This window comes from Tatumella ptyseos (genome assembly GCF_030552895.1).
In the GTDB taxonomy this organism is placed as follows: domain Bacteria; phylum Pseudomonadota; class Gammaproteobacteria; order Enterobacterales; family Enterobacteriaceae; genus Rosenbergiella; species Rosenbergiella ptyseos_A.
In genome coordinates, this window is sequence record NZ_CP130649.1 from 2,998,642 (window position 1) to 3,056,312 (window position 57,671).

General features: G+C 48.2%; 56 protein-coding genes, 1 pseudogene and 1 riboswitch (2 of these 58 only partly in view). Of the genes and pseudogenes, 19 read left to right on the plus strand and 38 right to left on the minus strand.

The window, feature by feature from the left end; translation table 11 throughout:
• A protein-coding gene (gene typA / locus QJR74_RS14145) for a ribosome-dependent GTPase TypA (protein WP_304372418.1) crosses the window boundary here: on the minus strand, positions 1-184 show its beginning. 1,640 nt of this gene lie to the left of the window's left edge; only the first 184 of its 1,824 coding nucleotides appear in the window; the start codon lies at positions 182-184; its stop codon lies beyond the left edge, outside the window.
• Positions 185-629: 445 nt separating this feature from the next.
• On the opposite strand from typA, the gene glnA reads away from it, so the two are divergent.
• From glnA to glnG, 3 genes are all read left to right on the plus strand, one after another.
• The gene (glnA, locus tag QJR74_RS14150; protein ID WP_048913046.1) at positions 630-2,039 is read left to right on the plus strand and encodes a glutamate--ammonia ligase; all 1,410 of its coding nucleotides are present in this window, start codon (positions 630-632) and stop codon (positions 2,037-2,039) included.
• A 101-nt stretch (positions 2,040-2,140) separates the two neighbouring features.
• A complete protein-coding gene (gene glnL, locus QJR74_RS14155; protein WP_304372419.1) occupies positions 2,141-3,190 on the plus strand; it encodes a nitrogen regulation protein NR(II) in 1,050 nt (349 codons plus the stop codon).
• A 7-nt stretch (positions 3,191-3,197) separates the two neighbouring features.
• Entirely contained in the window at positions 3,198-4,613 is a 1,416-nt protein-coding gene (glnG, locus tag QJR74_RS14160; RefSeq protein WP_304372421.1) for a nitrogen regulation protein NR(I), read from the plus strand.
• 32 nt (positions 4,614-4,645) lie between these two features.
• Here glnG and hemN read toward each other — a convergent pair whose 3' ends face one another.
• Together hemN and yihI are read right to left on the minus strand one after the other, a co-directional pair.
• Positions 4,646-6,019, minus strand: coding sequence for an oxygen-independent coproporphyrinogen III oxidase (hemN, locus tag QJR74_RS14165; protein ID WP_304372422.1), 1,374 nt, complete (start codon positions 6,017-6,019; stop codon positions 4,646-4,648).
• A gap of 222 nt (positions 6,020-6,241) precedes the next feature.
• On the minus strand, positions 6,242-6,745 hold the full coding sequence (yihI, locus tag QJR74_RS14170) for a Der GTPase-activating protein YihI (protein WP_304372424.1): 504 nt from the start codon (positions 6,743-6,745) through the stop codon (positions 6,242-6,244).
• A gap of 432 nt (positions 6,746-7,177) precedes the next feature.
• Here yihI and yihA point away from each other — a divergent pair, with 432 nt between their 5' ends.
• Complete coding sequence (yihA, locus tag QJR74_RS14175) at positions 7,178-7,807, plus strand: ribosome biogenesis GTP-binding protein YihA/YsxC (RefSeq protein ID WP_304372425.1); 630 nt, start codon at positions 7,178-7,180, stop codon at positions 7,805-7,807.
• A gap of 70 nt (positions 7,808-7,877) precedes the next feature.
• Here yihA and QJR74_RS15255 read toward each other — a convergent pair.
• Positions 7,878-7,925, minus strand: a pseudogene (locus QJR74_RS15255) (hypothetical protein).
• A gap of 374 nt (positions 7,926-8,299) precedes the next feature.
• Between QJR74_RS15255 and QJR74_RS14180 the strand changes: the two are divergent.
• The 4 genes from QJR74_RS14180 to QJR74_RS14195 all read left to right on the plus strand — a co-directional run bounded on the left by QJR74_RS14180 (position 8,300) and on the right by QJR74_RS14195 (position 11,817).
• Entirely contained in the window at positions 8,300-9,640 is a 1,341-nt protein-coding gene (locus tag QJR74_RS14180) for a carbohydrate porin (protein WP_304372427.1), read from the plus strand.
• Between the two features lie 94 nt (positions 9,641-9,734).
• Positions 9,735-10,331: an NUDIX domain-containing protein gene (locus QJR74_RS14185; protein ID WP_304372428.1), complete on the plus strand. Its 597-nt coding sequence runs from the start codon at positions 9,735-9,737 to the stop codon at positions 10,329-10,331.
• A 118-nt stretch (positions 10,332-10,449) separates the two neighbouring features.
• Positions 10,450-10,725: a DUF4282 domain-containing protein gene (locus QJR74_RS14190; protein WP_304372430.1), complete on the plus strand. Its 276-nt coding sequence runs from the start codon at positions 10,450-10,452 to the stop codon at positions 10,723-10,725.
• A 147-nt stretch (positions 10,726-10,872) separates the two neighbouring features.
• On the plus strand, positions 10,873-11,817 hold the full coding sequence (locus tag QJR74_RS14195; protein ID WP_304372432.1) for a sulfonate ABC transporter substrate-binding protein: 945 nt from the start codon (positions 10,873-10,875) through the stop codon (positions 11,815-11,817).
• Positions 11,818-11,884: 67 nt separating this feature from the next.
• On the opposite strand, the gene ssuD is transcribed toward QJR74_RS14195, so the two are convergent.
• From ssuD to QJR74_RS14230, 7 genes are all read right to left on the minus strand, one after another.
• Positions 11,885-13,033 (minus strand): FMNH2-dependent alkanesulfonate monooxygenase, encoded by a 1,149-nt coding sequence (gene ssuD / locus QJR74_RS14200; protein WP_304372433.1) that lies wholly within the window; start codon positions 13,031-13,033, stop codon positions 11,885-11,887.
• A 26-nt stretch (positions 13,034-13,059) separates the two neighbouring features.
• Positions 13,060-13,839, minus strand: a complete 780-nt coding sequence (locus QJR74_RS14205) for an ATP-binding cassette domain-containing protein (RefSeq protein WP_304372434.1) — start codon at positions 13,837-13,839, stop codon at positions 13,060-13,062.
• Positions 13,836-14,624 carry an aliphatic sulfonate ABC transporter permease SsuC gene (ssuC, locus tag QJR74_RS14210; RefSeq protein WP_304372435.1) on the minus strand — a complete coding sequence of 263 codons (789 nt, stop codon included), beginning with the start codon at positions 14,622-14,624 and terminating at the stop codon, positions 13,836-13,838. Before ssuC ends, QJR74_RS14205 begins: the two co-directional genes overlap by 4 nt.
• A gap of 158 nt (positions 14,625-14,782) precedes the next feature.
• Complete coding sequence (locus QJR74_RS14215) at positions 14,783-15,502, minus strand: dienelactone hydrolase family protein (RefSeq protein WP_304372437.1); 720 nt, start codon at positions 15,500-15,502, stop codon at positions 14,783-14,785.
• A 258-nt stretch (positions 15,503-15,760) separates the two neighbouring features.
• Positions 15,761-15,913, minus strand: coding sequence for a hypothetical protein (locus QJR74_RS14220; protein ID WP_304372438.1), 153 nt, complete (start codon positions 15,911-15,913; stop codon positions 15,761-15,763).
• 38 nt (positions 15,914-15,951) lie between these two features.
• Complete coding sequence (locus tag QJR74_RS14225) at positions 15,952-16,677, minus strand: type III secretion system effector phosphothreonine lyase (protein ID WP_304372440.1); 726 nt, start codon at positions 16,675-16,677, stop codon at positions 15,952-15,954.
• 232 nt (positions 16,678-16,909) lie between these two features.
• On the minus strand, positions 16,910-17,683 hold the full coding sequence (locus QJR74_RS14230; RefSeq protein WP_304374063.1) for a MetQ/NlpA family ABC transporter substrate-binding protein: 774 nt from the start codon (positions 17,681-17,683) through the stop codon (positions 16,910-16,912).
• Positions 17,684-17,831: 148 nt separating this feature from the next.
• Here QJR74_RS14230 and QJR74_RS14235 point away from each other — a divergent pair, with 148 nt between their 5' ends.
• Positions 17,832-18,173 carry a hypothetical protein gene (locus QJR74_RS14235; protein ID WP_304372442.1) on the plus strand — a complete coding sequence of 114 codons (342 nt, stop codon included), beginning with the start codon at positions 17,832-17,834 and terminating at the stop codon, positions 18,171-18,173.
• A 256-nt stretch (positions 18,174-18,429) separates the two neighbouring features.
• Entirely contained in the window at positions 18,430-20,016 is a 1,587-nt protein-coding gene (locus QJR74_RS14240; protein WP_441007660.1) for a tannase/feruloyl esterase family alpha/beta hydrolase, read from the plus strand.
• 5 nt (positions 20,017-20,021) lie between these two features.
• Here QJR74_RS14240 and QJR74_RS14245 read toward each other — a convergent pair whose 3' ends face one another.
• The 9 genes from QJR74_RS14245 to QJR74_RS14285 form a co-directional block, all read right to left on the minus strand.
• Positions 20,022-20,960 carry an ABC transporter substrate-binding protein gene (locus tag QJR74_RS14245; RefSeq protein WP_304372444.1) on the minus strand — a complete coding sequence of 313 codons (939 nt, stop codon included), beginning with the start codon at positions 20,958-20,960 and terminating at the stop codon, positions 20,022-20,024.
• Positions 20,961-20,969: 9 nt separating this feature from the next.
• On the minus strand, positions 20,970-21,707 hold the full coding sequence (locus QJR74_RS14250) for an ABC transporter permease (RefSeq protein WP_304372445.1): 738 nt from the start codon (positions 21,705-21,707) through the stop codon (positions 20,970-20,972).
• Entirely contained in the window at positions 21,688-22,398 is a 711-nt protein-coding gene (locus QJR74_RS14255; protein WP_304372447.1) for an ABC transporter ATP-binding protein, read from the minus strand. Before QJR74_RS14255 ends, QJR74_RS14250 begins: the two co-directional genes overlap by 20 nt.
• Positions 22,398-23,366, minus strand: a complete 969-nt coding sequence (locus tag QJR74_RS14260; RefSeq protein WP_304372448.1) for a ThiF family adenylyltransferase — start codon at positions 23,364-23,366, stop codon at positions 22,398-22,400. Before QJR74_RS14260 ends, QJR74_RS14255 begins: the two co-directional genes overlap by 1 nt.
• Positions 23,367-23,375: 9 nt before the next feature.
• On the minus strand, positions 23,376-24,134 hold the full coding sequence (locus tag QJR74_RS14265) for a thiazole synthase (protein WP_304372450.1): 759 nt from the start codon (positions 24,132-24,134) through the stop codon (positions 23,376-23,378).
• A 3-nt stretch (positions 24,135-24,137) separates the two neighbouring features.
• Entirely contained in the window at positions 24,138-24,335 is a 198-nt protein-coding gene (thiS, locus tag QJR74_RS14270; protein WP_304372451.1) for a sulfur carrier protein ThiS, read from the minus strand.
• Positions 24,319-25,263 (minus strand): FAD-dependent oxidoreductase, encoded by a 945-nt coding sequence (locus tag QJR74_RS14275; RefSeq protein ID WP_304372453.1) that lies wholly within the window; start codon positions 25,261-25,263, stop codon positions 24,319-24,321. The genes thiS and QJR74_RS14275 overlap by 17 nt, the downstream gene beginning before the upstream one ends.
• A 111-nt stretch (positions 25,264-25,374) precedes the next feature.
• Positions 25,375-25,495, minus strand: a riboswitch (TPP riboswitch).
• A 74-nt stretch (positions 25,496-25,569) separates the two neighbouring features.
• Positions 25,570-26,439 carry a 23S rRNA pseudouridine(2604) synthase RluF gene (gene rluF / locus QJR74_RS14280; protein WP_304372454.1) on the minus strand — a complete coding sequence of 290 codons (870 nt, stop codon included), beginning with the start codon at positions 26,437-26,439 and terminating at the stop codon, positions 25,570-25,572.
• Positions 26,440-26,536: 97 nt separating this feature from the next.
• Complete coding sequence (locus QJR74_RS14285) at positions 26,537-27,724, minus strand: aminotransferase-like domain-containing protein (protein ID WP_304372455.1); 1,188 nt, start codon at positions 27,722-27,724, stop codon at positions 26,537-26,539.
• 363 nt (positions 27,725-28,087) lie between these two features.
• Between QJR74_RS14285 and QJR74_RS14290 the strand changes: the two genes are divergently transcribed.
• The 7 genes from QJR74_RS14290 to QJR74_RS14320 all read left to right on the plus strand — a co-directional run bounded on the left by QJR74_RS14290 (position 28,088) and on the right by QJR74_RS14320 (position 37,631).
• Positions 28,088-28,807 carry a FadR/GntR family transcriptional regulator gene (locus tag QJR74_RS14290; protein WP_304372456.1) on the plus strand — a complete coding sequence of 240 codons (720 nt, stop codon included), beginning with the start codon at positions 28,088-28,090 and terminating at the stop codon, positions 28,805-28,807.
• Positions 28,808-28,915: 108 nt separating this feature from the next.
• Entirely contained in the window at positions 28,916-29,542 is a 627-nt protein-coding gene (locus QJR74_RS14295; RefSeq protein ID WP_304372457.1) for a cache domain-containing protein, read from the plus strand.
• A 133-nt stretch (positions 29,543-29,675) separates the two neighbouring features.
• The gene (locus QJR74_RS14300) at positions 29,676-30,980 is read left to right on the plus strand and encodes a cation:dicarboxylate symporter family transporter (RefSeq protein ID WP_304372459.1); all 1,305 of its coding nucleotides are present in this window, start codon (positions 29,676-29,678) and stop codon (positions 30,978-30,980) included.
• A gap of 46 nt (positions 30,981-31,026) precedes the next feature.
• On the plus strand, positions 31,027-32,133 hold the full coding sequence (locus tag QJR74_RS14305; protein WP_304372461.1) for an L-dopachrome tautomerase-related protein: 1,107 nt from the start codon (positions 31,027-31,029) through the stop codon (positions 32,131-32,133).
• A gap of 57 nt (positions 32,134-32,190) precedes the next feature.
• Positions 32,191-33,540 (plus strand): GntP family permease, encoded by a 1,350-nt coding sequence (locus QJR74_RS14310; RefSeq protein ID WP_304372462.1) that lies wholly within the window; start codon positions 32,191-32,193, stop codon positions 33,538-33,540.
• A gap of 285 nt (positions 33,541-33,825) precedes the next feature.
• Positions 33,826-35,247 carry an NAD(P)/FAD-dependent oxidoreductase gene (locus QJR74_RS14315; RefSeq protein WP_304372464.1) on the plus strand — a complete coding sequence of 474 codons (1,422 nt, stop codon included), beginning with the start codon at positions 33,826-33,828 and terminating at the stop codon, positions 35,245-35,247.
• A 266-nt stretch (positions 35,248-35,513) separates the two neighbouring features.
• The gene (locus QJR74_RS14320) at positions 35,514-37,631 is read left to right on the plus strand and encodes a TonB-dependent siderophore receptor (RefSeq protein WP_304372465.1); all 2,118 of its coding nucleotides are present in this window, start codon (positions 35,514-35,516) and stop codon (positions 37,629-37,631) included.
• A 31-nt stretch (positions 37,632-37,662) separates the two neighbouring features.
• Here the strand turns inward: QJR74_RS14320 and QJR74_RS14325 are convergent, their stop codons facing one another.
• The 4 genes from QJR74_RS14325 to QJR74_RS14340 all read right to left on the minus strand — a co-directional run bounded on the left by QJR74_RS14325 (position 37,663) and on the right by QJR74_RS14340 (position 44,133).
• On the minus strand, positions 37,663-38,898 hold the full coding sequence (locus QJR74_RS14325) for an MFS transporter (protein WP_304372467.1): 1,236 nt from the start codon (positions 38,896-38,898) through the stop codon (positions 37,663-37,665).
• 69 nt (positions 38,899-38,967) lie between these two features.
• Complete coding sequence (locus QJR74_RS14330; RefSeq protein WP_441007617.1) at positions 38,968-41,313, minus strand: GNAT family N-acetyltransferase; 2,346 nt, start codon at positions 41,311-41,313, stop codon at positions 38,968-38,970.
• Positions 41,303-42,604 carry a lysine N(6)-hydroxylase/L-ornithine N(5)-oxygenase family protein gene (locus QJR74_RS14335; protein WP_304372470.1) on the minus strand — a complete coding sequence of 434 codons (1,302 nt, stop codon included), beginning with the start codon at positions 42,602-42,604 and terminating at the stop codon, positions 41,303-41,305. The genes QJR74_RS14330 and QJR74_RS14335 overlap by 11 nt, the downstream gene beginning before the upstream one ends.
• Positions 42,604-44,133 (minus strand): pyridoxal phosphate-dependent decarboxylase family protein, encoded by a 1,530-nt coding sequence (locus QJR74_RS14340; RefSeq protein ID WP_304372471.1) that lies wholly within the window; start codon positions 44,131-44,133, stop codon positions 42,604-42,606. The genes QJR74_RS14335 and QJR74_RS14340 overlap by 1 nt, the downstream gene beginning before the upstream one ends.
• Positions 44,134-44,379: 246 nt before the next feature.
• On the opposite strand from QJR74_RS14340, the gene QJR74_RS14345 reads away from it, so the two are divergent.
• Positions 44,380-45,264 carry a siderophore-interacting protein gene (locus QJR74_RS14345; RefSeq protein ID WP_304372473.1) on the plus strand — a complete coding sequence of 295 codons (885 nt, stop codon included), beginning with the start codon at positions 44,380-44,382 and terminating at the stop codon, positions 45,262-45,264.
• 95 nt (positions 45,265-45,359) lie between these two features.
• Positions 45,360-45,545 carry a YqaE/Pmp3 family membrane protein gene (locus tag QJR74_RS14350; RefSeq protein ID WP_048913441.1) on the plus strand — a complete coding sequence of 62 codons (186 nt, stop codon included), beginning with the start codon at positions 45,360-45,362 and terminating at the stop codon, positions 45,543-45,545.
• A gap of 35 nt (positions 45,546-45,580) precedes the next feature.
• On the opposite strand, the gene QJR74_RS14355 is transcribed toward QJR74_RS14350, so the two are convergent.
• The 14 genes from QJR74_RS14355 to paaE form a co-directional block, all read right to left on the minus strand.
• Entirely contained in the window at positions 45,581-46,207 is a 627-nt protein-coding gene (locus QJR74_RS14355) for an NrsF family protein (protein WP_304372474.1), read from the minus strand.
• On the minus strand, positions 46,200-46,745 hold the full coding sequence (locus tag QJR74_RS14360) for a sigma-70 family RNA polymerase sigma factor (protein WP_304372475.1): 546 nt from the start codon (positions 46,743-46,745) through the stop codon (positions 46,200-46,202). The genes QJR74_RS14355 and QJR74_RS14360 overlap by 8 nt, the downstream gene beginning before the upstream one ends.
• On the minus strand, positions 46,735-47,955 hold the full coding sequence (locus QJR74_RS14365; RefSeq protein WP_304372477.1) for a protein-disulfide reductase DsbD family protein: 1,221 nt from the start codon (positions 47,953-47,955) through the stop codon (positions 46,735-46,737). Before QJR74_RS14365 ends, QJR74_RS14360 begins: the two co-directional genes overlap by 11 nt.
• An 11-nt stretch (positions 47,956-47,966) precedes the next feature.
• Positions 47,967-48,485, minus strand: coding sequence for a peroxiredoxin (locus QJR74_RS14370; protein ID WP_304374064.1), 519 nt, complete (start codon positions 48,483-48,485; stop codon positions 47,967-47,969).
• A gap of 143 nt (positions 48,486-48,628) precedes the next feature.
• Positions 48,629-49,153: a cytochrome b gene (locus QJR74_RS14375; protein ID WP_304372479.1), complete on the minus strand. Its 525-nt coding sequence runs from the start codon at positions 49,151-49,153 to the stop codon at positions 48,629-48,631.
• Between the two features lie 89 nt (positions 49,154-49,242).
• Entirely contained in the window at positions 49,243-49,854 is a 612-nt protein-coding gene (locus QJR74_RS14380) for a glutathione S-transferase N-terminal domain-containing protein (RefSeq protein WP_304372481.1), read from the minus strand.
• Between the two features lie 72 nt (positions 49,855-49,926).
• Positions 49,927-50,535 carry a phenylacetic acid degradation protein PaaY gene (paaY, locus tag QJR74_RS14385; RefSeq protein WP_304372482.1) on the minus strand — a complete coding sequence of 203 codons (609 nt, stop codon included), beginning with the start codon at positions 50,533-50,535 and terminating at the stop codon, positions 49,927-49,929.
• 10 nt (positions 50,536-50,545) lie between these two features.
• Positions 50,546-51,472, minus strand: a complete 927-nt coding sequence (gene paaX, locus QJR74_RS14390; RefSeq protein WP_304372484.1) for a phenylacetic acid degradation operon negative regulatory protein PaaX — start codon at positions 51,470-51,472, stop codon at positions 50,546-50,548.
• A gap of 60 nt (positions 51,473-51,532) precedes the next feature.
• Positions 51,533-52,849 (minus strand): phenylacetate--CoA ligase PaaK, encoded by a 1,317-nt coding sequence (gene paaK, locus QJR74_RS14395; RefSeq protein WP_304372485.1) that lies wholly within the window; start codon positions 52,847-52,849, stop codon positions 51,533-51,535.
• Positions 52,850-52,874: 25 nt separating this feature from the next.
• A complete protein-coding gene (gene pcaF, locus QJR74_RS14400; RefSeq protein ID WP_304372487.1) occupies positions 52,875-54,080 on the minus strand; it encodes a 3-oxoadipyl-CoA thiolase in 1,206 nt (401 codons plus the stop codon).
• Positions 54,073-55,527, minus strand: coding sequence for a 3-hydroxyacyl-CoA dehydrogenase (locus QJR74_RS14405; protein WP_304372489.1), 1,455 nt, complete (start codon positions 55,525-55,527; stop codon positions 54,073-54,075). The genes pcaF and QJR74_RS14405 overlap by 8 nt, the downstream gene beginning before the upstream one ends.
• Position 55,528: 1 nt before the next feature.
• On the minus strand, positions 55,529-56,314 hold the full coding sequence (gene paaG, locus QJR74_RS14410) for a 2-(1,2-epoxy-1,2-dihydrophenyl)acetyl-CoA isomerase PaaG (RefSeq protein WP_304372490.1): 786 nt from the start codon (positions 56,312-56,314) through the stop codon (positions 55,529-55,531).
• A 2-nt stretch (positions 56,315-56,316) separates the two neighbouring features.
• Complete coding sequence (gene paaF / locus QJR74_RS14415) at positions 56,317-57,084, minus strand: 2,3-dehydroadipyl-CoA hydratase PaaF (RefSeq protein WP_304372492.1); 768 nt, start codon at positions 57,082-57,084, stop codon at positions 56,317-56,319.
• A protein-coding gene (gene paaE / locus QJR74_RS14420) for a 1,2-phenylacetyl-CoA epoxidase subunit PaaE (protein ID WP_304372494.1) crosses the window boundary here: on the minus strand, positions 57,081-57,671 show its 3' portion. Its footprint extends 477 nt past the window's final position; 591 of the gene's 1,068 nt are visible here — the last part of the coding sequence; its start codon lies off the right edge, out of view; the stop codon is at positions 57,081-57,083. The genes paaF and paaE overlap by 4 nt, the downstream gene beginning before the upstream one ends.

A 57,671-nucleotide genomic window follows, 5' to 3' on the forward strand; every position in this document is an offset into this window, starting at 1 on the left:
CGGTGTTTTTTGCGAGGATAGTAATTCCACGCTCTTTCTCCAAGTCATTGGAGTCCATCACACGCTCAGTCGCTTCAGTACGCTCGTCAAAGGTACCGGACTGTTGTAAAAGTTTGTCGACTAGGGTGGTTTTTCCATGGTCAACGTGCGCGATGATGGCGATATTACGCAATTTTTCGATCACAGCTTTGCCTCAGGCATTAGAAATAGCGCGCTATTGTACACGGATTAGGCGAAAGACTGAACACGATCAGACGATTCACAGCCCTTTTATGCAGTTTTTTTTTATGACTCAAGTTTATCGCCTTTTTTTGTGCAATTTCAGTGCAACATGACCACTCCTTATCCATAATGCACTGTTATGGATCATTAAAGTTGACCATATCGCCCTTTATTGGTGCAATGCCCTGTAATACGACAAGGGCGAGGGTAGATAAAACTCGCCTCTGCTGGGCCTTTTCAGTGTTTTAGAAAAGTTGGCACGCTTTTCGCTTTAAGAAAAATAAGCGAAAACGATAGCTAAAAAACGTTTTTAGGCGCTTGCCGGATTTCGGGTTAAAGGGTTGAGCCCTCGTAAGCATAATGCTTCCCATTTCCCCCACGATAATAGAGCTTTCAGGAGAGTAGATATGTCCGTTGAACACGTTCTCTCGTTGATGAACGAACATGAAGTCAAGTTTGTTGATCTGCGCTTTACAGACAGTAAAGGTAAAGAACAACACGTTACCATCCCTGCACATCAGGTGAATGAAGACTTCTTTGAAGAAGGTAAAATGTTCGATGGCTCATCCATCGGGGGTTGGAAAGGGATTAACGAATCAGACATGGTACTGATGCCAGACGTGACCACCGCCGTCCTTGACCCGTTTTTCGAAGATCCAACGCTAATCATCCGTTGTGATATTCTCGAGCCAGGCACCCTGCAAGGCTATGACCGTGATCCACGTTCAATCGCTAAACGTGCTGAAGATTTCTTACGTACCTCAGGTATCGCAGATACCGTCCTGTTTGGACCAGAACCAGAATTCTTCTTATTTGACGACATCCGTTTCGGTTCTTCTACTTCTGGCTCCCATGTTGCGATTGACGATATCGAAGCTGCATGGAACACCGGTAAAGAGTACGAAGGCGGTAACAAAGGCCACCGTCCAGGTTTGAAAGGCGGCTACTTCCCGGTACCACCGGTCGATTCTGCCCAAGACATCCGTTCCGCCATGTGTCTAACCATGGAGCAAATGGGCTTAGTGGTTGAAGCACACCACCATGAAGTCGCGACCGCAGGTCAAAACGAAGTGGCAACACGCTTCAACACCATGGTGAAAAAAGCGGACGAAATCCAGATCTATAAGTATGTGGTGCATAACGTTGCACACGTGTACGGCAAAACCGCAACCTTTATGCCAAAACCAATGTTTGGCGATAATGGTTCTGGTATGCACTGCCACATGTCTTTATCAAAAGATGGTAATAACCTGTTTGCCGGCGATAAGTACGGCGGCCTGTCTGACATCGCTTTATATTACATCGGCGGTATCATCAAGCATGCTAAAGCGCTTAACGCCTTAACTAACCCAACCACCAACTCTTATAAGCGTTTGGTCCCGGGTTATGAAGCACCGGTCATGCTGGCTTACTCTGCCCGTAACCGTTCTGCTTCAATCCGTATTCCTGTTGTTGCAAGCCCTAAAGCACGTCGTATTGAAGCACGCTTCCCTGATCCAGCGGCTAACCCTTACCTAGCCTTCGCAGCACTACTGATGGCAGGCCTAGACGGTGTGATCAACAAAATCCACCCTGGTGATGCGATGGATAAAAACCTCTACGATCTGCCTCCGGAAGAAGATGCAGAGATTCCAAAAGTAGCAGGTTCACTGGAAGAAGCGTTGAATGCCCTGAACGAAGACCGCGAGTTCCTGACCCGTGGCGGCGTATTCACCGACGAAGCTATTGATGCTTACATCGAATTACGTAAAGCGGACAACGACCGTGTACGTATGACGCCACACCCGGTTGAATTTGAACTTTACTACAGCGTCTAATTTTCGTTTGTAGTGTGTTGCCGTGAAGTCTTAGCCCATCCTCGGATGGGCTTTTTTCTCGGGTGTCTTACCTGCGTGTCACCCCATTCTGGAGAGATGTAATGCTTAGCAACACCGCCTCAGATGCCGTGCAGATCCTAAATTCGTTGATCAACTGCGTCCTTGTTGTCGACCATGAATTAGTGATCCATTATGCCAATCCCGCGGCGCAGCAATTACTCGCTCAGAGTTCACGTAAGCTGTTTGGAACACCCCTTCCAGAGCTCACGGGATATTTCTCCCTGAATGTTGAAGTGATGCACGAAAGCCTTAGCGTTGGACAAGGCTTTACCGATAGCGAAGTCACGCTTGTGGTAGATGGTCGAGCGCATACGTTGGCACTCACTGCCCAGCCATTGCCTGACCAACAGATCCTGTTAGAAATGGCGCCAATGGATAATCAGCGCCGATTAAGCCAAGAGCAGCTGCAGCATGCCCAGCAAATCGCTGCACGTGATTTAGTTCGTGGGCTTGCCCATGAAATTAAAAACCCATTGGGAGGATTACGGGGAGCCGCTCAACTGCTTTCCAAAGCCCTGCCCGACCCGGCTTTGAAAGAATACACCAATGTCATTATCGAACAGGCAGATCGTCTACGAAATCTCGTTGACCGCTTATTAGGCCCCCAACAGCCGGGTATGCATGTGATGCAAAATATCCATCAAGTGGCTGAACGTGTGGTGAAGCTGGTATCAATGGAATTACCCGATAATGTCACCTTAGTGCGTGACTACGATCCGAGTCTACCTGAACTACAGCATGACCCCGACCAAATCGAACAAGTTTTACTTAATATGGTGAGTAACGCGTTACAGGCACTAGGCCGCGAGGGAGGCACTATCACTTTACGCACCCGTACCGCCTTTCAGCTTACGCTTCATGGCACGCGTTATCGCTTAGTCGCTCAAATTGATATTGAAGATGACGGGCCAGGCATCCCAACTCACCTGCATGACACCCTGTTTTATCCGATGGTCAGTGGGCGCGAAAACGGTACCGGATTAGGACTGTCGATTGCACGTAGCTTGATTGATCAACATACTGGCAAGATCGAGTTCAAGAGCTGGCCGGGCCATACCGAATTTTCAATTTTTCTCCCTATTCGTCAGTGAGGTTTCTATGCAACAAGGGATAGTTTGGATCGTCGATGACGATAGTTCCATCCGCTGGGTGCTTGAACGCGCACTGACTGGCGCCGGGTTGGTCTGTACCACCTTTGAAAGTAGCCACGATGTATTAGATGCGTTAGCGACCAAAACGCCGGATGTATTGTTATCCGATATTCGTATGCCTGGCATGGACGGTTTGGGGTTACTCAAACAGATAAAAAAACGCCACCCCATGCTTCCGGTGATCATTATGACTGCGCATTCGGACCTCGATGCGGCCGTTAGCGCTTATCAGCAAGGCGCATTTGATTACCTCCCCAAACCTTTCGATATTGATGAGGCCGTTGCTCTGACCGAACGGGCGATTAGCCATTATCAAGAACAGCAGCAACCTCGCCATCAGCAAGAAGATGGCCCGACAACGGATATTATTGGTGAGGCCCCTGCTATGCAGGACGTCTTCCGTATTATCGGTCGTCTTTCACGTTCGTCTATCAGTGTCTTAATTAACGGTGAATCTGGCACGGGTAAAGAATTAGTCGCCCATGCCCTTCATCGCCATAGTCCGCGAGTGAAAGCTCCTTTTATTGCCTTGAATATGGCGGCAATCCCTAAAGATCTCATCGAATCAGAATTATTCGGCCATGAGAAAGGGGCATTTACGGGTGCAGGGCAAGTGCGACAAGGCCGCTTTGAACAAGCCGATGGCGGAACACTGTTTCTTGATGAGATAGGTGACATGCCATTAGACGTACAGACTCGATTGTTAAGAGTCCTGGCCGATGGTCAATTCTATCGCGTCGGCGGTTATGCACCGGTAAAGGTGGATGTGCGGATTATTGCCGCCACACACCAAAATCTTGAGCTACGTGTTCAGGAAGGTAAGTTTCGTGAAGACTTATTCCATCGACTCAATGTGATCCGTATCCACCTACCGCCCTTGCGTGAACGTCGAGAGGATATCCCTCGCCTCGCAAACTACTTTCTGCAAACGGCGGCGCGCGAGCTAGGGGTCGAAACCAAAATCTTGCACACTGATACCATCAACGCGCTCACCCACATGACGTGGCCGGGTAACGTTCGACAATTAGAAAATACCTGTCGTTGGTTAACCGTAATGGCTGCGGGACAAGAGGTTTTATTACAAGATCTCCCCCCTGAACTTTTTGATAATACCGTCCCGCAGGAAAATACCAGCAGCCCATCCATTCCTGAAAGTTGGTCTGGACTGCTTGCCCAATGGGCGGAAAGAGCATTACGCTCTGGGCATCAGGATTTACTGTCAGAGGCTCAACCGGAAATGGAGCGGGTGCTCCTTACCACTGCACTGCAACATACCCGCGGGCACAAACAAGAGGCCGCACGTCTACTGGGCTGGGGCCGTAATACGCTGACACGTAAATTGAAAGAGTTAGGAATGGAGTAGCACTAACCGGGTCTAGCGACGCTTAGACCCGATTAGATTACCCGAGAAAACGCCTGTTGGCTGGCACGGGCGCGCGAATACTGATCGAAACATAGACAAATATGCCGGACTAACAACCGCCCTTTTGCCGTCACCTGGAGTCGTTCCGGCGTGATGATCAGTAAGCCATCGTCCTGCATCGGCGCTAACAGGCGAAGTTCTTCAGCAAAGTAGTCGGTAAAAGGTTGCGAAATGCTCGCCTCTACCTCACAAACCTCTAAAGTAAATTGGCACATTAGGGTAGTAATGATGTCACGACGCAAACAATCTTCTGCACTCAGTGAGAGTCCTCGTACCAAAGCACTTCCTTTCTCTGCGATGCGTGATGCCCAATCAGTGATTTTCTTTTCATTCTGGCTGTAAGTATCACCAATCATACTGATGGCCGATACCCCAACACCTAACAAGTCCGTCTGGCGTTGCGTGGTATATCCCTGAAAATTACGTTGTAAACTCCCCGCTCGTTGCGCAATAACAAGCTCGTCCTCCGGTAAAGCAAAATGATCCATACCGATAAATTGATAGCCGCCAGCCTGCAACTGAGCAATGGTCTGTTGTAAGATCTTCAGCTTCTGCGCAGCACTCGGTAGTTCATTAGACTTAATTTTTCGCTGAGCAGCAAATAGCTCAGGCATATGGGCATAGTTGAAGACACTCATTCTATCAGGACGCAGTGCCAGTACCCTGTCGATAGTCTGCGCAAAACTTTCTACCGTCTGCTGAGGTAACCCGTAAATTAAATCGATATTCGTTGAGGTAAAATCCAGTGCCTTCATCGTCGAGAGCAGTTCGACAATCTGTGCTGCATCTTGCTCGCGATTGACTCGCTGCTGTACCACAGGGTTAAAATCCTGTACGCCCATACTTAAACGATTAAATCCGATACGACGCAGAGCGGCTAATCGCTCGGTCGGAAATTGTCGAGGATCCAGCTCCAAAGAGATCTCGGCTGATCCCTCAACATTGAAGACCTCAGCAATCACACTCATTATCTCAGCAAGTTGCGTATCACTGAGAAAGGTTGGAGTACCGCCGCCAAAATGAATCTGTGTCACCGATCGTTGCGAGAACAGAGGCGCTCGCTGGCGAAGCTCGACGATTAACTGCTGTAAATAGCGCTCGGCTTTTTCGGGATGGCGGGTGACGACTTTATTACAACCACAAAAATAACAAAGTTGATGGCAGAACGGGATATGCAGATAAAGGGAAAGAGGACGCCTAGGATAGCGTTGTGCGGCCGCACGAAAATCTTCTTCAGAAAAGTGAGGGGTAAATTCTAACGCCGTAGGGTAAGAGGTATAACGTGGGGAGGAAGTATTATATTTTTCAATCAGTGCCTGATCCCATTCGACGTCTTGTAGCAGCATGCTTACCTCTTACGTTGGCTTTACCGTCGTGCTTTGCTCGCCCACTGCGAGAAAATAGACGTCGGGTCAACACAGACTTCCTGTGCGACAAGCGTAAAAGTTTACTGATACTCCAGGCGAGATAACAGGCGAATAATCCGGCAGGAATTGATCCAAGCCAATGCATTATCAATTAATCCTTCTGATGAATGGCAGGACGATCATTCCCCCTGCCACACAGTATTACTGTCCTTTCAACAAGCGGTACATATCTTCTTCCGCTTCGTCGTCTTTCTCATCATCATCAATCTCAATACCCAGTAGCACCATCAGCTCTTCAATGCGATCTAAACGCGCTTCGAGCCAAGTTTGGTCTTCACCGCTCAGCGTATCGCCCGCTTCAAGGCGGTCCAACAACTGATCTAAACGTGGGTCATTTTCCAACATCCGTAATTCTTGTTGGCGGGTCATTTTTTCCGGTTCGGCATGAACGTTCGCAGCGGGTGCAGCGGCAACTTTACCTTCAGCGACCAAAGGTACTGGTGTTTTACTGCCAATACGAGGATCACTTTTCTTCGGGCCGGCATTACCTTGCTGTTGAGTCACTTTAGGGTGGCTACGGTTACCCGCCACATTGCCTTTAAGCTTATTTTTGCGTTTACGCTCTCGGCCTTCAAGATTCAGTTCGGCACGTGTTTTACGACGTTCCGTAGACTTGCTTTTGGTCGGTCTGGAAGGTTGCTTCATAATGTCAGTCTCAAGGAGGATTACTTCGATAGGTTCTGGGCGCGAATCTAGCAGAAACTTGGACAATAAAAAAGCGGTAACACTAAGGTTACCGCCCTTTCGTCCTTTTTTCGTAAATCCCTTACGTTGATGTTCGCATCCCGATCCCTGAACAACGTTCCTTAAAGCCCTCCATTAGCGGATTAACTGTAGTTCAAGAAGCCAATAACACAAGGCAACATTAAGAATAAATTTCACTATTTATTCATCCATTTGATTTTTATTGGTTTTTACCGAATATCGGTCATGAATGGCTAGACTTGAGTCTTAACGGAGATTTTAAGGACGGTAATAAATCTCTCCGCAACCCACAATACGATAACAATGCGCGAAATCTAGGCAAAATGCAGGTATACTCGCGGTTTATGCTGCTAAAATTATGTGGAGTTTGCTGTGCCGACCTGGAATTATCACGTCACTCATTTTGTAACTAGTGCCCCAGATGTTCGTCATCTACCGGACGATACCGGCGCAGAAGTCGCCTTTGCTGGCCGCTCTAATGCCGGTAAGTCGAGTGCGTTGAATGCCTTAACCCAACAAAAAAGTCTTGCACGGACCAGTAAGACACCGGGACGTACACAACTTATTAACTTATTTGAAGTAGCAGACGGTGTTCGCTTAGTGGATTTACCCGGCTATGGTTACGCCGAAGTGCCAGAAGAGGTGAAACGCAAATGGCAAAAATCTCTGGGTGAATATTTAGAAGTTCGCCAAGCGCTAAAAGGGCTTGTGGTGTTGATGGATATTCGTCATCCGATGAAAGAGCTCGATCAACAAATGGTGACCTGGGCGGTCGCAAGCGATATTCCGGTACTCGTACTGCTAACCAAAGCCGATAAACTCGCGTCTGGCGCACGCAAAAAGCAACTTGCGATGGTTCGTGAAGCAAGCCTAGCCTTTATGGGTGATGTGCAAGTGGAGCTTTTCTCTTCTTTGAAGAAGATGGGGATCGATAAGCTTAGCCAGAAGTTAGATGATTGGTTTAGCGAGTACAGTGAACAGCAGGAAGCGTCTGAAGAATAATCCCTCTTTTTCTTCCCCCTAAACGAAAAAACGCCCCAGCGATAAACGAGATCGCTGGGGCGGCTAATTTCTAGCCTAATCCGATTACGTGAAGTAAAAGGTCTTAAAGATAGAACATCTTACCTCTGTACCCTACAAGGCAAAATGTACCCCAAATTTTAGGTGCGGGAAAGGGCTTTTTTGATTCAAAAATAGCCTTTTCAGGTGATTTACGCCGGATAGATCACATAAATACCCCTAATCCCTCGCAATAATGTTAAAAATATGTTTCTCAAATATAAAAAAAGGCGTATGCTCTGCCCCCGCTTTTTCAGACTTCTTTTCTGATTCAAATCAGCCTAAGGAGTGCGCTATCGCTCACTTGTTGGGATGAGTATCTTTTTCGTGATCGAAGTCTAAAAGTACAAATATTTAATAAAATTGGCACTAATTTACACGTTATTCTGCGGTAACCTCTTCTGAGTGTTAACACCTTATTTCGGGATAAAAATAATGAAAATAAAAAATAAATTTTTCTTACGTTCACCTTCTTTCTTTGCGCTGTCTCTCGTTGCAGCCAGCTGCGCGAGCGCATTACCTGCTGCCCATGCAGCAGAACCTTTCAGTTACGACTCGGCGTGGATGCTGGGGGACTGGAATGGTACGCGTAGCCAATTAAAAGATGAAGGTGTCGATTTTCAGGTTAATTACACCATGGAAAGTGCGTCTAACTTAGCAGGCGGCTACCACTCATCAACGACCATGCGCTACTCTGACCAATGGGCTTTTGGCGTTGATTTAGATCTTGAGAAACTATTAGGATGGAACGATACCGAATTCCAAATGACCATCACTGATCGTAATGGCCGTAACTTATCCGACGATGCTATCAGCCGTAATGGTACCCTTTCTTCCGTTCAAGAAGTCTATGGCCGTGGCCAAACGTGGCGTTTAACGCAATTCTGGTTGCGTAAGCATTTCTTTGACAACTTAGTGGATGTGAAAGCAGGTCGTGTCACCGTCGGTGAAGACTTTGATACCATCGACAGTAAGTTCCAAAACTTAGCCTTCGGGGGCGGTCAGGCAGGAAACTGGCGTGGTGATCACTGGTATAACTGGCCAGTCTCGCAATGGGGTGGACGTGTCGCGATCAATATTACGCCGGATGTCTTCTTCCAAGTCGGTTTCTATAACCAAACGCCTTACAACTACGACCGTGGCGATGGTTTCCGTTTCGAAGTGAGTCAAACCGAAGGGAACTTAGTCCCCGCCGAAGTCGTTTGGCACCCAACCTTCGGTCCGGATAACTTAAAAGGTAACTACCGTCTAGGCGGTTATTACTCCTCTGTACGTGACCAAGTTTATGGTTCATGGCGTAATGGCAACACCGATACTGCTCACGCTTACGGTGGCTATGTACTGGCTCAACAACAGCTCTTTGCCCAACCAGGCGGCAGCGATCGTGGCCTAACCTTAACGGCTCAAGCGGTAATGAACGACCATAAGACGGCGAAGATAGATAATTATCAATCGCTAACATTGGTATGGAAAGGCTTAGCTGACGCACGTCCAGAAGATGAAATTGGTATTGGTGCTTCTCGTATCCACGTCAATTCAAGCTATTCAACCATGCAACGCCGTGAAAACCGTTCTAACGGTGCTTATTACGATAGCAATCCAGCGTGGATCCCGATTCAGCATGGTTCTGAGTACGATTATGAAGTCTACTACAATATCCATGCCACTAACTGGCTACAAGTTCGTCCTAACCTGCAATACGTTGTTGCACCAGGTGCGGAAAGTGGCGTGAAAAATGCCTTAGTCGGTGGCATCAGTGCCAACTTAAGCTTCTAAGACTGCTCTCCGTATTCAGTATTGGATACGGAGATTCTTCTCTTGCCAGCCTCCCTATGTCGCGTTACCTTTTTTCGTCGACCAAGGAGGCTGCATGTCTAATACCGCTCGTTCAATCACCATTATCCGTGAACAAATTCTTTCCGATGATTGGTATTCCCTGAAAAAATATACGGTTGATTACCAACGAACAGATGGTAGCCACCAAGTATTCAGCCGTGAGGTTTATGATAAGGGGGATGGTGTCACAGTATTTCTCTACAACCGCGTTCAGCAATCCATTATTTTAACTCGCCAGTTCCGATTACCGTTGAAGATCCAAGGTGAGTCCGGCGTGCTGATCGAAACGCCAGCAGGATTACTAGAGGGAGAAGATCCGATCACTCGGATCCGCGCTGAAATAGAAGAAGAGACAGGTTATAATATTCAACGGGTTACCAAAATTTTCGACGCCTGGATGAGTCCAGGAGCTGTGACTGAAAAGCTCCATTTTTTCACTGCCGAATATAGCCATCATGACCGCATCAATTTAGGCGGCGGGGTAGTTGAGGAAGGCGAAGATATTGAAGTGCTTGAACTTCCTTTTCAACAAGCTGTGTTAATGATGCAGCGTGGTGAAATTAATGATGCTAAAACGATTATGCTGTTGCAGTATGCAATCATTAATAAACTTTTCGCGGTAGATAAATAGAATAGCGGATTATCCATTATCCTTGGTTAGGTTTTCCATAACACCTTAGCTGAAAATAAAACATTGCCGACCTGTTAAATAAAGGTTAAGTTTTATTTTTTATTATGGAGAATAATACGTGTTTAAATCCTTATTAAACTTTGATCAAATGATCACCCCTAAAATAATTACCATCATTTATTGGTTAGGGATTATTGGTGTCGTACTTGGCGGGCTCGCGGCCATTATTACCAGTTTATCCTTAGGTGGAAGCGTAATAGGGGGACTATTCTCCGGTCTCTGTACTATTATTTTTGGCGTAATTGGCGTACGTATTTCCTGTGAACTCATTATCCTCTCTTTTAATATTTACGGAAAATTAAAAGAGATTGCTGAGAATACGGCTGTTAAATAACGCATTCATTTACCGCTAACTTCAGTTACTTCAAGGGTTAGCGGCTAATCACATTAATAGATATCCTTTGTCTTTTTTCATAGTTACCCTGCCGCGGTTAAATTGCTATAGATAGCAGTCTTTACTGTACGCATAGCCGGAGTCCCAATGAAAAAGATGTTCACCACAAGCCTTGTTGTCACCAGCTTATTATTAATACCGACCCTAGGCTTTGCCGAGCAATCCGTGGTAACGATTGGTTATCAAAAAGCCAGCCTCTTCACTATTATCAAATCGCAACATACCCTCGAAAAAAAATTCGCCTCGCAAGGCATCACTGTTCGTTGGGTTGAATTTCCAGCGGGTCCGCAACTTCTGGAAGGTTTAAATATTGGTAGCGTGGATATTGGCGCAACCGGCGATGCGCCACCTATATTCGCGCAAGCGGCGAAAGCCGATTTAGTCTATTTAGCTCACTCCGTCGCCAATCCCAAAAATGAAGCCATTGTGGTCCCCGCCAATTCGCCTATTCACAGTGTTGCGGATCTGAAAGGGAAGCGCGTTGCGCTAAATAAAGGGTCAGACGTAAACTATTTATTAGTCGCGGCATTACAACATGCCGGTCTGAGTTATAAAGATATTCAACCCGTCTATTTACCCCCTGCAGATGCGCGAGCGGCGTTTCAAAAAGGGGCTGTTGATGCGTGGGCTATTTGGGACCCCTACTATGCAGAAGTCAGCCAAGTCACCCATGCACGAACGCTTACTACCGCCGAAGGCTTAGTCCCCCACTATTCTTTTTTCCTCTCTAGCCGTAAATTTGCCGAGGGGTCACCTAAGTTAGCACTCGAAGTAGTCAATACTTTGCAAGAGAGCGGTCAGTGGGCAAACAATCATAAAACTGAAACTGCACAGCTACTTTCTACCGCGACAGGGCTGAGTATTGATTACTGGCATACCACACTGGCCCGCCTAGACTATACGACTGAACGTATGACACCCGAAGTCTTCGCCCAGCAACAAACACTTGCTGATGCATTCAGTAAAATTCATCTCATTCCCGGTCAAGTCCAAGTCAACCGAGCAACCTGGTCTCAAGATGCCAGCCATTAACGTGTGACGAAAAAAACGCCGCTCAAGCCAAATAAGCTGAGCGGCGTTTTTTATGGGACTTTATGGTTTAACTCGCGCTGACTTGTCGCGGTAGCTCCGTGTTGCCAATGGTTTCCCCATGAGGTCCATGCCGTACTGCGGCCTCACCTTTGCTAAAGAGAGGCATTACCCGCTCAGCAAATGACCACGCTTCTTCAAGGTGGGGATAGCCAGACAGAATAAATTTATTAATACCTATCGCTTGGTACTCGCGGATTCTCGCAGCAACTTGCTGTGGATTCCCCACTAACGCGGTGCCTGCTCCGCCTCTAACTAAACCAATCCCTGCCCAAAGATTTGGAGAAATCTCTAAATTATCGCGAGATCCGCCGTGCAACTCGCGCATTCTTGCTTGGCCAGTTGAATCCATCCGCGAGAATATCGCTTGTGCGCGGGCAATGGTCTCTTCATCCAAGTGGGCAATAAGCTCTTCTGCCGCCTGCCAAGCTTGTTGTTCAGTATCTCGGACAATCACATGAAGACGAATACCGAATTCAACCTCTCGCCCGTTTTCAGCAGCTTTAGCACGAACCTTAGCCACCTTTTCCGCAACCTGCGCAGGGGGTTCTCCCCATGTTAGATAAGTATCAACATGCTCAGCCGCGACGTCGACCGCTGACTCAGAAGATCCGCCAAAATAAATGGGTGGGCCCTGATCTTGATGGCTAGGAAATAGGAGTTCAGCATTTTCAACGCGTAGTTGCTCACCATGATAACTGACTTTCTCACCGGCCAGTAAACGGCGGTAGACATGTAAAAATTCACGGGTCACTTGGTAACGCTGATCATGACTTAAGAAAATTCCATCACCCTTATTCTCTTCTGGGTCTCCTCCGGTCACGACATTAATTAATAAACGCCCTTGCGAGAGTCTATCCAAGGTACTGGTCATTCTTGCCGCGAGTGACGGCGGCTGAAGACCTGGGCGAACCGCCACCAAAAATTTTAATTTACGGGTAATAGGTGCTAGCGCCGCAGCCACTAACCAAGAGTCTTCACAACTTTTCCCTGTTGGAATTAATACTCCGCTATAGCCTAAATTATCAGCCGCCAGCGCGATTTGTTGTAAATAAGGGAGATCAACGGTACGTCCCCCTTCCTGAGTTCCAAGATAACGGCCATCACCATGAGTAGGTAAAAACCAGAAGAAATCGGGAGCTTGATTTAGATGAGTCATTAATAATTACCTTAATCTGTTCTGATTTATATTGCTTGGCGCGCTAGAGGAATACTTGGCTTTTCAGGCTCCATGATGGCCGCTAAAATTTGGCGTTCGAGCGTCGCGATATTCGCTTGAGTACTTGAACGTGGATAAGGCATCCCCACTTCCACGTCGAGCTTTACTTGCCCTTTATCGAGCATGACCACCCGTTGAGCTGTCGTCACCGCTTCACTGACATCGTGGGTCACCAGCACCACCGTAAATTTCCAGGTTTGCCATAACTCAATCAGTAGTTGCTGCATCTCTAAGCGCGTTAGGGCATCTAGCGCCCCCAAGGGCTCATCGAGCAACAACAATCCAGGACGGTGGATGAGGGCCCTCGCGAGAGCGACTCGCTGCTTTTGACCACCGGACAGGGTCTCTGGCCACTGATTAGCCTTATCTGCCAAGCCAACGGCAGCTAACACCGCTTTCGCCTCCTCACGCCATTGTCCTGATAAGCCTAATCCAACATTCTCAATGACCGTCTTCCAAGGTAATAATCGAGGTTCTTGAAACATTAAACGAATCGCAGGGGCAGAGTTAACTAAAGGTTGATGATTAGCAGCAAGATCACCCTGAGTACTCTGTTCAAGGCCAGCGAGTAACCGGAGTAAGGTACTTTTCCCACAGCCGCTTCGTCCAACGACGGCAACGAACTGTCCGGCAGGAATCGTCAAATCTAAGCCATTCAATACCGGTTGCTGACTAAACGATTTACTGACAGCACTCAGTTGTAAGGCTAAGGCTTTGGTTGGTGTAATAAGACGAATATTTTTCATACTGGGATTTCCTCCTTACGCCATTGGATGTGCCAGCGTAATAAGCGCTTTTCTAATGCCACGGTCAGTAAATCGGAGAACTTGCCAAGCAAGGCATAGAGTAGGATGGCAAACACGACGACATCGGTTTGTAAAAACTCACGGGCGTTCATCGCTAAATAGCCAATTCCTGCATTGGCTGAGATGGTTTCCGCTACGATTAACGTCAACCACATCAGTCCCAACGAAAATCTGACGCCTACCAGAATTGAGGGCATTGCACCAGGCAAGATAACCTGCCAGAACAAGGCTAGGCCACGTAATCCATAGCTACGTGACATCTCAATTAACTGTTTATCGATATGCCGGATACCATGAGCAGTGTTGAGATAGAGTGGGAAAAAAGTGCCTAATGCTACGAGAAAAATTTTGGCGCGCTCATCGATGCCAAACCATAAAATGACTAAAGGAATAAGAGCGAGATGCGGAATATTGCGAAGCATCTGTAACGTGCTATCGAGCAACAGTTCACCGATACGCGATAATCCAGTAATTAATCCCAATATAAGCCCCGCCCCCGCACCGATAGCAAACCCAACGACTGCGCGCCAGGTACTGATCGATAGGTTACTCCACAATTCACCGCTTTTTATTAAGGTCCAAGCAGCGGTCACAACATGGAAGGGAGCGGGTAAAACGCGGTCTGAAATCCAGCCACTGGCAGAACCTAATTGCCAACCAATCAGTAATATTGTTGGTAATAGCCAAGGCAGTACGGTACGCGTGAGACGCGTCGGTTGTTTCATTTTCCACTCCCTTTCATACAAGCGATCACGAAGGCATTACGCCTTCAACTGAAATCAGTTAACCGTAATTTAGGAGTGATGAAAAATAAGGATAATTGCTTATCTAAGTAGAAAATTAGCTTTAGCCAGCGCTGAGTGGCTGGCTAAGGAAAGACCTATTAATTTACGCGTTTCAGTAATTCAAACATACTATTAAAGGCACGTTCGCTAACCTGTGGGTTAAATTCCGCGACCCCTGGGTTATTAGCCGTTTCGTCGGTAAAGGAGTGCACTGCATCGTGGTAACTCACCAGTTGCCAATCCACATTAACCGTCGTCATCTCGTTAATAAAAGCGGGCAATTGTTCACGAGGGACCAAAGGATCCTTCGCACCATCAAGGACTAAAATAGCGGCTTTAATCTGCGTGGCATCGTAGGCACCACAGGTATCTAGGCCACCGTGGAAAGAGACAGCCGCTCGGATATCAGCACCGCTACGTGCTAACTCTAATGCACAGTGTCCGCCAAAGCAGAATCCGAAGGCAGAAATTTTCTGCGCATCGACTGCCGCGGTAGTCTGACTTTTCAGCGCCTCGATCGCGGCGTTCATCCGACCTACCTCTTCAGGCGTATTTTTTACTGCCATCATCGCCGCACCGGCCTCATCAGCATTGGTAGGTCGAGACGATTCGCCATAAAGGTCGGCAAGTAACACAACGTACCCTTGCTCAGCCGCTTTTTTGGCGAGTTTGGCAGCATTATCAGTGACACCGAACCAGTTTGGCGCCATCACTAAACCAGGTAAGGGTTGAGTGGCCCCAGCTGGAAAAACTAATGTCCCTGCTAAAGCAGTTTCTCCCGCTTGATAGCGAATGGTTTGCGTAGTAATTTGACTCATAATTCCTCGATAGTTCTGATTAGTCTCGTCATGTAACTATAGCGAATATTCGCCACAATTGACTATAACGAGCCTGTAAGTCGGTGTGTCGAAAGCGTCAAACATTCATGTATGGCGTGGGGGAATATAAAAAGGCTAGTTAAAGTAGTCTTGATCGATCCCATGGTTTACTTTAGCCAATTTGGTAAAAGTACCGCCAAAAATTTCTTTACCGATTAGATCTTTTTTTCAAAGACTTGGTATTAAAAATTAAGTTTTCTACCCTTTGACTTTTGTACCGGATGTTAAGAAGGCTGGAGTCTTGGCTTGAATATCAACGGAATGATTTTCTCGACTTTTGATCGGGCCAGACTCCATATTATCGCCATCAAGTTTAAATTGACCCATATTAGCGACATCAAGATAGGTCATTTCTACCGTTTATTAATCTTCTCGCGCCAACCCATTGCTTACTCAGTCATCAAACGATAAAACGGTTCCTCACGTAACGCCTGACTCTGTATTTCCCCCCCCTCACGCCCACTTCGCAGTTCATTACGATAACTGAGGTATTGCCAATTTTCAGGTTGAACATCTGACTCAGGGCACCTCCCTGAAGTCATCCCATTTTCAGAAAGCATTACTTCCAGAAATTCTATAAATTGCCGAGTCTTGTGGAGAAACGACACACTGTACTGAGAATTTTCCTGATCTGGTTTGATATACAACGTGAACTGAGCACCTAAGCTCACTCGGGCTTGTGAATCGACTCTTTCCATATCAGTCACTTTCCACTTATCGACCGGGCTGTCCTCTGAAAATAGCAATCCGGACAATACCTTAAAAGCTTGTGGTACATTATCTTTAAGCACACTGATATGAAATTTGTCACCGGCAAATTTTCCCTGAGATTGAGGCAATTCTCGACGAGCATGGACAAAAACGTCGTTACTATCGTTATTTAGCTGAAACCCTTGGCTCATTGTAAAGAATCCGCTCTGACGTACCGCGTAATAATCAGGCGCATTCAACATCTCTTTAAAGTGGCATGTCGGCATCTTCCGCATTTGGCTATTTAATAAGTCGAGATTATTCTTCAGATGTTCGTAAGCAGAGGGTAATAATGCGCGGGTAGAATGAGGTTCAAGATTCAAAGGGGAAAGATTTAGTTGAAGATTGGGTCTATTAATTGGCATGGGAAAAGTCCTTTATGATAGGGATACCTTGCCATATATTCAGACATGAATTCTCGATATTCTTTCAGGAATCGGTTTTTTATCCAGGAAATTTGAATAGGTTGCAGGCGAAAAAAGTGATCCTCTGGTCGTAAAGTGAGTAAAAGTTTACCTGCATAGCATCTGGTGAATAACACGACGAAAAGTGAGATTAAGGGTTACCCCCCTCGGGTAAAGGGGGGTATGAGGCGCCCTACCAAGCGCGAATGACATCGCCGTGATAGACCTCGTTAGCTTTCGCCTCGACTTCTGGGGATTGGAAAGCTTGCTTTAACTGCTGCAGTTTCGTCTCATCTTTATCCCCTTCACGTACGACTAAGACATTTAGGTAAGGCGAGGCTTTCCCTTCCATAAATAATCCATCCCGTGCCGCCGATAAACCTGCTTGCGAAGCAAAGTTATTATTAATCACCGATAACCACACTTTCGGATCGTCTAAAGAGCGGGTAAGTTGCGGGGTATCGACCAATACGAATTTCAGATTTTTAGGGTTAGATTTAATATCTAACACCGTGGGTAATAAACCTTTACTTGGATCGACGGTGATTAAGCCTTGAGATTGCAGTAATAATAAACTGCGGCCTAAAGTCGTCGCTTCATTAGAAATCGTGACCGTCGCCCCATTTGGCAATTGTTCTATCTTCTTAATTTTAGAAGAGTAGGCAGCAATCGGAAAAATGAAGCTCTTTCCTAAGATAGCAAATTTATAGCCACGCTCTTTTGCTTGCATCTCAAGATAGGGAACACTTTGGAAAGCGTTGGCATCAACATCTTTATTGGCTAAGGCTTCGTTCGGCTGAACATAATCATTAAAGCTCACGACCTCAACATTCAGTTGATACTTATCTTTGGCTACTTGTTTTACTGTATCCCAGACAGCTTGGTCAGGCCCAGAATTGATAGCGACTTTAACACTGTGCGCATCTTCCTGCTTACACCCTACTAGGCTTACTGCACAGACGGCCAAAAGAGAAGAGACTAAAAATTTTTTCACCGTATCTACCTCGATATGTCTAATTTCGATTGAGTATATTAGACATTTAGACGTCTGTACATCTAGTAGTTTAGATTAATTCGGGTACCCTACTCTGATTAAGAGATTTTTGGAAAGTGTCATGGTAAAGCTAAAAGTTATTGTTCCTATTATGATCGTTGTTTGTACCGCAATCTGGTGGCTGATGCCCCATTTTACGGATCAAGATAAAGCCTATTATGTTTCACTCTATTGTTTACAACCGACTGGGTCCGATCAACAGATCCAAGCAAGGATGGAGCAGGCGGTAGAAAATAATAATCAGGATTATGCGCTGAAAAAACGCCATTTCTCCCCTTTACTGGCCAAACGAATCCAAGATGCTTGGGATCGCCTCACCCCAGATCAGCAACAACAAGCTCAGCAGCGTGATAAGTGTGCCCAGCTACTCTCAGAAAAACTCAACCTTCCTGCGCCTCGTTAATCTTTTCGCACTGCTTACAGTGTAGTAACAGTCTTGCGGTAAGCAGTCACCTATACTGTTTACCGTTTATCATGTTCGATAAGGAAAAAACGTGAAGCGCTATCACCGATTACTCTCGACTCTCCTCACCCTTTGTTCATTGATCATCATCAGCCATAATGCTTGCGCGCATAGCTCCTCATCGCTAGCAGTAATTAAGCCAGCCATGGCCTGTGGCCAGTTGGTTGGCCAGAAACTCCCGGGTATAGACACGACCATGTCGATTACGGGGGCGAAAGTCGTGACTCAGGACAATAAAACCTTCTGCCAAGTCACTGCATCACTTTCTCCCGATATCGGTGTAGAGGTAGCGCTTCCCCAGCAACAATGGACACAGCGTATTCTACAAGTTGGCTGTGGCGGCTTATGTGGGTCGATCAATCTCTCTTTATCCAACGCAAATGGCTGCTTACCGGCTACACAAGGTCAATTTGTCGTCGCGGCCACCAATATGGGGCACTCTGGCAGTATGATGGATGCTTCATGGGCATTGGATCCGCAAAAACGGCAGGATTTTGCATATCGAGCAAATCACCTTACTGCACAGTTTACCAAAGCATTGACGCGGGCTTATTACGGTCAGCCACAGAAATATGCTTACTTCATGGGATGTTCTGATGGGGGGCGCGAAGCGTTGATGGAAGCCCAGCGCTACCCAGACGATTTCAATGGTATTACTGCTGGCGCGCCCGCGGCCTATTTTACAGTACAAAATTCGTTCTATCACGGCTGGAATGTCGTTGCGAACCAGCGCGCTGACGGTAGTGCTATTCTACTTAAAAATCGTTTAGCGTTATTGCACCAAACCGTTCTGGAACATTGCCCAACGGAGTCAGGCGTAAAAGATGGCGTTTTAGCAAATCCTTTTGCTTGCCACATTTCAAGGCATTGGCTGAAAACTTGCGCGGCCAATACTCGCGATAAAAGCGACTGCTTTACTGAGGAAGAAGTTGGCGTTATCGAGAAACTTTACCAGGGTGCGAAAGACACATCAGGTCACCAGTTCGCTGTCGGCGGATTAATTATCGGGTCTGAACTACGCTGGCCATTACCGGACACCGCACAAGGCACTTCGCCTTCGGCCATGATGGCGCTCCCTGCGCTGCAATATGTCTTAACTGTCGATGGCAAGAAAAACGATATCACCTTAGCGCAATTTGGTTTCGACCAAGCCAATTTCCAGCAGCTGGCCAAACTGGCGCCACTCTATAATGCGACAGATACTAATCTTAAGCCCTATGCCGACGCTGGCGGGAAGCTGATCCTCTGGCACGGGTTGGCGGACGACTCTATCAATCCAACGGGTACACTTGCATATTATCGTGGGGTCGAACAACAACTCGGTGCCCAGCGGGCAGCGAAAATGGTTAAACTCTTTTTACTGCCGGGAGTCGGTCACTGTGGCGGAGGTGAAGGGAATGATCAAATCGACCTTCTTACGCCATTAATGGCATGGGTTGAGCATCAGCAGGCCCCTCAGCAATTATTAACTGGGAAAGCCAAAGCGACAGCAACACCTCAATCTTTACCCCCAGCGGAGAAACCGAAAAATACTGAGGAGGCTGCTTCCGTTCAAATGCACGGTATGCAACGCCCCAGTTCTCCGGTCGCCCCCGCTGCAGAGGCGATGCGTGCCACTCGCCCGGTATACGCCTATCCCTATATCGCGGTCTACAACGGTAAGGGCGATCCCCTGCAGGCTAAAAATTACCATGCCGTTCTGGGTAACTATCCGTCTGTTTTGATGGGAGAACCAATTCGCCAGCTTATTGCACCGAATAATTCTTCCCAAGCGACGCCTTAACTGTTTTATGGCTCCCCAACGTGCTGCACATAGCGCGAAAGGGGAGCAACTTTACTAATCACATGATTCTGCAGTAAAAAATCGCCCATTTTCTGATAACGCTCAGCACTAAAGGCTGCACTTTGTTTGGCAAATACCGGAATAGTGGCCTGCCAAGCTTGGTGATTCAAAGGCGTATTCATCTCCGGATAGCGTTGAATAAAGGCTTGCCACGCTTGTTGCGGATGCTCTTTGAGCCACGCCGTTCCTTGGTCCAAGGCATTCAGAAAAGCGTCAACCCACTGTTTTTTCGCCTGGTTTTGCTGAGCCAATAAAATTAATTCATCGTAGGCTGGTATCCCCGACTGCTCTGGAAGGAAAACGTTAGGGTGAACGCCCTTATCCTGCAAACTTAACAGTTCATAATTACGATAAATAGTCATCGCGCCATCAATACGGTGGGTGAGAAGCGCCGTGGTAGCTGCCATGTTTAAATTCACTAAAGTGACTGTACTCGGGTCAACACCAGCGTGGGTCAGCATTTGCTTAATCGCAATATCCTCAAAACCAGGGATCGCATAACCAATGGTTTTACCTTTAAAGTCGGCCAGGTTATGTATCGTGGGCGATAAAGTCGTTAAGGTATTTAAGGGTTGATCAATTAAGGTACCGACTCGTATGACCGGTACCTTTTTCTCTACCAAAGTGTAAAGTTGAGGCTGATAACTGATGCCAATATCTGCTTTCCCAGCGGCTAATAGTGAGGGTACAGAAGCCGAATCAGCCGGGGCGATTAATTCAACATCCAACCCCTGTCGGGCAAAAGCCCCGCTATACTGCGCGGCGAATAATGACGCATGATTAGGGTTCACAAACCAATCGAGAAGGACCCGCACTTTTTGGGGTGCTGCCTCTACCACCGCCCCCCAACACATCAGCAAACAACCAATAAGTAATTTTTTCACTCTTTATCCTTAACTATTAGGCCATAAAAAATAGCGTCGTAACCCCTGTACGACACCGGAGAGTATTACCGCTAGGAGCATTAAGCAGAGTAGTGCCGCAAAACTAGTCGCCGTCTCCATACGGGCCGTGGATTGCATCATGAGATACCCTAGCCCTTGACTGGCACCTACCCATTCCCCCAACACAACGCCAATCGGCGCCAAGACCGCTGCCATCTGTAAGCCAGAAAAGAAGAAAGGTAATGCCGCGGGCCAGCGTACTTGCCAAAAACAGCGCCATGGCGAAGCTTGTAATGTGATCGCAAGGTCAAGCCACTGCTGCGGAACACGACATAGGCCATCAAATAAGGTCAAACAAACAGGAAAAAAGAGGATTAACGCTGCAACCACGACCTTAGAACCAATACCGAACCCCAGCCACAGCACCAGTAACGGTGCCAAGGTAAAGACCGGTATGACTTGGCTTGCCATCACCAACGGATAAAGTAGCCGGCGAATCCACGCATGACTGGTCATCGCTACGGCGACAACGACGCCGCCGCCAACACCCAATAGTAGGGCTAAGCCCATCTCACTAAAGGTAATTGCCGTTTGCGACAGTAATAGTGCCGGCTGCTGAATTAAGGCTACCGCGACCTGTTGCGGTGTCGGCAGTAAATAGTCGGGTATTCCTTGATGCGTCAAGAAGACCCAGACGGCAAGCACACAGCCTAAGAAATAGAACAGGTTACTCAGACGAGATTTCATAAGCCTCCAATTGAGTAATCAGCGCGGCTTGTGCGGTAAGAAGCCGCAGATCATCGGCAGGACGAGGGGTGTCACCAACAGGTGGAGTCAGCGTCTTTACTTGTAGAGGTGAGCAATGGAGTAAAAGAATGCTTTCCGCTAAGCGGCATGCCTCAGCCGGATCGTGGGTGACCATAATCACCGTTTTGCCTTTTAACAGCTCGCCAGTTAAGGTCTGCAATCGCAACTTAGTGATGGCATCTAGCATGGCAAACGGCTCATCCATCAGGATAACCGGTCGATCACTATAAAGTGTACGGGCTAAGGCCACTCGTTGACGCATCCCTCCCGACAGCTGATGAGGCTTAGCCGACAAACGGTGAGCCAGTCCTACTTTCTCAAGCAAATGTTCGGCATGACGGCGAACGACCGGTTGACCAGTGAGCGTTGAGGGCAGTAAGACGTTATCCATGACTGAGAGCCAAGGGTACAGTTGATCTTGCTGCCCCATCCACGCTATCTGTGAGCGGTCTGCGTGGATCATTCCCTTCTGAACCGAACGTAGGCCAGCTAACAATTGTAAAAGCGTACTTTTACCAATCCCACTCGCCCCTAAAAGGGCAGTCGTTTTTCCCTCAGCAAAGGTCAGGGAGAAGTTATGCAGTAATGGCTGCTGTGACCAAGAGAAACTCACCTCTTCGAAACCCAGCATTAGGGCTCTCCTGCCGCAAGCAGTACGATATTCTTTAGTCCGCGCTCGCGTAAAAGACGTTCGGCGCGTGCCGAGCGTAGCCCCGTACGGCACACCAGCACTAAACGTTGATAGGAAGGTGCCGTCCAGTGATGCAACGATTGTAACGGTACGCGGACCGCTGAGTCCGTCACGCTATGCGGTGCTTCATCACGATCCCGTAACTCAACGATCAGATCGGTCTTTAACAGTTGTCCGCGATCGATAAAATGCAGTGTTTTTTCGATCGGCTCCTCAGCGGAGTCGAATCGAAATTGATTAAATTGCCAATCGCTAAAATTATACTTAACTAGCAAACCTAACGGAGAGGGCGTGCTCTGTAACACCCAACTTAGTACCATCTGAGCTTGGGCCGCGGCGATACAAGCGACAACGGGGCCCATTACCCCAGCGGTTTGGCAGTTGCCTGCCGTCGCGGGTAAATGTGGAAATAGGGCTTTGTAACTTGGTGCTCCGCCACAAAATCCTCCTACATAGCCTTGAGTACCCAGAACTGAAGCACTGATTAACGGTAATCCGTGGGTCAAGCAGGCGTCCGAAAGGAGATAAGTGGTGGCAAAATTATCGGCAGCATCGACGACGATATCGATATCCCGTAGTGCCTCGCGCACTATACTGGCCGTAATATGGGTGACCTCAGGTTCGATCAATACCTCACTATTGCATTGGCTTAGATGTGCTTGGGCACATAGCGCTTTAGCTTTACCCACATCTTGCTGAGTGAATAGCGTTTGCCGATGTAGATTGTGCAGGGCCACACGATCCGCATCATACAGTCGAATCTGGCCGATACCTGCCCCAACTAATTGGGGCAGCAACGTCGCACTCAAACCACCCGCCCCCACCACCAGTACCTTAGCCTGTTGCAGTCGCCGTTGTCCTTGCTCACCTATTTCCGGTAGCTGCATTTGTCGTTGATAACGTTGCATGACGGCTTCCTAAATCAAATTCGCTAAACCGAATAATGGCGTAGAGGGCTCTGCCATCTCGCGTTGCGCCATCAATCCCGCATGGTAGGCGGTATGTCCCGCTGAAATGGCTTGTCCAAAAGCTTGGGCCATCGCCACTGGGTCACGTGCTTTCGCCACGGCAGTATTGAGTAAGATACCGTCGAACCCTAGCTCCATCGCTTGCGTTGCATGAGAGGGCGCACCAATCCCAGCATCGATAATCATCGGGATTTCCGGAAAAGCAGCGCGTAGCGCCTGCAATCCACGTAAATTATTCAGTCCCTGTCCCGATCCAATTGGGGCTCCCCACGGCATCAGCACTTGGCATCCTGCCGCTAACAACTTTTCACCGACAATGCGGTCTTCGGTGGTGTAGGGAAAGACCTGAAAGCCCTCGGCACATAAGATGTTGGCAGCTTCAACTAAGGCGAAAGGATCGGGTTGTAAGCTATCGGCATGCCCAATTACTTCTAATTTGATCCACGGTGTATTGAAGAGTTCACGAGCCATATGAGCCGTCGTCACCGCCTCTTTTACGCTGTGGCAACCCGCGGTATTGGGTAAAATATGTCGGTTGTGTTGACTTAATAGTTCGCGGAACGCCTGCCCACCAGTCCCTTCACGCCGTAGACTGACCGTAATCACCTCAGTGCCTGACGCCTCAATGGCTGCACTCAAAATAGCCGGTGAGGGGTAACCCGCGGTGCCCAATAAGCAACGTGAAGTTAACGAGGTACCATAAAACATCACTCACCCTCCCTGCATCGGTGAGAGGGCTTCAACACGCATGCCCTCTCGAAGATTGAACGTGGTATAACCGCCTTTTGCAACAAACTGGCCATCGACAGCGCAGGCGACTACCGTACTATCAATCTGCTGTTCGAGTAGTAGGCCCGCTAACTCAGTTGCCTCGGTCACCACAGGCTGACCATTAAGTAAGATTTGCATTGCTCTTTTCCTTCGCTAACTGTTCAACAAGTTGCTGTGCGACCATCGGGGCTAATAGAAAACCGTGGCGGTACATACCGTTCAAATAAAAACGGTTGTCTTGATAGTGAAAACAGGGGAGATTGTTGGGATAAGCCGGACGTAAGCCACTGGCGGTCTCGATAATTTCCGCCTCCGCCAGTGCCGGATGTAAGGTATAAGCGGCACTCAATAACTCCATCGCCGCCCGCGCACTCATACCACGATTATCGTCAGTCTCCACCATCGTCGCGCCCAGCATGAATTCTCCAGCACCGCGTGGTACCAGATAGCAAGGAAATCGAGGATGTAATAACCGGATGGGCCGTGAAAAATCGAGTTCATCACTACGCAAACGCAGCATTTCACCGCGTACCGCACGCAGCGATGATAGATCTGCCCGAGCCTTAATTCCCCGACAATCAATAATCTTGCCGCTGGGCTGAGAGGAATGAAATACTACGCCTTGCTCCTGTAACTGCTGGGCGAGGGAAGCTAAGGCTTGGCGAGGATTGAGGTGCCCTTCTTCAGCAAAAAAAAGCCCGCGATCAAAGCGTGAGCCAAGTTCGGCTTCAAGCTCCTCTGGCTTCACCCACTGATGGTGGATTGTTTTACTGGCAAAAACGTGAAGTTCTTGCTGATCTCTAGCAGGGGCAACCACCAAGGTTCCACGCTGTTGTACATCAGGTACGCGCTGTTGCCACCAGGCAAGCGAGTGCTGCCCAAGCGTGACAACCTCGTTGGGGGCGCTCTCTGCTTCACAATAAGGCGCTAACATTCCCCCTGCATACCATGATGCGGTGGGAGAGTCAGGCTGCTCGATCAGTTCAACCTGTTCGCCCTGTTCGACTAATAGTTTTGCTACGCAGAGTCCGCTTACGCCGCGACCAAGAACACTCCAGCGACTCATTGTCTGGCCTGAGTGGTAGAGAGGAGAAAATACATGGATGGCCTCTTAGTGAGAGACCCAGATAAGGCAGAGGGAATAAGACACTTACCCTTTAAGGGCTATGCCAAGTTGCTCATCGGCAACCCGTCTTCCTACGCCAGTATTAACTGGGTCAGGTTCAAAGGGTCGCTGCACGGCGTCATACGCTCACAGCCTCTCAGTCTCTTTACGCGAGACTCCCCCGACTTTTATTTAGTTGTAATTGAGGCAAGCCTTCGCGTCAAGTACCAATATAGAACTGTCACAGCGCATGGCACGCCAATCCACTTATCGTCCTTTCTTTTGACGCCCCGGCTTAGTGAATTTTTGCCGTGCGGGCGGCTTTTTCGTTGAACGAGCAGGCATGACCGGGGGGGCAATATCTGGTCTTTTAAGGGCTTTTTTCGCCGGTTTTTTCTCAACCGGTTTATCCTCTGATGAAGAATCTTCAATCAGGTTAAACAGGTCAATTAACTCGTCATCAGTGAGATCACGCCATTCCCCTACAGGGATACCTGCCAGGCTCACGTTCATAATGCGGGTACGTTCAAGTTTAGTCACTTCAAAACCAAAGTGAGTACACATCCGACGGATTTGCCGATTTAAGCCTTGAACAAGAATGATACGGAAAACATGCGTATCGAGCTTTTTAACTTTACACTTCTTCGTTACCGTTCCCAGAATAGGCACACCCGCGCCCATTCCACGGATAAATTCGTCGGTGATCGGTTTATCTACCGTCACGATATACTCTTTTTCGTGGTTATTTCCGGCACGTAAAATTTTATTTACCAAATCGCCATGGTTAGTTAAAAAGATTAGACCTTGAGAGTCTTTATCCAGCCGACCAATCGGAAAAACACGCTTACTATGATTGACAAAATCACCGATATTATCGCGCTCTGTCTCTTCCATAGTGGTGACGATACCCACCGGTTTATTGAGCGCGATTAAGATCAAGTCATCTTCACTACGGGGTTCGATCAGCTGACCATTAACCATCACTTTATCATCAGGATAAACCTGAGCCCCAACAGCGGCGCGTCGTCCATTAATGAAGACGTTACCCTGTTCAATGTAACGATCGGCATCGCGACGAGAGCAAATACCGCTCTCACTAATATATTTGTTGAGACGTACAGATGTGTTAGTCAGCATGGTTCCTCCGAAAAAACGGACTATACCTGATTTTTTCGATGGTTTCGAAAGAAGTGTGTGAATAGTCGGGGAAGAGAAACCCTTCCCCGACTGAATGTTACGAAGAGAGCGTTTGTAACGCGCGGGCGATACGAATGGCAGCCTCACCGGCAGTCTGTTCGGTCAACATGGAATAAGAAAGACGTAACGCATTCTTTTCCGGATTTTCGGCAAAGAAAACATCACCTGGGACAAACACGACTTTCTCTGCGATACAGGCTTTCAATAAAAGACTCGCATCCATACCTTCTTTCAGGTGACACCATAAAAACATCCCCCCTTCGGGACGGTTAAAGGTAATCGCATCACCGAGGTGTTTCTGTAAAGCCTCGATCAACCAATCACGGCGCTGTCTATACGTTTCTGTCAATAAAGCGATACGCTCATCGATCCGTCCCGATGCGATATAACGTGCAGCAATATGTTGATTTAGCGTAGAAGTGTGCAGATCTAATGCCTGTTTCGCGACAGTAATCGCCATGAGGAATTTTTTAGGTAGCGCTAGCCAACCTAAACGTAAACCCGGGGAGAAAATTTTCGAAAAACTCGACATGTAACAGACGTTATGATCTTCTCCATATAACTGCTGGGCCAGTGAGAAGAAGGTTTCACGGCGTTGTTCGGTAAAGGCTAGATGCCCATAAGGATCATCTTCAACAATTACGACCTGGTAACGATGGGCTAACTTAACAATTTCAGCCCGCTGTGCATTTTCAATAATACGCCCAGTCGGGTTAGCAAAGGTTGGGATCAAGTAAAGCATCTTTACTCCCCCCGCGGCTAAGCGAGATTCCAATGCACCAAGATCAATCTCTTCACCTTGGTAAGCCAGCTCTTCGATCACCGCCTCGGTATAGTCAAATAACTGTAAGGCGGCTAAATAGGTAGGACGCTCCACTAATACTACGTCGTCTTTCTCCAAGAAAACGCGATTAAGGAGGTCAATACCCTGTTGAGAGCCATTAGTGACCAGCACTTGGTTAGGATCAAGCTGTAGACCAAAATGCTGGACCCAATTAGCAATACTTTGGCGCAGCGGCCATTCACCTTCAGTTACCGAGTACTGAAAAACATCGCGATGATCTTCAGCGAGTAACTGCTGGAGTACGTTATCAATACCCTCAACGTCAATCATATCTGTGGCAGGGATACCGCCTGCTAAGGAGATAAACCCAGGTTCTTTACTAAATTTAAGCAATTCTCTAACCGGTGAAGAATGTATCGCTGCGGATTTCTTGGAAAGCATGCGTTAACCTGTCGCCCTTTATGTGATAAACGTTGATAAGATTTTCTCAACCTTAGCAAAATAACAGCCTGGAGTCATGAACTACTCGTGGCACAGTAAGATAAAAATAATCCGACTTTTCAACACCAGAATTACCGGTAAACTTTGGGTAAATTCCCGCTAAGAATTAGTGATAAAATATATTCAGAAGTAGAATCATAATAATTAAAACCATATTAATTAATTATCTGTAAAACATTAATAATAAAATATAAAAGTTAATTATTTAAAAAATACCCAACTCCCTTCATTAGTTTTCTTTAAAAGGTTTCGGATTTATGTTATAAATAAAATTCGTAACGGATTATTTACATAGAGATTTCTATGATTACCCACACTGTTATTTTTGCTCCAATTGGAGAAGCGAGTAGAACAGAGCAAATCACCCAAAGACTCTCTAACGCAATTATTTCTGGTTTATTAGAAAAAGGGGAGCAATTACCTAATGAATCGGAATTAGCACGAATGATGGGAGTTTCACATATTACTATCAGGGACGCACTCAATACCCTTCGAAGTAAATCCTTGATCCATACTATTCGTGGTCGTAATGGTGGAAGTTTTATAAGTGATAACGTTGAAAGTTATGTGAAACATTTTCACCCCTTTAATAATATCAGTTCAGATTATTTATCTGACCTAGGGGAAATGCAAAGCGCGATCATTGTTCATAGTACGCGTCTATCCGCACAGCGCATGACTGATGATGACATAGGTAAATTAGGCGAACTTATTCTCGCGCTAGAAAAAGCTGACACTCCACAGCGTAAAGCCCAGTCTGATATGCGTTGCCTACTCACCTTAGCAGCCAACTCCCAATCGGCAAGGCTTGCTGCCCAAGAACTGATCATTTTAACGGAGTGGGCACCGCTTATCTCTATTCTTTATCAAGAGGATAAGTTTCATACCGAGAGTACTGCTCATTTTCATCAATTGTTCGCTGCCTTACAGAATAAAGATGAATCCTTAGCGGTAACCCAATCCTACATATTAATAGAATTTTTCGTTTCCTCATTAATAAACTATAAAATTAATTTTATCTAAACATTACTCAATTTCAGGATGAAGTGAGAAAGCATGCCATTAGGGAAAATAAAACAGGTCTCTGAAGAATCATTTTCATTAATTGAAAAAATAACCCAAGAATTCTCAATGACTATTAGCCAAATGATTTCAGATACCAAGAAATCCGCTGATATTAATTTAAAACTAGAGAGCAGAATAAAGGATAATATATTATTACTTGCCGAGAAATTATTAAGTCAACACCCGTTATTTTCTGGTGCTGGTTTCGCGCTATATAATGAATCCACCGTAAGCCCGTGGCAACTTGCTTGGCTATACCGGCCGCAACATCCTCGAATGGTAAGTAAGTTCTGCCTAAATAAGGCTTCGCAACCCTTAGTCGATTATCAAACATTTTCGTGGTTTGCAAAGGTAAGCGATAAAGGCTATTTACATGGCCCCTATGTCGACTACGTCTGTAACTCTACCTATACCTTAACCTATATTTTCCCGGTCTATTTTGAAAGGCGTTTAATTGGGGTCGCGGCAACGGATGTGATGGTTGGCCAATTAGAGCAAATCCTACGTGAATCGCTGGCCAATGATCCCCTCCCTATCATTATGACGACAACCTCAGGACGTGTACTTTTTTCCACGCATCCTCGCTTTCGAGTGGGGACACTCCAAACCTCTCATTCCTTAACGGCTCATTTTCAAAGCCAATACTTTACATTATGGAGCGAAGGCTGTGAGGGTGGTGCAGTTCCGCCCTAAATCAGTGCATTAACGGATGACGATAAGGTAGCGATCCGGCAATGAGGTTATCGCTACCGAGATGTAACTTTTGGCCCAGTAATTGCTTAATTGAAACATAAGTTTTTCAGTTACGTCGAAAAGGGCTGCGGCTATGACACACACTCTCTCCAAGATACGCCACTCTATCTTTATCCAAGTACTTATCGCGTTGGTCATTGGTACCGCACTAGGATGCCTGTATCCAGCCATTGCGGATTCGCTAAAACCCTTGGGCGATAGCTTTATCAAACTGATTAAAATGGTGACCGCGCCCCTAGTGTTTGTGATCATCGTCCAGGGCATCTCCTCCCATAGCGAACTGAAACAGGTCGGACGTATTGTCGGTAAGACCTTACTTTACTTCGAAATCATCACCTTACTGGCTCTAGTCCTAGGGTTAGTCGGGGCACAGATCACCCATATCGGGCAAGGTATCCATCTTTCAAAGATGGCGATGCCGGCAACGGATAAACTGAGTCACCTTTCATCACTGCAGAGCTTTGGGGATTTCTTCTTAAACCTGATTCCAGATACCTTTATTGGTGCTTTCGCACGCGGGGACACCTTACAAGTATTGCTAATCTCTATTCTCTTTGGTGTCTCGCTCAATATTAGCGGCGAAGCAGGTAGACCCGTCATCACACTTATCAATAGCCTCAGCCATATCCTTTTTCGATTAATGGCAATACTGGTGAAAGTGGCTCCGCTTGGCGTACTCGGCGCGGTGGCATATATGGTGGGTCACTATGGCGTACACTCATTAACCAGCCTACTCGGTTTTCTCTTCCTCTATACCGGTATCTGTGCCCTATTTGTCGTCGTTGTATTGGGTGGCATTACACGACTGACCGGTATTAGCTTTATCGCGCTACTGCGCTATTTACGTGAAGAATTAACGATTGTCTTGGGGACCACCGCTTCCGATGTGGTGTTACCTCAGTTAATGAAAAAATTAGAATTTCTAGGGATAAGTAAATCGACCGTTGGTTTAGTGATCCCAACGGGCTATTCCTTCAACCTTGATGGGTTTTCCATTTATCTCACCCTTGCGGTAGTGTTTATCGCGAATGCCACGGGTATTCACCTCGGCTGGAGCGAAATTGCCTTAATTTTGGGTGTGGCTGTCTTTACGTCGAAAGGTGCACACGGCGTTCCTGGAGCAGCGATTGTCATTCTTGCCGCGACGCTTTCAGCCATTCCTTCTCTACCACTAGCGGCCTTAGCTTTTCTTTTGCCTATTGATTGGTTGATTGGTATTCCCCGCGCGTTAACCAATGTCTTGGGTAACTGCGTCGCTACATTAGTCATTGCAAAGTGGGAAAACGATCTGGATTTGACTCGAGCTCGTCAGGTCCTTAACCAAAGTATTCCTTATGAAAAGGTAAATAAAAAGAGCACATTGGTCACTGAACAATAAAAGTTAACTACACTTTTTAAACAATATCCCTGTTTAAGGAGTGATCGTGAAACCTTTCTATCTTCTTACCGCTGTGTTATTCACAGCGGTTTTTTCATCTCAGAGCGAGGCGGCTTCCGAAGTTATCGCAAAAATTAACCCTCCCTACCCCGACCTCTCTGGGATAGCAGTCAATCAGGAGAACCGTATATTTTTAGGTTTTCCTCGGCACTCTGGTGATCACCACTCTCCAGCACTGATGGAACTTAAACAAGGTCAACTCACCCCTTATCCCAATAAAACGTTCGGACTCCCCCAAAAAAATCTCACTGATTGGTTAGTATCACCTCATGGCTTGTACGTGGATAAAAACGATACACTTTGGGTACTCGATGATGGGAAAATTCAGGGTAAATCGACCATACCCGTTGGTGCTGCAAAAGTGGTCGCGATTGACACTCACACGAACAAAGTCTTAAAGACGATTGTCATTACCCCACCCGTGCTTAACTCAAGCTCACACTACAACGATTTACGGGTTGATCTCTCGCACGGTAAAGCCGGCACCATTTATATTGCTAACTCAGGTTTTGCACAGCGTTATTCTCTTATTGTTATTGATGTCGCCAGCGGTAAACAACGGGAAGTCTTAATCAACCACCCCTCGACTTCACCTGATCCAGGTTTTATGGCCTTTATCGAGAATAAGCCTGTCGTCTTTAATGCCGATAATCCTAAATTACCGCAGGGAGGAATTGATGGTGTTGCCCTATCTCCCGACCAAAGTAAGTTTTATTGGACTGCACTGAGCGGACGTAAGCTATTTAGCCTGCCAACCGCGCAACTCAGTGATTTTTCTGTCCCTGAAGCAACCTTGGAAAAATCAGTACATTTCGAAGGTGAGCATCCTGCCAATGACGGCATGGCAGAAGATGAAAAAGGGAATCTTTACTTCGGTGCCTTTGAACAGCAATCGTTAGTAAAGCGCGATCCCAACGGTCAATTTCATTTACTTGATCACAATGTTCACGATTTTGGCTGGCCAGATGCTTTAGCTTACCGTAATGGTTATTTGTACACCACGTTAGGCCAATGGAATCGTACTCCTGACTTGAACGATAACCACGACCTTCGTCAACGACCTTTCTTAGTGATTCGTACGTCGACGGAGTAATAGCGCGCTGAGCGGCCCTTCTACTCATGCGTGTTTCTTAATTATTTGGAGAAATTGATGAGTAGTGATGGCGAAATTTTACTCGCAGGCATCGCCGCCTTAGTCGCGATTATTTTTTTCGTGGCCTACGCCAAGTTACCGCCCTTCTTAGCTATTTTTGTGGGGGCGGTGATTGCCGGCATGGTGGCACAGGTGCCAGCCGAAGCAATAGCCAAGAGTTTTTCTAAAAGTGCTGGCAGTGTGTTAGGTGAAAGTGGATATGTTATTGCCATGGGGGCGATGTTAGGCAGTATTATGACGAAAACCGGTGCGGCCGATCGACTCGCAGAGTTTATCATTGCTCGCACAACCGCTCGTTATTTACCTTGGGTGATGGCCCTGACTGCCATGGTGATTGGTCTACCGCTTTTTTTCGAAGTTGGACTGGTACTTATGTTGCCACTTATCGCTACCGTAAGTGCACGTTCAGGGCAACCGTTGTTACGCATTGCTGTACCGGTACTCGCAGGACTGACGGCATTACATGCCCTAGTACCGCCTCACCCTGGCCCCATTATCGCTATCACAACGTTGCATGCGGATATGGGACTGACATTGCTTCTCGGGTTGATTATTGCCGTGCCAGCGGTGATCTTCGCAGGGCCACTTTACGGAAAGTGGTTAAGTCGAAAAGCCAGTTTAGCGACTGTCACCCAACTCGCAACACTGCCTGAACCTGTTGCAGGTATTCGCCCGCCCTCACTTCTTCTCACCATTACTATTATCTTACTCCCTGCAATATTGATGCTACTACGCAGTATTTCGCTCTATATCCTACAAAGCGACAGCTCACCCGTCCACTTTCTCGATTTTATCGGTGAACCCTTAGTTGCGCTGACGCTTACCGTACTCCTGGCCATTTTCACACTCAGCTGGCGCAGTGGAATGGATAAAAAAAACGTTGGGGAGACACTCACGGCCAGTATTGCGCCGGTTGCGGTACTGCTACTTACTATTGGCGCGGGGGGCGGGTTAAAGGGAGTTTTAGTCGAGGCCGGTATCAGTCAAAGTATTAGCCACTTTGCCTCACAGACCCACGCACCATTACTACTTCTTGCTTGGGGCATTGCAGTAATGATTCGCCAAGCCACTGGCTCTGCAACGGTTGCGACCACTACAACAGCAGGCATTATGGCGGCAAGCTTCCAACTTTTACCCCCTTTAGAAAGTAGCCTAATCGCTTTGGCTATTGGGGCAGGCTCAGTCTTCTTCTGCCATATCAATGATGCGGCCTACTGGATGATAAAATCGTTCTTCGGCTTAACGCTCAAACAAACACTATGGATATGGTCAGTGCTACAAACGATTGTGTCGGTAGTCGGCCTGGTTATGGCGAGCATCTTATGGAAGATCCTTGTCTCGTCTTAATGTTCGAATTGAAAACGCTACCCAAATAAGGTCCCTACTTTAGGACCAACCGTTTTCAAGTATTCACCACTAAAAGAGCCTTCGACGACGGCTCTTTTTCATAACGTTCGAACGGATTAGCGTCTGCCGTAGTCAACCGCCCCGGACAAATCTCTTTTACAACTGACCTTCTCATCGCCAAATTAAACAAAAAAGAAACATTCAAACACAATAAACAAACAAATATATAAAACTATTAACAGAATTGCTTTACGATTGCGCCCTTTTAAAATTTGGCAACGAAAAATGAATATCAGTAGAAGAAAACTTATCCTAGGTAGTGGGGCGATTTGCGCAGCAGGAATTGGTGCAAGTGTTTTAGGTCCAATGATGGCAAGAGAAGGTCGTTTAGTACCAGGTAAACCGAGATATGGCTTTATTAATGGTACCGAAGGCCCGCTACCTCAAAGCGCCGATGCCGTGATTATCGGTGCGGGAATTTTAGGGATAATGACCGCTATTGATCTGGCTGAGAAAGGATTGTCAGTTGTTATCGTTGAAAAAGGGAACATCGCCGGTGAGCAATCCTCGCGATTTTATGGCCAATTGATGACCTATAAGATGGAAGGAGAGACCTTTATGCTCCACCATCTTGGAAAAGAACATTGGCGAGGAATGAATAAAAAAATTGCTATGGATACTAGCTATCGTACTCAAGGCCGGGTTGAGGTACCGCTGAGTGACGAAGATCTGCAGAATGTAAGAGCCTGGATTGATGATAAAAAAGAGCAAGTAAGTAGTGCTATCCCCTTAAATACGCGAATAATTCAGGGTGAAGAACTCAAAAATCGTTTAAAAGGGGCAACCTCAAACTGGACCATTGCAGGGTTTGAAGAGGACTCTGGAAGTTTAGACCCAGAAATTGCGGCGTTCAGAATGGCCGACTATGCAAAGAAAATTGGCGTAAAAATTTATACCCAGTGCGCAGCAAGAGGTATTGAAAAACAAGGGGGCGCGGTATCGGACGTTGTCACGGAAAAAGGGGCGATTAGAACGACCAGAGCGGTAGTATGTGGCGGTGCATGGTCAAGACTATTTATGCAGAATCTAGACGTCGACCTTGAAACCCTTCCTGCTTATCAATCTCAGCAACTCATTACCGGCGGACCGGGCTTACCAGGGGCGAACGTCGCGTTACCAGGGAATATCTTTTTCCGGGAACAAGCGAACGGGACTTATGCTACCTCTCCAAGGATAGAGGTAATTCCTATCGTCAAAGATTCTTTCATTTATGGTTATAAGTATTTACCACTACTTGCCCCAGAGGATGTCTTTGTTCATTTCTCTATCAATGAGCAACTTCTCAACTCTTTTAAGCAAAAAACAAAATGGTCGTTAGATAAACAGTCTCCTTTCGAGTCAAACCGCGACATGGTTGCCGTAGCAGACGTTAAAGACCTAAATGAATCACTAGCCACTTTGAAAAAAGAATTTCCGGCCTTCAATAATTCAAAACTAATTGATCAATGGAGTGGTGCAATGGCTGTTGCCCCCGACGAGTCACCCATTATTTCTGTCGTCAATGAATGTCCAGGCTTAGTCGTCAATACCGCGACAAGTTGGGGGATGACTGAAAGCCCCGTTTCCTCTTCTATCGCAGCAGATTTGCTCTTAGGAAATACCCCGGTCTTGAACCCCAAAGCTTTTAGCCTGTATAGATTTAGCTAAGCATTCCGTCACACTACCCTTAGAGCCTATATCTTCATAGATATAGGCTTTATGACCCCACCTTAAAATGCCTGTTTCCATTACAGTTTCTCTGTGACTACCGTGCCTTACCCAGCGATATACAGGTAGATAATTAATTAGCGACGGATGCTGTTGCAACCACGTCAATAAAAGATAATAATTCTCGTTCTTATTATCAATAGATAGAATCCAGCTTCGGATTCTCTGAGTCACTTGCGCCCTGACTGTTGAGGTAAATAAAAATAATGAAGACGTTATTCCCGCTTAAGCGTCATGCTTTTCTGGTGTCATTGGTACTATCCGCTCCCCCTCTGAGTTATGCCGCAGACAACACGGTTGTTGTCACCGCTGCACCTGAAGATAGTGCCGTTTCAGAAACGCACGGTTATACCGCCAAAACCAGTTCTGGTGCGAGTAAAACGGATCAACCGCTTATTACCACTCCCCAATCTGTCTCGGTCATCACTCGTCAACAGATGATTGACCAAGGTGCAATGACGGTTAACGATGCCTTAAACTATACTGCAGGGGCGTTTACTAATTTCGGAGGTGCAGCAACCCGCTACGATACCGTATCACTGCGTGGCTTCCACGGTGGCGACGTCGATAATATCTTCCTTGACGGTATGCGTTTAATGAGTGATCCCAGCAGTTATAACGTGTTACAAGTCGATCCATGGTTCTTAGAGCGAATTGATGTAATCAAGGGGCCTTCCTCCGCCCTTTACGGCCAAACCGTCCCCGGTGGCTTAGTGATGGAAACCTCAAAACGCCCGCAATTTGCTGAAGAAGGACACTTCAAAACCTATTACGGTAACCATAGCACCAGCGGCGTTGCCATGGATTATACCAATGCAATCAATGACCAATGGGCTTTTCGTTTAACCGGTATCGGCCATCAGAGTCATACACAATTTGACCATACCCGAGAAGAACATTATGCCATTTCACCGTCCTTATTGTGGCAACCAGACAGTGATACCTCGCTATTATTAAAAGCTTATCTACAGAAAGACCCTTCTGGTGGTTTCCACGGCTCAGAACCTGGCGACGGCAGCTTATATAGTCATAATGGTAAAAGGCTCAGTACAAGTTTCAGTGATGCCGATCCCTCTTTGGACCAATTCAAACGCCACGAACAGATCTATAGTTATGACTTCTCACATAACTTTAATGATACGTGGTCAGTCCACTCGACAGGAAGTTATAGTCATTCCAATGTCGATCTCGATCAGGTCTATCAAATTGGTTGGCAACCGGATAGTGATATCTTAAATCGCTATTATTCAGGATCTCGGTCCTCATTGTCCGCCGTAGCAACAGACAATCAATTAATAGCGAATTTAAAAACTGGAGAAATTCAGCATAAAGTCGTTATCGGCGCGGAATATCACGAATATACCAACCGGCATAAAGATGCGAGTGGTGTGGCTTCGTCAATTAATCCTTTCACCGGCGAAACCTATGGGGAAAATGGTGATTATACTTTCTACGGTACAAAGAATCGCTACTATCAAACCGGTGCATACTTACAGGATGAAATGCAGTGGGACCGTTGGCACTTAGATGTCTCAGGGCGTTATGATCGTATCGTCTCGAAAAGTGTGAGTCATGATCTCGGCACCCAGTCACGTCGGCAAGATGATCATATAAGTGGTAGAGCAGGCCTACTTTATGCCTTTGATAACGGGATTTCGCCCTACCTCAGCTATAGCCAAGCAATTACTCCCCAAGCGCTATCCGATGCTAATGGTAATTTGTTAAAGCCGACCACCGCATCACAATATGAAGCTGGCGTAAAATACCAACCGGTTGGGACCTCTGATCTTTACAGCATCGCGCTCTACGACCTGACCCAAAAAGACGTTGCTAATCGAGTAGTGCCTGATACGTACTACGCTTCCGTCGGAAAAGTGCATTCCCGTGGTATCGAACTTGAGGCCCATAATCAGTTAACGTCACGATTGAGCACTATTGCTACCGCCAGTGTTAACCATGTTCGCTATGAAGATGCTATCGACGGAAATAATGGTAACACGCCGTATGTTACGCCAAACGCGACCGCTTCTGCTTGGGTAAATTATAAATTCGATTATGGCATCACTACCGGTGTTGGGGTTCGCTATATAGGTAAACAGTGGGCAGATAATGAAAATACGACTCGTATTCCTTCGGCTACTCTGGTCGATGCTTCAGTAAGAATGGACCTCGGTGCATGGCGTTCGCAGTGGAAAGGCGCTTATGTACAACTCAATGCGAAAAACTTAGGAGGACGTGATTATGTGGCGTCTTGCTATGGAACAGGTTATTGCTATTGGGGAGCGGAACGTTCGGTAATTGCTACCGTTGGTTACGACTTCTAAGCTTAGGCGCGGCCTCACGGCCGCGCCCCTTTTACTCGAGAGTCAGAGCCTGACGATGCTGCCTCACCCAGCGAACAAACATCACACTCAACAGTAACCATAAGCCACCACTTGCCAGATTTACCCCAGAAAAGCCGATTAAACCCTGCTGGAAGTAGCCTTCGCGCGCGAATTCTAAACCGATGGAGTACATCAGAATACTCAGCATCCCCATCATAGCCGCGACCTGCCCCTTAGATTCTGTTACCGAAAATAACGTTAGCCGATAAAGGACTGCCGTACTCAATCCCGCACCAAACGCATAAAGACTTAAGCCGCTGACCAGAATCGCAATCTGGTAGGTATCACTTAAGGTGGCGCAAAGTGCAATCAGTAGCCCCCCCACTAACGGCCACGCTCCGACAACTAACGGGCGAGTAATCTCCGCGTGGTGGGTGAGCTTACTCAGCACCACATTACCAAGGATCATTGCCACGAAAACCGGGACTTGCAGTAGCGCATAATTGACCTCACTCATCTGATGGTCATGGATTAAGTAGACGGGTGACAGCGCCACCCAACTGAGGATAGGTACAGCAGATAACCCCAGTGCTAAACAGCCCGCAATGAGCGCGGGTCGTTGTAGCAGTATCCAATAGCCCCCTAGTAACCGCTTTGGCGTTAAACTCAGCTGCCGATTTCCTGATGTTTCAGGCATGCTGAAATATAGCCCGACCAAAGCGATCAGCGACATAAGCGCGAAAATAACAAACAGCATGCGCCACGTGGTAAATAACAGTAAGGCACTCCCGGCCAGCGGACCAATTAAAGGCGCTAACAGTGCCACATTCGCCATCCACGCCATAAGTCGAATACTCTTGCGCTCTTCGAAAGCCTCCTGCACCGCGGTATAGCCAACAGCACCAATGAAACAGAGACTGATCCCTTGGATAAAACGTAGCAACATAAACTGCTCAATGGAGGTTACCCAGAAGGTGACGCCACTGGCGATGGCAAATAACAAGGCTCCCGACATCAATATTGGCCGACGCCCCCACTTATCGGAAAGCGGCCCTAACAGCCACTGTAAAACAAGGCCACCAATCAAGTAAGCCGTCAGCGAAAAAGGCACCCACTCAGGGCCAACCTGTAAATCTTGGGTCACTTGTAACATGCCCGGTTGCACCATATCGTGAGCAATATAGGTCGTGAACTCAAACAGAACTAAAGAAAAAGGGAACAGCCATGACGTTACGGGTGCGTCAGGACGTGTGGAAGTCGATGTCATAAATAAGACCTAAAAAGGAAAAAAGACCGGCAGAGCCGGTCATTGTAGTGACTTTATTGACTGTCGGTATCACTTTTTAAATTGAGCTATCGGGTTTACCAATACCCCAGCCAATTTTAAGGCACTAGCCGGATCGTCTAAATTGACCATTTGCTGATTATTCGCTAACTGCAGCCGGTTCAAACAAGAATGTGCATAGGTCGGGCTAAACAGATCAAACCGTGCAAACTTGTCAGCAAATTGAGGGTGGTGACGCTGATAGTGCTCAATACTGACAGCAACACGCTGCCAAAATGCGCCTTCTTGCATCACCTCATCTTCATCAAGAATCGCGCTAATGAAGCGGAAGAAGCAACTGAATACATCGACAAAAATCGATAACAATTTCAGCTCATCCGGAACCTCCGCCTTAATACGTTGTATCTTATCCGGTAGTTCGCGCGAGGTATCTAAAATCGCAATTTCTTCACCAATATCTTTCATAAAGCAGCCTACTGGCACGTCGTCCTCTAACTTGAGAATCAGGTTTTCGCCATGGGGCATAAAGACCAAGTCATACTGGTAGAAGCAATGCAAGATAGGACTTAAATAGGCTTGAAGATAACGGTCAATCCACTCAGCGGGGGCTAAACCTGAACGCTTGATCAGGGCTGTTAACAGGGCTTTACCCTCTGCGTCGCGATGAAGTAATCCGGCCATCGTCATTAACCGCTGCTGATCGGTTAAGCCCGTTAACGGGTTTTCCCGCCACAAGGCAGCAAACATCTTCTTGTAGGCCGACTCTTTTTTGATGGCTTTCTCGTAAAGACGATGATGATAGCCAATGGTGGCAACCTCCTGCAGAATTGAGAAGCTACAGTGGCTAAGCCAATTATCCTCGGCGACGATCTTCGCTAGCCATTGATTTACTGCAGGCGTCGTGGCCATATAGTAAGGGGATAACCCTCGCATAAAGCCCATATTCAGTATCGAAAGCGCCGTTTTGACATAACGTTTGGATGGCTGACTACGATTAAAGAATGTCCGTATTGACTGCTGCGCCTGATAGGCATCGGTTGCGGCACCTAAATAAATAATCTTTTGCTGGGCAATATCGGCTGCAAAGACTGTGACGATTTTATTTTGCCACTGCCAAGGGTGTACAGGTGTAAAGAGGTAGTCCTCCGGTAACACGCCCTGCAATCGTAACGTGGCCTCCCACTCTTTGACCTGCGCCGCCCCTAACTCCTCCTCGATAAGGGTGGCGTAATCCAGCCCATCAATCGCAGCAAAATGCCCATTACTACGATGGACCGCGACCCAAAGCATATAGATCGATGCCCCCACTTCCGGCGCATAAGCCAAGTAGTCTGCGGCATCAAACCCAATACGCCCATTATTGGCAATAAAACAAGGATGCCCCTCGGTCATCGAGGACTCAATGGTCTGGAAGTCTGCCGCCGCTAATTGGTCGCTGCTCGGATTGCCTTTCTGTAACTTAAACTGACTGCTGCAGAGCGTGCTGGAGACCTCTTCTAGATAGGTGGCTAGCATCGACTCCGGTATAGCCAGTTGGTCGGCGAATTCGACAATAAAATTCAGCGCGTCCAGCGGTTTCTCTTGACCTTTGTGGGTCTTCCTTAGGGTCCGCCAATCGATAGAAAGGTGGTTTAGCACCCGCCACTTCCCTTCAAATTGATACACGTTCTCGCCCGAGCTATCGGTTAAACGCCATCCCCCTTCGGCGACCGCTTCGGGAACTAATAGCCGCTCATGGCTGAATTCAGTAATCGCTTTTTGGATCAATTGTCCATTTGCCTGCTGCCAGTGCTTGGCGTTAGGTTGGGCAGGAGGTAATACGGTCGCTGGCTTTAACATAAGGGCTTTCTCTCGATAAAAATCTGTGGCAGTACAAAACGCTAACCATGCGCGTTTGTGACCAAGGTCGATTTGTTGGTGGTAGCGGAAACCTGCTTGTTGATTAAGTCGATGGATTTTGTGGTTATTGACATCAGGCTCGACCACGACACGCGCCACTTCTGGGCGGCTAAACATATATTCCATTACGGTGGCGAAAATTTGCCGACTTAATCCTTTAATGGGCGTACTGACTGGTGCCACGAGCAGGTGCATACCATAATCGCCAGACTGCGCAGGGTAGTGTTCGGCCACCTCTTCCTGTAACGCCTGATAGCACTCGATTAAAAAATAAGGATGTCCGTCGAGACACCCGATCAGCACACTGTTGACGTCTTGGGCGACCAAGTTGATATAGAAGTTGTTGACCTGCTCAACGCTCTGATCCTGCATCCCCCAAAACTGCGCATGGGGCTGAATCACCCAATGATGGATCATCGTTTCATCCCCTACTTGCCAACGGCGCAAGGTGAAATGGCCCAAAGGTTGTTGCAGACTAAATATACGCTCACCCATCAACGGCCTCCTTTGGAACGCCAAAGGTTTGGAAAGCAATTTTTTTCTCGACCGGATACACCTCTCGACCCAGAATACTGCGTAGGATCACCGAGTTGCGATAACAGGCCATCCCTAAATCGGGTGAGACAAAACCATGGGTATGTAACTCGGCGTTTTGAACAAAGAGGCTATGGCGACGATCAATACTGTAGTCTCGCCCCACCGCATAACGCTGCTGGCGATCAAACTCGATTAAGGGCATGAGGGGCGTTAAGAAATCAGGCGGGCGATAGGTATAACCCGTCGACATAATCACGCCATCAGTCACGAGGTCAAACTCTTCCTGCAGGACTTGGTGAGACAGGGTGAGTGTCAATGCTTGGTTTTCATTTGCCTCCATGGCAACAAGGCCGGAGTCGGTACACAGGGTGACCGGCAGTGGCCCCTCCAGATCCTTACGATAAAGCAGTTCGTAAATATCGTTAATTAGGCTCTCGTTAATCCCCTTATAAAGGTTTTTCTGGCTCGCGTTAAGCCGATCACGTTGTGCCTCTGGTAATGCATGGAAATAATCAACCCACTCTGGCGAAGTCATCTCCAACGTCAGCCGAGTGTATTCCAGCGGGAAAAAGCGCGGGGCGCGAGTCACCCAATTTAATTGATAGCCATACTGATCAATATCTTGCAGCAAATCATAGAAAATCTCTGCCGCACTTTGACCACTTCCCACCACCGTAATCGTCGAACGCTGCTGAAGTGCCTCTTTCTTCGCCAGGTAGTGCCCAGAATGTACCACCTGTTCTAAAGATGAATCGATCCAGTCGGGCATCCAGGGCGTCGGTCCAGTCCCCAGCACCAGATGCCGAGCGAGCCATTGCTGGCGTTCACCACTGACGGTATTTACCGCGTCAACGCAATAGCAATCTCGTTGTTCATCCCGCACCACTCGCTCAACTCGAGTATTCCACTTTAACGACGGTAGCTGTTCACATGCCCACTGGCAGTATTGGTTATACTCCTTACGCAATAGGAAAAAGTCCTCACGAATATAGAATGAGTAAAGTTTTCCCTTTTGTTTCAGGTAGTTTAAAACACTAAAGCGACTGGTCGGGTCAGCCAAGGTCACCAGATCTGCCATAAAGGGCGTCTGTAAATGGGCAGATTCCAGCATCATGCCTGGATGCCAGTTAAAGGTCGGTTTTTGATCGAGATAAACCGCATCCATATCGCTTATCGCGTCAGTGAGACAAGCCAGACTGAGATTAAAAGGGCCAATGCCTACGCCCAATAGATCATAGATTTTCTCGGACATTAGTGCGCCCCCACAATTTGTTTACGCGGGGTACGCTGACCAGCCAATGCCTCGCCACGATAAATTAAGGCTTCGATCACTTGTTGGATCTCATCTATCGATGTCGCTGGATTCAGTAAGGTAAATTTCAAGTACTGCTTACCCTTCACCTTAGTGGCTGCAATCATCGCTTCACCGCTTTGATTAAGGCCTTTACGGATTTGTTGATTAATCTCGTCCACCTCATTAGCGCTTAATTCGGTGGTTGGGTGGAACCGGAAGACTTGGGTGGTTAACTCTGGCGCGTGTAAAACTTCTAACTGCGGATAGGCGATTAAGCGACGGTGAGTCTCTACCGTTAAGGCAATAATTTGATCGAACGCTTTACCTAATGATTCACGGCCGATAATGCGTAAACTTAACCACATTTTTAAAGCGTCAAAACGGCGGGTCGTTTGTAAACTTTTATCCACCAAATTCGGTGTACCTTCTTGTTTGGCACTGAGTGGATTGAGGTAATCGGCGTGAACCGTAACATGCCGTAAATGGCTCGCTTCACGAACAAAGAAGGCGCCGCAACTGACACTTTGGAAGAAAGATTTGTGATAATCAACCGTTACCGAATCCGCTAACTCTATTCCCGCCAAGCGGTCACGGAATTGGTTTGACGTTAACAGTCCACAGCCATAGGCCGCATCAACATGAAACCACGCTTGGTGCCGGTCGCACAATTCGGCAATTTCAGCTAAAGGATCTACACTGCCGAAATCGGTAGTCCCTGCTGTCGCTACCACCGCGATAGGGATTAAGCCCTCCGCGATCGCCTGTGCCATTGCCTGTGCTAATTTGGTACTGTCCATCTTGTAGTCGTCGTCATAATCGACGGCGATAACCGCCTCATAGCCTAGCCCTAGTAAGGCGCAGGACTTCTGAATACTAAAATGGCTTAACGCAGAGGTGAAAATACGCCAACGAGAGGCTTCAGCAGGTAAACCATGATGCTTAACCAGACGTTCGGGCGTATCTTTAGCAACCCGACTGTCTCGCGCTAATAACATCGCCATCAAATTTGACTGGGTGCCACCGCTGGTAAAAATTCCCTCACTCCCCTGGGGTAAGCCTATTTGCTGTAACGTCCAATCCACCACCTTCTGTTCGATCAAGGTGGCTCCAGCGCTCTGATCCCAAGTATCCACTGAGGTATTTACCGCACTTAACAGCTGCTCGGCCAATAACGTGGGTAACGTAATCGGACAGTTTAGATGGGCGATATAGCGGGGATGATGGAACCACACGGCATCACGTAACCAGAGTTGCGACAGTTCTTGCAGCGCAGCCTCTGTCGAGAAAAGCGGCTGAGTTAAATCCACCCTCGAAAACTCAGCCGCCAGTGCTTGAGGCGTAATGCCACTAAAGGGTCGAGAGACCCTAGCCATATGTTGACTGATCAGGTCAGCGACCAACTGCGTATTACGGTGATAATCACCGAGCGTTTTATCGTTAAACAACCACTCCGCAAAGGAGTTTTTTTCGCTATTATTTTTAGACACTTAGACCACCCTTTCCCTTTGAACCATTAGAAAAAAAACAATCACTCCAGTAGAAAAACTGATTATTATGGAGGGGTTATAAGATATGAGAATCTAAATGATAATGATTAGCATTAACAATAAGGAATAATCTCAAAGCTATTTAAGTCATTAAAAACAGGTCTTCTCCTTTTCGCCACCGCTAGCCGTCAAGATATTGAATGTGTATGATAATTATTATCATTATTTTATAGGCGAGTGGTCGGTATGGCATCAGGTTACAGAGTGGTCGATCTTCAATTAAAACGTCGGGAAAGGTTGAGCCCTTCGCTATTACGCTGCGTCTTTACCGGCCAAGATATCGATAAAATTAAACATGAGGCACCAGACCAGCGCATCAAAATTCTCTTGGCGGAACATCAATCCTGCCAAAAACTCCCCGTCACCGAAGATTGGTACGGAACCTTTCTGGCAATCCCTAAAGCAGAGCGCCCAACCATGCGAACCTATACTCTGCGCCACCTTGACCTATCTCAACAGGAGTTGTGGGTCGATTTTGTGCTACATGGCGATACTGGGCCAGCCTCGCGCTGGGCTCAGCGTGCGCAAGTCGATAGTCCACTACAGATAATCGTACCGAATGCCGCCGCAACAGGGTCCAGTGGCGGGTTTGAATGGTTTGAAAACCCGACGCTACAAGAGGTTTTAGTGGTTGCCGATGAGACCGCCCTGCCAGCCGCAATGGGGATTTTAGAAAATCTTGCACGCCGTCCGAACCCACCCCGCGTTCAAGCCTACCTGCATGTACCATTAGCCGCAGATATTCAACCGATTTACTATGACTTTGCTAAGATTCATTGGAGTAGCACTGAGCGTGATGGCGAGGCGCAGCAGGCTATTTTACAGGCGGTACAATCGCGATTAACGCTACCGGACTACGCCTGTAGCGCGGACCAATCGTTAGAAGAGAAAAGCCTTAGTGAGGATATTTTATGGGAACGGGCCGAGCCGTGCGAACGCTTTCGCGCTTGGGTGGCCGCCGAGTCGAGTGTGGTCAGAACCTTACGCCGTTATCTCATTCAAGAATGCATGCTGACCCGTGAAACGGCAACTTTTATGGCCTATTGGTCGCAGGGTAAAGTGACAGGTTAAGCGTTCTCTGACCGAAAAAAATTAGGATAATGACACTTAGAGCTTAATGTTTTTCTCGTCTACACTGAAATAAAGGAATGATAACAGGAGAGATCATGAGACTACTTATTGCACTACTTTTACCTTGGCTAACCTTCTTCACTATCGGTCGACCTATCGCCGGGATTATCTGCTTAATTTTGCAACTGACGCTGATCGGCTGGCTACCTGCCACCATCTGGGCGGTCTATGCCTTAAGCCAATACAACACCGATAAAAAAATTCAGCGCTCAATGCGTTAAGCGCTGTTGGGGGCAGGCTCTCAGCCTGCCTTTCATCATTTCACCCGTGTAAAACGCCCAATAACAATTGTTATCCCAATAATGGTTGCTACGGCCGCAATATGTAGGGTGAAATCCATCCGATCTTGTTGTACTGGGTGACACAGTGATAACAGGCTGACTGACCATGCCGCTACGCTAATTCCCGCCATTAATAGACTCTTCTGACTGTACAAGCCCCCGCTCTGTCGTAATGTCCACAACAAGGTGATCACCATCGGCGTACTGACGACCATTAAAAAAAGATAGCAAAAAGTACCGTGGTCATGGGTCGGTGCTGGGGGATGAGCCGGGATACTCATAATATTTAGTAGTAACCAAAGTCCGCCCGCTAAGACAAACCGCACAGTAGGGATGGTATGGCGTCCGGGGATTAATAAGGTCAGTGCGTTCCATACCGCCGCAATCCCTATCGTCACCGCAAGGACTAGTTGCGCTATGGCCAGCCCAGCACCGGGTTGGGTCCAATTAGTCAACCCGCGATGCACCACTACACTAGACACTATCGCTAAGGGAAGTGCTACCGCGATCCACCTTAGAATACGAGAACCCGTTGGAGCGAGGGGGTTAACTGGCTGCATCTCGTGAGAGAGTTGCTTAATTAATTGCTGATGATCACTCATTTTTGGCTCCGAACCGTCGTAAATTGACCAACGCTCGATGTAATAAAGACTTCACGGCCGAAAGGGATAATTGATGGTGCGAGGCAGCTTCCGCGAGACTCTTTTCATTAAGATGAACAAATTCCACCATTTCTCGTTGGCGTGCTGGTAACTGCTGCAAGTAATAGCCTAACTGATGTTCATCTGGCATCGGTTGACTCTCAACCGTAGTCGATGCTTCACAGTCATCGTCCATCACCTCATAGCGGCGATAGCCTTGGCGGCGCAGCGCATCAATACAACGCGCCCGAATGATCGCCTGTAACCAAGGCATAAAGGGGTAATGGCTGTCGTAAGTGTGACGAACACGGTGAAGTGTTAGCAGTACATCTTGGATGACATCTTCAACATTACCCTTATCATAAATTTGCTTACTGACTTGCGCTCGGATCACCGGTAGCAAAGCCCTCAACAATCGTTCGTACGACTGTTGAGAGCCATGCTGAGCCTGCACCATGAGTGTTGGCCACTGCTGCTTATCGTGATCGTTATGCACCATTAGCCGCTTTCTGTAAGGCTTGTGTCACAATCTGCGGAGTCAGCACCTGTGGCAGCACCACAGGCTTACCGCCGTCTGCCGGATAAACAAGATACATGGGTAACCCACCTTGCCCAAACTCAGCCAACGCATCCTCAACATCGGGATTAAACTTGGTCGAGTCGGCCACCATAAAGTGTGTTCCGGTCGCTGAGATAGCCTGTTTTACCGCTGCTGTCGACAAGGTTGTGCGCTGATTAACCTGACAAGTGATGCACCAAGAAGCCGTAAAGTCGACGAAGATAGGTTTTCCTTTCCCCCGTAACTGCGCCACGTTGTGCGGGGACCAGGTTTCTTCACTAACCGATGCGGTGGTAGAGACTTGGCTCTGCTTAGGTGTTATCCCAACCACTGGCGCTATTACCGCAATTAGCAGGAGAAAGGTAAATGCCGCTAAGCCGCGGTATGAACGTGACATCATGCGTCGACGCTGCACAATACCGTACAACCACGCGGTAAAGCCGAATAGCACCGAGACCGCCAACAGCATTCCTAAGGCTTGGCTATCCGTTTGTTGGGAAAATACCCAGACTAGCCAAGCGTAAGCTCCAAGCATCGGAAAGGCCAAGCCATGCTTTAATGTCTGCATCCACGCACCCGGTTTCGGTAACCAGCGCGACAGTGCGGGGAAGAAACAGATCAACGAAAAAGGTGCTGCAAAGCCGAGGGCTAAAAAGAAAAAGACCCACAGGGCAACAAAGGGTGGTTGTACCAACGCATAACCTATCGCACTGGCCATAAAGGGTGCGGCACAGGGAGTTGCCACAATAATGGCCAGGGCCCCAGTCAGAGCTGAGCGAGCAAAGATCCCACGTGACGTCTGAACGGCCCCAACATTTTGTACGGCAAGACCGACTTCAAACAGCCCAAGTAAATTGAGTGCCGCCGCCAGCATCACCAAAGCCAACAGGGCAATCACTAGCGGAGATTGAAGCTGAAACCCCCAGCCTACCGCCGCGCCACCGGCACGCGCCGCCAGCAGTATCCCGGCCAGCAACAACATAGTGACCACCACACCGACCAAGAAGCCCATTCCTTCTCGCTTAGCGTGTTCAGAACTGGATTGATGGTTGATCAGACCTAGCGCTTTCAGAGAGATAACTGGGAAAACGCAAGGCATTAGATTAAGGATAATGCCGCCCACAAAGGCGGCGAATAGCGCGGTTAGCATTTTATCACCACTTAATGTGCTGCACGGTACTGTTGCACAGCATCCAGCGCTTTCTGAATGTGCTGATCAGGATTTCTGTCCGTGTAACTCATTAAAATTTTACCTTCAGGAGAGATGACATAGGAGGTCCGCTCTGACATCGCCTTACCTTTTACTTCTACCGCGGTTTGATACTGCGCCGCGACTTTCGCACCCGGATCAGCCGCCACCGCAAATTTATCGCGGCACTCCAGCTTGGAGAACTGACTAATTTGGTCGGTATTCCCTGCCGTCACACCAATGACCGTCGCGCCCAGTTGGGTAAACTTATCGGTGGCTTCGGCGAACTCATGAGCCTCTAAGGTACAGCCAGCAGTAAACGCCGCAGGAAAGAAATAGAGCACAACCGGGCCTTTCTTAAGGGCTTGCTGCAACGAGAAGTCGAGGGGTTTACCGCCCAGCGCCGCATGTAATTGGAATTGCGGAGCCGCTGCGCCGACAGGTAGTGCAGCCTGCGCCGTAAAACTTGAGGCCGCGAAAGCCATGCCCATCCCGGCAACCAACTGGGTAATACGACGTTTCAACATAGTCATCTCCATACTCCTGTAGAATTAAAGTAATAAGTTTAGTTAACCTTACTAAGTAATTCGCTCACCCGAGTAAAAAGTTGCGCGAGGAGATAAAAAAATTTCGCTTATTTTCCCCACAGCCGCATGGCCCGCAGAGTATTATCTTTTTTCACCACATGATGATAAAGCGCCGCCAATGTGTGTGCCGCGATAAGCCAATAACCGAGCTGGGCGAGGTCTACATGCCATGACATCAGGGTTTTTGCTAAGGCTGGATTCGGCGTATCGGTAATCGGCATCGTAAACCCTAACCATGACCACTCCCGCCCCCTAAAGTAACGCGCGGTAAGACTCAGTAACGGCAAGGTGACAAACAAGAGGTATAAGATCCCATGTCCCCACTGTGCTAACCGAGCTTGTTGACGAGACGGAGCCCCTTGAAGGGCGCGTTTAGCCCGTAAGAAAAGGCGCGTGACCATCATGATAAGCACACTCATCCCCGCATACACATGGGTAAACGCGACCATTTTTCGCTGCTCAGGGGTTAAATCAATCCATGAACGCGACTCGATACTGCCGTAAGCGGCCAGTAAGGCGAGCAACGTTAACCAATGAAGCAGACGGATAGCAAAAGAGTAATGGAGGATCATCTTTGTCGACCTAGCCTAAATATTTTTGCTTAACATCGCTTACCCTTAGGCTCAGGTCAAGTTATCCCTACTCAATCTTAAGGCCTGGATTAGGTATGAGAACAAGTGGTAGTCGACGTCAGTTGCGCCAGCGCTTCCTGTAAAAATGGCCAAGCGACTAACTGCTGCTGATACCGCCCCGCTGAGCCCTGTAACCTGACACCGTAATGGTGTAGACGGAAGGCCAACACGGCATAGAAAGCATCAACAGCCGTCGGTTTCTCGCCCTGATAAAAAGGACCTTCGGCATCCGCAAACAATGCGGTGACTCGCGTGATGTCGGCGGTTTGCGCGGGAGAAAAGGCGGTTAATGGACTCACATCCGCTAAGGTGAAGGGCATTGTTTGTCGTAGCGCACTGAAACCCGCGTGCATTTCGGCACAAAGGCTTCGCGAGAGCGCACGTTTACCCTGATCAGTAGGGTAAAGTTTCCCGTCACTCAATTCATTAAGGTACTCAAGAATCGCTAAGGAGTCGTGGAGGCGCAATGAGCCGTCTTCTAGAAAGGGCACCAACCCTGTCGGACTGAGCGCGCGCAGTACACTTTTACAACTCGCGCACTGTAACGAAAACACATTAAGGTCTACAGGTAGTTCGGCAATTTTTACGCCGATCATCGCCCTTAAAGACCATGTTGAATCTGTACCCACCGATAACTGCATTACAACGCTCCTAAGCTGATCATGTTTCAGCCACTTTACACGTAATGTTGTTCAGAGACATCTATGCAGAAACTATTTGGCCTTGCGTGCCTCAGCGATACATTGATGGGGATCGATAAAAGGAATACGTGGATGGTCGGCATCGAGGTCACGCAGTGGCTCGACTTCGCGCAGCGTTTGCTGAGAACGGGTGACCAGTTGATGATACTGCGCGGTACCGGCCCGTTTCCATGCCAACTCCTGACTCGATAGTGTTCGCACCACTTTGGCGGGAGAGCCTAGGATTAATTGATTGGCGGCATAACTTGCCCCCGCTTTCACGAAGGAGGCTGCCCCGACAATACAGTTCTCACCAATCTCTGCAGCATCCATAATCACCGCATTCATTCCCACCATCGCATTGCGGCGGATGACGCATCCATGTAACACGGCACAGTGACCAATATGGCCGTCTTCCTCAACCACAGTATCCTGCTCAGGAAAGCCATGCATCACACAGTTATCTTGGATATTAGCGCCACGTTTAACAACAATACGCCCAAAATCACCTCTCAAACTGGCATTAGGGCCGATATAAACGCCCGCCTCGATGATCACATCGCCAATCAGTACGGCGGTAGGATGAACATAACTCTCGAGAGACACTACAGGGGTTACGCCGTCTATTTGATAAATGGGCATCTGGGCACTCCTAGTCGGCAAGTAGCCCGCCGAATCGTTGATAGTAACTGCTTGCTGGAAGAGGTAAGTCCCCAACAGAGTTTTCACCCTTTTCGCTGAGGAACTGCAGCGCGCCGAGTGACGTTCGCTGATAAATATTAATAAAGAGTTGGCGGGCCGTTTGGCCAGACCAATGGCTCGGTAACAATTCTTGCGGCAACATCGGGTCACGTAACGTGATACGACGGTAGCAATCCACCACCAATAATTGCAGGTGGAAACAGCGTTCTGGAGTCAGCTCATCGTCCTTAGCGTCTTTAAGTAAGCGCTGCAGTGGCCGGAAAGTTTCAATAAAACTTTCCAACCGCTCATTTTTCTCGGTCAGCTGCCAGCACTCTTCGACCCGCGACCGTAAAGCGGCCCGTGACAAGGCCAATGGAGAGGTCGCTTCAAAGCAGATGACGTTTTCGGCAACACCCGCTTCAAATAATAGGGCTTGCACTTCAGCAAGATTTTGAGACGGCGACGCCATTAAGCTCGGCGCTAATACACCGAACCCCTGCCAAATAAGCTGTTTTTTGACATCGAGTAAGGTCTTACGCTCTAAGCCCTCAGAGAGTAATAATAGCCACTTCCCATCCCACGCCGGTTGTTCAGTACAGTAAATTTTATGCTCTGCTCGGCGGGTAATTCGTGCCCCTTTATCACTGAGGCGATAAAAACTGCGTCGCCCCAAACGAGTCACCTCTAACCACTCCTCTTTATGAAGGCGAAAGAGTGACGTTCGAATAAATCGCTCACCAAATCCCAGCCCTTCAAAAAGAGCCGTCAGACTAGCAATACTGATTTCACTCCCACGATGAGCCAGGGCATCGCCGTAAAATGATGAAATCAGTGAGGTACCGCTCACCGGTAGCGCGGTAACGGCCTGTTGGATAAAGCTATCAATCTTATTCATAACGTCCGATTCGTTGAGCAACTTGCCATCTGGCCATCATAGCATAAGCGCTGATCAGCCTTAGCCATTCGCCACTAATTTTCGTAAATCAAACACTCGGCAGGCTTTTCCTTCTGATCGAGGAAGGCTACCGCAGTTGACGATAACGACCTCAGTGGTAATGCCAATCATCGCCTTGATCTGATGGCAGAGTAATTGTCCGACTTGCAATCGCTGCTCTGGGGTCAGGTGTAAAAATTGCTGTTTGATTTCGACACGAATCGCTAGCGCGTCCAGATGTCCGCGACGATTAATTTCAAGTTGGTAGTGCGGCGATAGCGCCTCTAATTTCAAAATCTCCTCTTCAATTTGAGAAGGGAAAACGTTCACTCCACGGATAATTAACATGTCGTCACTGCGCCCAGTAATCCGGTCCATACGGCGCATGGTTCGAGCAGTACCGGGGAGTAAGCGGGTCAGGTCCCGGGTACGGTAACGAATAATGGGTAAGGCTTCTTTGGTTAAACTGGTGAACAATAGCTCACCCAATTCGCCATCGTCCAGCGAGCCACCATCGAGCGGATTAACGATTTCAGGAAAAAAATGGTCTTCCCAAATAGTCGGACCATCGCGCGTTTCCAGACACTCCATGGCTACTCCCGGCCCCATGACTTCAGATAATCCATAAATGTCTAAAGCCGTGATGCCAAGCCGCTGTTCAATCTCCTGGCGCATCGCCAAGGTCCAGGGTTCTGCGCCGAACACCCCCACACGCAGTGAACACTGCCGAGCATCGCCGCCATACTGCTTCTCTAACTCTTCAATCAGGTTTAAGCAGTAAGAGGGGGTCACCATAATAATATCGGGTTGAAAATCACGAATTAGCTGCGCCTGCTTCTCAGTTTGCCCCCCCGACATCGGGATAACCGTTGCACCTAAGCGCTCAGCACCATAATGCGCACCAAGTCCGCCAGTAAATAATCCATAACCATAGGCGACATGAATTTTGTCTTTTGCCGTTCCCCCTGCTGCACGTAAGGAACGGGCGACAATATCGGCCCAAGTATTGATATCACGCTGGGTATAGCCGACAACGGTTGGTTTACCCGTCGTCCCAGAAGAAGCATGAATTCTAACGACCTGCTCCATAGGTACCGCAAAGGTATCAAAGGGGTAGTTGTCCCGAAGGTCCTGTTTGGTGGTGCAGGGGAATTTTTTAATATCCTCAAGCTGGGTAAAATCATCCGGATGCACCCCAGCTGCATCAAATTTCCGACGATACATCGGGACGTTTTGATAAGCATGGTGCAATGTCCATTTCAGTCTTTCGGTTTGTAATGCCCGTAATTCATCGATGGACGCCGTTTCGATCGCTTCTAGTTGTTTTGTTGTTGTCATAATCATTGCTCGCAGGTTGATACGTTTACACACGCTCAAGAATCAGGGCGATACCCTGACCCACGCCGACACACATGGTACATAAAGCAAAACGCCCGCCACGGCGCTGTAATTCGTACGCAGCCGCTAAAGCAATGCGGGCACCACTCATTCCTAGAGGATGGCCCAAGGCGATAGCACCGCCATTAGGATTGACATGAGCCGCGTCATCGGCGATTCCCCATTGACGGAGCACGCCCAATGCTTGTGCGGCGAAGGCCTCGTTAAGTTCGATAACATCCATATCGTTAAGGGTTAAGCCCGCGGTATGCAGGACTTTCCGCGTCGCCGAGACCGGCCCTAGCCCCATTAATCGAGGTTCTACCCCAGCGGTTGCCATGGCAACAACGCGTGCTAACGGCTGAAGATGCGACGCTACCGCTGCACGTTCACTGGCAATAATCAGGGCTGCTGCACCATCGTTGATCCCCGACGCATTCCCGGCGGTTACACTCCCCCCTTGACGGAAGGGCGCTTTCAATCCGGCGAGCTGTTCAGCAGTGGTATTACCACGGGGATGCTCATCGACGGCAAACAGATGGGTCGCCCCTTTTTTATCGGTAATATTGACGCCAATAATTTCTTGTGCGAGGTAACCCGCTTGCTGTGCAATGGCGGTACGCTGCTGACTACGCAAAGCGAAAGCATCTTGATCCTCCCGCGTAATAGACAGCAATTCAGCCACGTTCTCTGCCGTTTCCGGCATACTCTCGCATCCATATTGCTTCTCAAGCAGCGGGTTGATAAAACGCCAGCCCATAGTGGTATCAAAAAGCGCTTGTTGTCGCTGAAAAGGTGTACTTGCTTTACCCATCACGAAGGGGGCCCGCGACATCGACTCGACGCCTCCGGCGATCATCATGTCGCTATCCCCAGCACGGATTGCTCGGGCAGCAAAACCGATAGCATCCAGACCTGAGCCACAGAGACGGTTCAGTGTTGTGCCAGAAATCTGTTGCGGAAGATTGGCCAATAACACAGCCATACGGGCAACGTTGCGGTTATCTTCCCCTGCCTGATTGGCACAGCCGAGAATGACATCATCAATACGGTCAAGATCGAGTTGCGGGGCGCGTTGCAGTAACGCACGTAACGGGATGGCTGCCAAATCATCAGCTCGTACGGAAGAGAGCGAACCGGCATAACGGCCGATTGGCGTACGGACCCCGTCACAAATATAGGCTTCAGACATGGCTCACCTCCACAGACTCGACCAAACGAGGGGTAGCATAGTGGGCCAGCAATGCTTTTTGCCGTAGCAGAGGACAAGGACGATACCGCTCCTCGCCGTAGTAATGTTGTAAGTTTTCGAGTAACGTTAGCACTTGCCCCCACCCCCATTCGGCACCCCATGCCAGAGGGCCTTTCGGGTAGTTCACGCCAGTTTGCATCGCGATATCGATATCCTCTGCGCTAGCAATACCTTTTTGCAGAGCATCTAAGGCTTCATTGATAATCATCGCGACAGTACGGCTGACTAACAGTCCAGGGTAGTCGGCAATGATCAACACCGTTTTACCCTGCTGCTGAAAATAGTGCACAACGCTTTCGGTTTGCTGGCGAGTGTTAATACTAGCAGCCGCTAACACGATAGTACTCCCTAAGCTGAGGTCATAGACCACCGTAGGTTGCTGATGACGAACCGCCAGACATGTTGCTGTTTCGCCCTGGGTCGGCACCACGCTCACCCCATCGACCTCTAGCTTGCCTGCCGAATAGACATGCACTTTTTGAATGCGCGGCCCAAGGATTTCCTCGGCAACCACTTGCGGATGAGGTTTTGACCAATCATAGACACCTCGACCGGATTTTTTACCCAATCGACCAGCACTCACTAATGATTGCTGAGTCAGCGAAGGCAGAAAGCGCCGATCTTGCCAAAAACCCTGATAGACCGAGCACGTCACGGCGAAATTCACATCTTGACCAATCAGGTCGGTCAAGGCGAGCGGACCCATCGCGAATCCTCCGGCATCACGCAGAGCGCTATCAATCACCTCGGGCGCCGCGACGCGGTCTTCTAACGCGCGCCACGCTTCGGCGTAAAAGGGCCGAGCCACACGATTAACAATAAATCCGGGGGTCGAGTAGCAGGTTACGGGCTGTTTTCCCCAACCGCGTACTTCATCAACTAATTGTTGGATGACCGACTCCGTGGTCTCTATTCCACGCACCACTTCAACCAATTTCATTACCGGCGCCGGATTAAAAAAATGTAGCCCGGCAACACGCTGAGGAAAGGTGAGATGACGCGCAATATCAGTAATAGAAATCGATGAGGTATTGGAGGTAAAAATCGTACTTTCGCTACAAATCGCTTCTAGTTTTGCGAAAAGTTGCTGTTTTATTTCGTAATTCTCCGCCGCAGCCTCGATGACTAAGTCGGCATCCGCCAACGCTTCAAGCTGATAAACGGGGATCAGGCTGGCTAAAATTGCTTCACGTTGAGCAGCCGAGATCTTAGCGCGTTGTACGCGTGAGTCGAGACGTTGAGTGATCCCTTCTATCGCCCCCGTCACTGCGGTAGGATTAATATCGTAGAGTTTAACCCGCTTCCCCTGTTGAGCCGCCACTTCAGCGATACCCGCACCCATGGTACCGCCACCTATCACTGCCACGTTATGAAGTGTTGTCGTCATCCTATTTCCCCGTAAACTGTGGTGGACGTTTAGTCAGAAAAGCACTGACCCCTTCTCGATAGTCGGCACTTCGCCCAGCAAGTCGCTGAAAGTCACGCTCAACCTCGAGCTGCTGCGCGAGGGTATTTGTTTCTGCTTCGCGAAGGGCTTGCTTAATCAGTCCTAACCCGTAAGTTGGCTGTGTCGCCAAATGCTGAGCCAGCTGCGCGACCGTCGCTGAAAAGTCTGCGTCATCAACCACCTGCCAAATCATTCCCCAGGCTTCAGCTTGTTCCGCACTGAGCTTGCCACCTAATAAGGCCAAACCCGCCGCACGCGCACGCCCTGCGAGTCGCGGCAATAACCAGGTTCCACCGCTATCCGGAACCAATCCTAGGCGACTAAATGCCATGACAAAGCTGGCTTGACGGCTAGCAATCACAATGTCACAGCCTAACGCCAGCGTGGCACCTGCTCCGGCGGCCACACCATTCACTGCGGCTATCACGGGTTTACGCAGTGCAGCCAAACGGTTCACTAGTGGGTTGTAGAGTTTCTCAACCGACTCGCCCAAATCCGGCGCAGGGCCATTGGGGTCGACATTACGGTCATTCAAATCTTGTCCGGCACAAAAGCCACGCCCGGCGCCGGTAATTACGACACAACGAATGCTGTCATCTTGCTCAGCTTGGGTCAGACACTTCGCTAAGGCTTGATGCATCGCAACATTAAAACTATTGAGTCGATCTGGACGATTCAGTGTTAGGGTCATTACGCCCTGTGTCACTTCACAGAGTAGCGTCTCCATACTTAGCACCCCCGATAATGAGCGGGACGCTTCTCGAGAAAGGCAGCAATACCCTCTTCTCGGTCAGCCGTGGCCGCTAATAAAGTGAATAACTGGCGTTCTTGAATCAACCCCGCCTGCAGCGGCACCTCATGCGCCTGCCTTAATGATTGCTTCGCCGCCTGTAAGGCTAAGGGGGCATGGCAAGAAAGGGTTTTGGCGAGTGCTAGGGCATAATCGACACAAAGCTCAACTGGATAAATATTACTAATCAAGCCCGCCTGTAATGCCGACTGTGCCGTAATACTTTCACCCGATAAGATCATGCGACTTGCTAGGGCTTTCCCTACACTGCGGATCAGACGTTGCGTTCCCCCTGCACCAGGAATAATGCCAAGTTTGATTTCAGGTAAACCAAACTGCGCATTCTCTCCTGCAACGGCCAGGTCGCAGAGCAATACTAACTCGCAGCCCGCCCCCAATGCGTAGCCATTGACGGCAGCAACGAGTGGCTTTGGAAAAGCGTTGAGACGTGCCCATAATTGCGGGCGTAAATCGTTGAAGGTTGCAGGTAAATCTTTCTCTGCCATCTCCCGCAGATCAGCCCCTGCAGCAAAAAAGCGCGCATTGCCAGTGATCACACACGCCGCAATCGAGGTATCGTTTGCTGTCGCCTCTAGTACCTCAGCAAGGTGTTGTAAGGTAGCGTTGTCTAAGGCGTTACGCGCCTCAGGACGGTTGAGGGTAATGAGCAATACCTTATCGTGTTGAGTAAGAATAAGTTGGCTCATACCATCCCCTTCGCATCAAAATCGATCACCACATCTGGCGTGGTAGGAAGCGCTTGGCAACTGAGCACATAGCCTGCCGCTAGCTCATCCGGCTCCAAGCTATAGTTCACCGCCATCTCCACTTCACCTCGTATCACTTTACATTTACAGGTGGCACATACCCCGCCTTTACAGGCGTAAGGTAAGTCGGCGCCTTGACGCAATGCAGCATCCAGTAGGCTCTCATCTTCTGCCGTAAGCGTCAGAGTGCGATCGCGACCATCTTGACGCAGAGTAAACTGTTGGTCTGTACTTTCGCTTCGAACTGTACGAGGTGTCATTGGACCAGAGTTGAAACGTTCAACATGAATGGTCTCTTTTGCCATTCCCAAGGTTTGTAGGACTGCTTCGGCGTCGTCCATCATGCTATTAGGGCCACAGATAAAGGCTTCATCAAATTGATGAAAATCCAGTAACCAGCGGCCAAGCGCCTGAAGTTTTTCCCCGTCGATATGCCCTTGTAATAAGTCGCTGTCGACACTTTCTTGACTAAACACGGATATCCACTGAAACCGCTCAGGATAAGTATCTTTAATATCCGCTAAGGC

What these genes read in the sequence shown, in the direction of transcription:
- glnA (WP_048913046.1), top strand. Translation starts at nt 630, where the DNA reads ATGTCCGTTGAACACGTTCTCTCGTTGATGAACGAACATGAAGTCAAG.
- glnL (WP_304372419.1), top strand. Translation starts at nt 2,141, where the DNA reads ATGCTTAGCAACACCGCCTCAGATGCCGTGCAGATCCTAAATTCGTTG.
- glnG (WP_304372421.1), top strand. Translation starts at nt 3,198, where the DNA reads ATGCAACAAGGGATAGTTTGGATCGTCGATGACGATAGTTCCATCCGC.
- hemN (WP_304372422.1), bottom strand. Translation starts at nt 6,019, where the DNA reads ATGCTGCTACAAGACGTCGAATGGGATCAGGCACTGATTGAAAAATAT.
- yihI (WP_304372424.1), bottom strand. Translation starts at nt 6,745, where the DNA reads ATGAAGCAACCTTCCAGACCGACCAAAAGCAAGTCTACGGAACGTCGT.
- QJR74_RS14180 (WP_304372427.1), top strand. Translation starts at nt 8,300, where the DNA reads ATGAAAATAAAAAATAAATTTTTCTTACGTTCACCTTCTTTCTTTGCG.
- QJR74_RS14185 (WP_304372428.1), top strand. Translation starts at nt 9,735, where the DNA reads ATGTCTAATACCGCTCGTTCAATCACCATTATCCGTGAACAAATTCTT.
- QJR74_RS14195 (WP_304372432.1), top strand. Translation starts at nt 10,873, where the DNA reads ATGAAAAAGATGTTCACCACAAGCCTTGTTGTCACCAGCTTATTATTA.
- ssuD (WP_304372433.1), bottom strand. Translation starts at nt 13,033, where the DNA reads ATGACTCATCTAAATCAAGCTCCCGATTTCTTCTGGTTTTTACCTACT.
- QJR74_RS14205 (WP_304372434.1), bottom strand. Translation starts at nt 13,839, where the DNA reads ATGAAAAATATTCGTCTTATTACACCAACCAAAGCCTTAGCCTTACAA.
- ssuC (WP_304372435.1), bottom strand. Translation starts at nt 14,624, where the DNA reads ATGAAACAACCGACGCGTCTCACGCGTACCGTACTGCCTTGGCTATTA.
- QJR74_RS14215 (WP_304372437.1), bottom strand. Translation starts at nt 15,502, where the DNA reads ATGAGTCAAATTACTACGCAAACCATTCGCTATCAAGCGGGAGAAACT.
- QJR74_RS14220 (WP_304372438.1), bottom strand. Translation starts at nt 15,913, where the DNA reads ATGACCTATCTTGATGTCGCTAATATGGGTCAATTTAAACTTGATGGC.
- QJR74_RS14225 (WP_304372440.1), bottom strand. Translation starts at nt 16,677, where the DNA reads ATGCCAATTAATAGACCCAATCTTCAACTAAATCTTTCCCCTTTGAAT.
- QJR74_RS14235 (WP_304372442.1), top strand. Translation starts at nt 17,832, where the DNA reads ATGGTAAAGCTAAAAGTTATTGTTCCTATTATGATCGTTGTTTGTACC.
- QJR74_RS14240 (WP_441007660.1), top strand. Translation starts at nt 18,430, where the DNA reads ATGTCGATTACGGGGGCGAAAGTCGTGACTCAGGACAATAAAACCTTC.
- QJR74_RS14250 (WP_304372445.1), bottom strand. Translation starts at nt 21,707, where the DNA reads ATGAAATCTCGTCTGAGTAACCTGTTCTATTTCTTAGGCTGTGTGCTT.
- QJR74_RS14255 (WP_304372447.1), bottom strand. Translation starts at nt 22,398, where the DNA reads ATGCTGGGTTTCGAAGAGGTGAGTTTCTCTTGGTCACAGCAGCCATTA.
- QJR74_RS14260 (WP_304372448.1), bottom strand. Translation starts at nt 23,366, where the DNA reads ATGCAACGTTATCAACGACAAATGCAGCTACCGGAAATAGGTGAGCAA.
- QJR74_RS14265 (WP_304372450.1), bottom strand. Translation starts at nt 24,134, where the DNA reads ATGTTTTATGGTACCTCGTTAACTTCACGTTGCTTATTGGGCACCGCG.
- thiS (WP_304372451.1), bottom strand. Translation starts at nt 24,335, where the DNA reads ATGCAAATCTTACTTAATGGTCAGCCTGTGGTGACCGAGGCAACTGAG.
- QJR74_RS14275 (WP_304372453.1), bottom strand. Translation starts at nt 25,263, where the DNA reads ATGAGTCGCTGGAGTGTTCTTGGTCGCGGCGTAAGCGGACTCTGCGTA.
- rluF (WP_304372454.1), bottom strand. Translation starts at nt 26,439, where the DNA reads ATGCTGACTAACACATCTGTACGTCTCAACAAATATATTAGTGAGAGC.
- QJR74_RS14285 (WP_304372455.1), bottom strand. Translation starts at nt 27,724, where the DNA reads ATGCTTTCCAAGAAATCCGCAGCGATACATTCTTCACCGGTTAGAGAA.
- QJR74_RS14290 (WP_304372456.1), top strand. Translation starts at nt 28,088, where the DNA reads ATGATTACCCACACTGTTATTTTTGCTCCAATTGGAGAAGCGAGTAGA.
- QJR74_RS14295 (WP_304372457.1), top strand. Translation starts at nt 28,916, where the DNA reads ATGACTATTAGCCAAATGATTTCAGATACCAAGAAATCCGCTGATATT.
- QJR74_RS14300 (WP_304372459.1), top strand. Translation starts at nt 29,676, where the DNA reads ATGACACACACTCTCTCCAAGATACGCCACTCTATCTTTATCCAAGTA.
- QJR74_RS14310 (WP_304372462.1), top strand. Translation starts at nt 32,191, where the DNA reads ATGAGTAGTGATGGCGAAATTTTACTCGCAGGCATCGCCGCCTTAGTC.
- QJR74_RS14315 (WP_304372464.1), top strand. Translation starts at nt 33,826, where the DNA reads ATGAATATCAGTAGAAGAAAACTTATCCTAGGTAGTGGGGCGATTTGC.
- QJR74_RS14320 (WP_304372465.1), top strand. Translation starts at nt 35,514, where the DNA reads ATGAAGACGTTATTCCCGCTTAAGCGTCATGCTTTTCTGGTGTCATTG.
- QJR74_RS14325 (WP_304372467.1), bottom strand. Translation starts at nt 38,898, where the DNA reads ATGACATCGACTTCCACACGTCCTGACGCACCCGTAACGTCATGGCTG.
- QJR74_RS14335 (WP_304372470.1), bottom strand. Translation starts at nt 42,604, where the DNA reads ATGTCCGAGAAAATCTATGATCTATTGGGCGTAGGCATTGGCCCTTTT.
- QJR74_RS14345 (WP_304372473.1), top strand. Translation starts at nt 44,380, where the DNA reads ATGGCATCAGGTTACAGAGTGGTCGATCTTCAATTAAAACGTCGGGAA.
- QJR74_RS14350 (WP_048913441.1), top strand. Translation starts at nt 45,360, where the DNA reads ATGAGACTACTTATTGCACTACTTTTACCTTGGCTAACCTTCTTCACT.
- QJR74_RS14355 (WP_304372474.1), bottom strand. Translation starts at nt 46,207, where the DNA reads ATGAGTGATCATCAGCAATTAATTAAGCAACTCTCTCACGAGATGCAG.
- QJR74_RS14360 (WP_304372475.1), bottom strand. Translation starts at nt 46,745, where the DNA reads ATGGTGCATAACGATCACGATAAGCAGCAGTGGCCAACACTCATGGTG.
- QJR74_RS14365 (WP_304372477.1), bottom strand. Translation starts at nt 47,955, where the DNA reads ATGCTAACCGCGCTATTCGCCGCCTTTGTGGGCGGCATTATCCTTAAT.
- QJR74_RS14370 (WP_304374064.1), bottom strand. Translation starts at nt 48,485, where the DNA reads ATGGGCATGGCTTTCGCGGCCTCAAGTTTTACGGCGCAGGCTGCACTA.
- QJR74_RS14375 (WP_304372479.1), bottom strand. Translation starts at nt 49,153, where the DNA reads ATGATCCTCCATTACTCTTTTGCTATCCGTCTGCTTCATTGGTTAACG.
- QJR74_RS14380 (WP_304372481.1), bottom strand. Translation starts at nt 49,854, where the DNA reads ATGCAGTTATCGGTGGGTACAGATTCAACATGGTCTTTAAGGGCGATG.
- paaY (WP_304372482.1), bottom strand. Translation starts at nt 50,535, where the DNA reads ATGCCCATTTATCAAATAGACGGCGTAACCCCTGTAGTGTCTCTCGAG.
- paaX (WP_304372484.1), bottom strand. Translation starts at nt 51,472, where the DNA reads ATGAATAAGATTGATAGCTTTATCCAACAGGCCGTTACCGCGCTACCG.
- paaK (WP_304372485.1), bottom strand. Translation starts at nt 52,849, where the DNA reads ATGACAACAACAAAACAACTAGAAGCGATCGAAACGGCGTCCATCGAT.
- pcaF (WP_304372487.1), bottom strand. Translation starts at nt 54,080, where the DNA reads ATGTCTGAAGCCTATATTTGTGACGGGGTCCGTACGCCAATCGGCCGT.
- QJR74_RS14405 (WP_304372489.1), bottom strand. Translation starts at nt 55,527, where the DNA reads ATGACGACAACACTTCATAACGTGGCAGTGATAGGTGGCGGTACCATG.
- paaG (WP_304372490.1), bottom strand. Translation starts at nt 56,314, where the DNA reads ATGGAGACGCTACTCTGTGAAGTGACACAGGGCGTAATGACCCTAACA.
- paaF (WP_304372492.1), bottom strand. Translation starts at nt 57,084, where the DNA reads ATGAGCCAACTTATTCTTACTCAACACGATAAGGTATTGCTCATTACC.